We start from the raw sequence: 40,893 nt of genomic DNA, 5'->3' as shown, positions 1-40,893 counted from the left end.
TACTGCTATTGGTGCGTCATCATTAGCAACGATTGGATTGGCAACTACAATTGTTACACTAGCTTGATCACAGTTTCCTGGTGGTGCTGGTGTGGCTCCTACTTCACAAATCTCATATACTACTGTATACGTTCCTGATGGTGTGTTAGTATTTACCGTAATAGTTCCATCTCCATTTAAAGTCAATCCTGCTGGAACAGTGATACCACTTAAGGTTACGTTTCCTGGATTAGTTCCAATAGTTGGGTTTAATACGCCATCTAAAGTATCATTGGATAATATATTTGGTGTAGTGTCACCTGCAGTTACTGCTACTGGTGCGTCATCATTAGCAACGATTGGATTGGCAACTACAATTGTTACACTAGCTTGATCACAGTTTCCTGGTGGTGCTGGTGTGGCTCCTACTTCACAAATCTCATATACTACTGTATACGTTCCTGATGGTGTGTTAGCATTTACCGTAATAGTTCCATTTATATTCAATGTTAATCCTGCTGGAACAGTGATACCACTTAAGGTAACGTTTCCTGGATTAGTTCCAATAGTTGGGTTTAGTACACCATCTAAAGTATCATTGGCTAATATATTTGGAGTACTGTCGCCTACAGTTACTGCTACTGGAGCGTCATCATTAGCAACGATTGGATTGGCAACTACAATTGTAGCAGTTGCTTGCTTGCAATTTATTGGGCTTGCCCCTATTTCACAGATTTCATATACTACTGTATACGTTCCTGATGGTGTGTTCGCGTTTACCGTTATCGTTCCGTCTGAATTCAATGTTAATCCTGCTGGAACGGTTACCCCTGTCAAGCTTACTTGCCCTGGGTTGGTTCCGATTACTACTGGATTGCCATTTAAAGTATCATTGGCTACAACACTTGATGTGCTGTCTCCGGTGGTTACAGCTATTGGCGTATCATTATTGGCAGCAATTGAGTTGGTAACTTCCACTGTAGCAGTAGCTGTATCGCAATTTGAATTTGCAGGCGTTGTTCCAGATTCACATAACTCATATGTAATGGTGTAAGTTCCAGTTGGGGTATTAGCCGCCAAGGTTACTATTCCATCCGCATCAATACTTAATGGACCTGTTGTTAATGGAGTAACATTCGTATTAATAGTTGTTACTAAAACTCCATTTAGTGTATCATTGACTAATACATTCAATGCCGTAATAGTAGTATTACTCGATGAAATGCTCACAGATGGATCGTTTACAGCATCTATACTATTAGCTACTACTACCGTTACAGTAGCCGAATCACAATTTGCTGGTGTTACGCTTAATCCTGTTGATGAATCAGCCTCACACAATTGGTACGTGATACTGTAGCTTCCACTTGGGGTATTAGCCGCAACGGTTACTATTCCGTTTGCATCAATACTTAATGGACCTGTTGTTAATGGCGTTACATTCGAATTGGTAGTTGCTACTGCAACTCCATTTAGCGTATCATTTGTTAATGCATTTAATGCAGTAACAACGGCATTATTAGAAATAACTGTTACCGATGGGTCGTCTATGGCATCGATTGGATTTAAAACTGTTATTGTAGCGATAGCACTAGTACAATTTGCTGGAATGACATTCAATCCTGTTGAAGGATTGGCTTCGCACAGTTCATATGTTATGGCATAGCTTCCACTTGGAGTATTTCCTGCTAACGTTAATACCCCATTTGAATCAATACTCAATGGACCTTCAGAAACTGGGGTTACATTGGTATTAGTTGGTGTAACTTTAACATTATTTAAGGTATCATTATCCGTTACATTCAATACTACTTTTGGATTTACTCCTGCATTTATTGCTGCTGGAGTATCATCATTGGCATTAATTGGATTTAAAACTACAACTGTTGCGGTAGCAGTTGTACAATTAATAGGATCTGCTCCGGTTTCACATAATTGATAAGTAATACTATAGATTCCTGAAACTGTATTAGGAGCTAGAGTCAAATTCCCATCTGCATCAATACTCAATGGACCTGTAGTTATAGGTGTAACATCTGTATTAGCTGATGTAACTGCTATTCCATTTAAATTATCTGCTCCATTACCGTTATTAGCTAATACATTTCCAACTGTTGTCGCCACTGTAGTACTTGGAACTTGTGTAGCAAATGTATCGTCAAACGCATTAATTTGATTACTAATAAGAATTTTTGCATTTGCAATATCACAGTTTGATGAATTTATCTTTTCACATATTTGGTAAAAAACCATATAGGTACCTGAAACCTGTCCAGGAGGAACTGTAATTGTACCATCACTATTAAGTACAAAACCTGCTGGTGCTGTTCCACTTAAAGTTAATACAACATCTGCCGGATTTAAAATAGTTCCATTCAGAGTATCGTTGTTCAATACTGAAGTGGTGGTTCCACCAATTCCACCAGTGTAGGGTACTGCTGTAAAATCATCAACAATGGCATCTACTGCAGCTTGTGAAACATTTACAGTTACTATAGCTGTACTACAATTAGCTGGTGAAGAACCTATTTCACATATTTGATAGGTTAACGTTTGAGTTCCTGCAGGAGTACCTGGCGCTATTGTAATGGTACCATCTGGATTTAATGTTAATGTAGGATTTGAGACTGTTGTTGTTAAAATTACATCGGCTGGATCAACTGGTGGGATTCCACTCAAGGTATCATTCCCTAAAACTGAACCAGTTGTAGCTCCTGGAAGCCCTCCTGTTGTATCTGGATTTGCTACAATAGCATTTAAAACTACTATTGTGGCTGTGGCTGTTTTACAATTTGCAGGATCTGCTCCCACCTCACATATTTCATAAGTAATGGTATACGTCCCAGAAGGTGTATTTGCTGCCAAAGTGATATCGCCATTACTTGCTATACTTAATGGTCCTGCTGTTTGTGGCGTAACATTAGTATTGGCATCTGTAACGAAATCTCCATGCAGAGTATCATTAGCTGTAACATTTAAAACAACTTTAGGAACTGATGATGTAGCTACTGCTGCCGGTGTATCATTTACTGCAACCAACAGATTCTGAACTACAACAGTTGCTGTAGCTGTATCGCAATTGGCTGGACTCGCTCCTATTTCACACAATTGGTAGGTGATGGTATAGGTTCCAGATGGTGTATTAGCAGCTAATGTTACATTACCATCAGCATCTATACTTAAAGGCCCTGTGGTAATTGGCGTTACATCCGTATTTGACCCACTTACTAAAACAGTATTTAGAGTGTCATTGCCTGTAACATTTAAAATGTTTGTAGGGGTCGCGCCACTAGCTACCGTTATTGGACCGTCATTTACAGCATCGATTGGATTTAAAACCACTACTGTAGCAGTTGCGTTATCACAATTAGCTGGTGTTACGTTCAATCCTGTTGATGAATCAGCCTCGCACAATTGGTACGTGATGCTGTACGTTCCACTTGGAGTATTAGCCGCAAGGGTTACTATTCCGTTAGCATCAATACTTAATGGACCTGTTGTTAAAGCAGTTACATTCGTATTGGTTGTAGTGGCTGCTATATTACCTAATGTATCATTGGCTAATACGTTTAATGCTGTTACAACCGTATTGTTTGATGCAATAGTTACTGATGGATCATTTACGGCATCGATTGGATTGTTTACCACAACTGTAGCTGTAGCAGTATCGCAATTTGCTGGGCTTACATTCAATCCTGTTACTGGATTGGCTTCACACAATTGGTACGTGATGCTGTAGCTTCCACTTGGGGTATTGGCCGCAACGGTTACTATTCCGTTTGCATCAATACTTAATGGACCTGTTGTTAATGGCGTTACATTTGTATTGGTTGTAGAAGCTGCTATGTTACTAAGTTCATCGTTATTTAATACATTCAATGCAGTTACAACGGTATTGTTAGAAATAACGCTTACCGATGGATCGTTTACGGCATCGATTGGATTTAAAACTATTATTGTAGCGGTAGCAGTATTACAATTTGCTGGAATCACATTCAATCCTGTTGAAGGATTGGCTTCACACAGTTCATATGTTATTGTATAACTTCCGCTTGGAGTATTTCCTGCAAGCGTTAACACCCCATTTGAATCAATACTCAATGGACCTGAAGAAACAGGCGTTACATTGCTGTTAGTTGGTGTAACTACTTCTCCATTCAAGGTATCATTATCCGTTACATTCAACACTGTTATTGGATTTACTCCTGTATTTACTGCTGCTGGAGTATCATCAATGGCATCAATTGGATTTAAAACTACAACTGTTGCGGTAGCAATTGTACAATTAATAGGATCTGCTCCAGTTTCACATAATTGATAAGTAATACTGTAGGTTCCTGAAACTGTATTAGGAGCTAAAGTCAAATTCCCATCTGCATCAATACTCAATGGACCTGTGGTTATAGGTGTAACATCTGTATTAGCTGATGTCACTGGTACTCCATTTAAACTATCTGCTCCATTACCGTTATTAGATAATATATTTCCAACTGTTGTCGCCACTGTAGTACTTGGAACTTGTGTAGCAAATGTATCGTCAAACGCATTAATTTGATTACTAATAAGAATTTTTGCATTTGCAATATCACAGTTTGATGAATTTATCTTTTCACATATTTGGTAAAAAACTATATACGTACCTGAAACCTGTCCAGGAGGAACTGTAATTGTACCGTCATTATTAAGTACAAAACCTGTTGGTACCGTTCCACTTAAAGTTAAGACAACGTCTGCCGGATTTAAAATAGTTCCATTCAGAGTATCGTTGTTCAATACTGAAGTGGTGGCTCCACCAATTCCACCAATATAGGGTACTGCTGTAAAATCATCAACAATGGCATCTACTGCAGCTTGCGAAACATTTACAGTTACTATAGCTGTACTACAATTAGCTGGTGAAGAACCTATTTCACATATTTGATAGGTTAACGTTTGAGGACCTGCAGGAGTTCCTGATGCTATTGTAATGGTACCATCTGGATTTAAAGTTAATGTAGGATTTGAGACTGTTGTTGTTAAAATTACATCGGCTGGATCAATTGGTGGGATTCCACTCAAGGTATCATTCCCTAAAACTGAACCAGTTGTAGCTCCTGGAAGCCCTCCTGCTGTATCTGGATTTGCTACAATAGCATTTAAAACTACTATTGTGGCTGTGGCTGTTTTACAATTTACTGGACTTGCTCCAACTTCACATATTTCATAAGTAATGGTATACGTCCCAGAAGGTGTATTTGCTGCCAAAGTGATATCGCCATTACTTGCTATACTTAATGGTCCTACTGTTTGTGGGGTTACATTAGTATTGGCATCTGTAACGAAATCTCCATGTAAAGTATCATTAGCCGTTACATTTAAAACAACTTTAGGAACTGTTGCTGTAGCTACTGTAATTGGCCCATCATCTACTCCAATCAACGGATTCTGAACTATAACAGTTGCTGTAGCAGTATCGCAATTGACTGGACTTGCTCCAGTTTCACACAATTGGTAGGTGATGGTATAGGTTCCAGAAGGTGTATTAGCAGCTAATGTTACATTACCATCAACATCTATACTTAAAGGTCCTGTGGTAATTGGTGTTACATCTGTATTTGATCCTGTTACTAAAACAGTATTTAGAGTGTCATTTCCTGTAACATTTAAAATGTTTTTAGGGGTTGTTGTTGCAGCTACCGTTATTGGATCATCATTTACAGCATCAACTACGTTTACTGGAACTGGTGTACTTGTTGCTGTATTATTTGCAGGTGTTGGATCAGCTTCGTTGGCTGAGATGGTTGCTGTATTAGCATAGCTACCTGTTGCATTTACCGTGGCTACAACTTCTAAAGTAGCAGAAGCTGCGTTCGCTAAACTTCCAACCGTCCATATTCCTGAAACGTCATCATAAGAACCAACGGATGCTGTTGCACTCACAAAGGTATAACCTGCCGGCAATTGATCATTCACAACTACAGAAGTTGCTGAACCAGGACCATCATTATTTATTGTTAAGGTAAAAGTTACGTTACTTCCAACATTTGGAGTAGCATTATTTACAGTTTTAGCAATTCTCAAATTGGCAAAACCATCTATAAAATTTCTTCCCGTAATTGACTGAAAACCAAAAACAGAATTACCTATAATATTGTCGTTTGCGCCATCAACATCTGAAACATTCGAATAACCAGCTAAATTAGTTTGCGTAATTGTATAGGTACCTAAACTAGCAACTGGAATCACAAACGAGTAATTACCCGAAGCATCTGTTGTAGTAGTTTGATTGCCTGGTCCTGTTAGGTTTATCGTAGATCCTGCAATTCCTCCAGCACCTTGTAAAGAAACATTACCACAAACTAAGGGCGCACTCAAAACTGTTGTTACCCTTCCTGGATAAGTAATCTCTTTAAAATATAGGGAATTAAGCCTAGCTACAGTAGTTCCTCCTATAGCACCCATTGTAACTTGAATTGAAGAACGATTCTCATAATAGCTTGTGTAGGCAAAACTAGGCGCCACACCAATACCCGCTTGCACTGCAGGAGTAGTTGCAGTACCTCTAAAAGTTGTTGACGTTGTTGTATATGTTAAACTGGTTGGACTTGAGTTGAATGTTGCATCAGGCAAAGACATCTCAACATATTCTCTTAAATTTGCATTATCACCATCAATGTCCAAAGCTGATGCATAAAAATTCAAAGGCACTGGATTAGCTACAGTTCCTCCGGCGGTAACAAAATTGATTGTAAATGTAACGGCAACTGGATTCCCGCCGTTTGTTAATATAGAGGGTTGAAAAGCCGAATCAAACCCATCAACACCTTCAGTTACTGCTGGAATATCAATATCCTGGATGGTTGGTGTACCTCCTACACCATTAAACGCAGCCACTGTAACTAAAGCGTCAACACCTGCTGTTACATTTGCAAAACGATACACGTCACCCACATTAGCAACACCGTTATTACTACCTGAATAAAACACTGCATTTTCAAAACTTAAATTGGCTATTGTTGTTGGCGCGTTACAAGCCCTTTGCGAAGAGGAATCAAATGGAACTGCAGTATATGTTGACGTATTGTTCCCTGGTGTTGGATCGACTTCGTTTGCTACAATGGTTGCTGTGTTAGCATAATTACCAGTAGCATTAACTGTTGCGACTATAGATAAAGTTGCGTTGGCTCCATTAGCTAAATTGCCAATTGCCCAAACACCTGTTCCATTATTATAGGTACCTGCAGAAGGTAATGCACTAACAAAGGTATAACCCGTTGGTAGTAGATCATTAACTCTAACGTTCGTTGCTGCACTTGGCCCTGCATTAGTTGCAGTTAAGTTAAAGGTAATAGTGCCACCTACTTTTGGTGAAGCAGTACTTCCTGTTTTAGCAATTCCTACATTAGATAGAGGAACTGGAACTGGTGTACTAGTTGATGTATTGTTGCCTGGTATTGGATCTGCTTCGTTAGCTTTAATGGTTGCAGTATTTGCATAACTTCCAGTTACCTTTACTGTGGCTGTTATCGTTAACGTTGCTGTTGCACCATTCGCTAAATTGCCAATGGACCAAATTCCCGTTCCACTTGCATAGGTTCCTGTGGCTGTTGATGCACCCACAAACGTGTATCCTGAAGGTAAAACATCAGTTACTACAACACCAGTAGCCGCATTTGGTCCTGCATTATTAGCAGTTAAAGTAAAAATTACATTGGTCCCAACATTTGGTGTTCCATTATTTACTGTTTTGGTAATACCTACGTTTGCTTGTGGAACTAATACTGTTACTGTAGCGGTTGTACAATTAATAGGATTTGCTCCAGTTTCGCAGATTGTATAAGTAACCATGTATGTTCCTGCTGGAGTGTTAGCTGCAAGAGTTACATTACCATCGGCATCAACTAAAATGGGTCCCGTCGTTATTGGAGTGACATCCGTATTCGTTGTTGTTACTGCAACTCCGTTTAGAGTGTCGTTCGTTAATACCGTTCCTAATGCTACTGGATTAGTACCTGAGGGTGACACAAATGAATCGTTTGTTGCAATTAACGATATAAATTTTGCCTCTAAGCTTGTCAAACTAGCACAAACATTACTAGTATTTTTGACTATAGCTCTGTATTTATAACCATTCATCGCAGCAGTAATTTGACTAACCCCTAATGTAGCTTCTGTTGCGTTGGCATATGTTGGATTAGAACCACCATTATTGATATTCTCCCAACCCGCGCCAGCACCTTTATCTACTTGCCACTGATATGACATACCTGTTGTTGTACCAACAGCAGCTGAATAGTCAGGCACTCTATTTGAAGTCGTTCCGGTGTAAGTAGTAGTACTTTTTACATTGGCTACCACAGTAAAAGTTGCAGAACCATTTACTACTGAAAAACTATCTGATGGTTGTGACGTTATAGCTACTAGTGAAGCCGTGATAACATTTGTATTTGTACCGCTATAACTAGCAGCATTTACTTTGCCATCAGCAGCAACTCCTGAAACATTCGTTGGATTAGTAGAATTATACGGAGCTACGATTCCACCATACGTTCCATCACCATTAGTATCTGTTCCTGATAAAGCATAAGCTTCATTAGCATCTACGCAACCATCATTGTCAGAATCAGTATCATAAGCGTCTGGCGTGCCATCAATATCGTGATCAAAATTATCATTTACACCATCTCCATTAGAATCAACATAACCCGGAATATTAGTGTCTCGATAATTTGCAATTCCATCTCCATCCTGATCACCATCTGGCGAAAGACCTGAACCATTTCCTTCTGATGTATCCAAAATACCATCATTATCATCATCTAAATCAATACTGTTTCCAATTCCGTCACCATCATAATCCAATAAATCTAAAGTTAATTCGCAAGCAAAACCGTCATTTGAATTTGAAGGTGACGCAATAAAGACTTTTTTAAGTGTAGTGGATGCAGAATTTGCTACATTATCAATACGATAAATACCTCCTGAACCATTGTTAAATGCATAAAAATTACCACTAAAGTCCTGCCAAGCCGCACCGTAACCCGTTCCTGACGGAGGAATATTGTCAAGTGTTGAATCAACTGTTAATGAACGAACTGTAGAAACACCTGTAGCTAAATTTATGGCGTATAAGTTTGTGCCCGTTATACCATAAATCACATTATTTAACAAAGCGTAATCAGCGCACGCTACAAATGTACCAGTTACCGGAGTTTCAGTTACTGCCACAGTAGTGGTAGATGTAGTAGACAACGATAATCCATTAACGTTAAAACTAATTATTTTACTATTGTTTACAAAACCTACTTTATTTCCCTCTGCAAACAAGGTGTTACTGAAATTAACTAAAGTTCCGCTTAACTGGATAGTTCCGACGTGTTTGTAATTATTGGCCGGATCATAAACCCTTACAGTATTTGAGCCTAAACTACTATATACATATTGAGTGACATAGTTATAAGCACTATTACTGGCACTTGAATTGTTTACACCTTCCAATTCTGCTATTGTAGAAAAAGTTTGCGTAAACTGATTGTATTTTTTTACCTCTGTTTTCAGAGTAGTTGCATTACCTACGGTTTGATAAAACGTAAGCACGGGACCACATAGAGGCTGTGCCTTTACAATTGCTCCGCTAAACAATAACAGTACAATAAAAAATTGTATCGCAATTGTTTGAAAAAAATGCAGTGAAATAAATTTATTCAAAAAGTATTTTTTTTTCATATGGTCTAACTTTATGATGTAAACAAAAAAATAAATGATGGTATTAAATAATGATATTAAAATTTACGTTAAAACACTGTTAACGGTTTTATTAGAAAATGCAAAATTAAAATATAATTTAAGCATTCAATACTAGCCTAGTATAAATTAGATGAAAGAGCTTTTAAAACCGATAAAATACGTCAGAACCCCTCTAAAAAATGGGGATTGCAACGTCCAGTATAATCAAAAAATAAAGAAACGCCTACATATTTAATCTTGGCCTCTTAACTTAGTGGAAAAAACTGATACAAACAATTACCTTTAGATTGGCAATAAACATAACCGTAGTTAAATTTAAAATTCAACATTTTGAACCTACATTTTTTTCGATGAATAGCACAAAAGTATCGACAGATGCGTCTTAATTGTAGAGCAACTAAGTAAAAATTAAAATACAAAATAAGGCATGCCAATCGTGAATTACAAATTCAGCTATTTTGTATCGCTTATACATATTAAGAAAATCTATATCTAGTACCAATATTCAAAAAAAAGGCTGTCATTACTGACAGCCTTAATTACTTCTTGAAAAAAGTTTTAATCGCAACCTTCAACTCCACAACTATTGCCCTCGTTATTACTTAGAACAGTAACTTTAAAATCAAACGCACCTTCATCCCAAACTTTTTGAAGTGTTTTTAAAAAGGTTTCCTCATGCTGTGCGCCAGATATGGCATACTTGGCATCGAATACAAAAAAGGGAACTCCTTGAACACCGATGTTTTGCGCCTCCAACATGTCTTTTTGCACTTCATCAGCAAAAGCATCTGTTTGTAAAACTTCATCAATAGATTCTGAATTCAATCCTACTTCAAGCGCCATATTTTTTAACGCATTAAGATCATTGATATCTTTACCATCTGACAAATATCCTCTAAACAACAACTCTTTCAAAGCATCGGCACAATTGAACTTTTTGGCTAAATGCAATAACCGATGTGCATGCTGAGAATTAGCCATGATAGCTTTTTCAAAATGAAAATCTAAACCAGAATTCTTGGCGTTTTGAGTCATACTATCCAGCATTTCTTGAGCCCAAACTTCATCTTTTTTATATTTTTCAGCTAAATGTTCTACTAAACTATCATTGGCAGAAGCCACAAAATTAGGATCTAGTTGAAAACTTTTCCACTCAATTTCGACAGCATCTTTGTGCTCGAAATTTTGCAAAGCACCTTCTATTCTTCTTTTTCCAATGTAACAATACGGACACATGATATCCGACCAGATTTGTATTTTTAAAGTATTTCCCATAATGTTATATTTAGAAAGCGATTATGTAATTTGTATATACAAATTTATAAAAATATATCTAGAGCCAGCATAGTTATAACGTTAAGGCATTCATAAAAAAAACCATCAAAATTACTCTTGATGGTTTTTAGTATAATTGAAAGACTTGACTTTTTACAAAATATCTAAAACTAATGAAGGAAATAAACCTAAGGCAATATTTAACACAATAGCACTAACTGCCACGGCATAAATAATTACTGGAGTTCCTTTTCGCTCTTCATTAGCATCTTTAGTATACATGGCTAAAATTAATTTGAAGTAATAGCCCACACTTATAATTGAGTTCACAACTGCTACAATTACTAAAGCCAAATAACCCGCTTGAATGGTTTCACTAAACAAAACTAATTTTGCAAAGAAACCTGCAAAAATAGGAATACCAGCCATAGATAACAATGAAGCAGTAAGGATTGCAGCAAGTATTGGATTTGTTTTACCAAGTCCATGAAAATTTACAATATCCTCGTTATCTCTATTTTTACAAACATATAGCAACACACTAAAAGCAGCCATTCCGGCAAGAGAATATGCTGAAGCATAATACAACAAGCTACCTGCAGAAGTAGAAAGGCTTAACAAAGTCATTAACATAAAACCTGCATGAGATATCCCCGAAAAAGCAAGCATACGCTTTACATTAGTTTGTCTCAATGCCATGATATTACCCACAGTCATAGACGCCATAGATATAACAACTACTATTATTTTGAATGACTCTGTCATGTCTGCATTCAACACAGAAAGTAATTTATACAAAGTAGCCATTGCCACAACCTTTGCTAAGGTACTCATTAACGCAGTCGTTAATGCTGGTGAACCCTCATAAACATCAGGTGCCCAGAAATGAAATGGAACAGCTGCCACTTTGAACAACATTCCAATAGTAAGCAATACAATACCAATAGGAAACCAAACTGGTAATTCCGCAGAACGAGAAAGCTCAGAAATTTCAATAACATCAAAACTACCCATTGCGCCATATATCAAACAAATTCCAAAAAGAATAATCCCAGAAGCAAAAGATCCCATCAAGAAATACTTCATTCCAGCTTCATTACTTTTTAAATTCATACGATCACTAGCAGCAAGAATATAAAGAGCAATTGATAAAACTTCGATCCCTAAAAAGAACATTGCAAGATTCCCAAAAGAAACCATAGCTACCGCACCAGCTAATAAGAAAATTTTAATAGCAATAAAATCGGAAATTTTAGATTGGTGATTTTCATAAAAATTATGACCTAAGGCAATTAAAAAAATTGTCAAAACAATAAACAAACATGAAAACGCAGATGAGAATGTACTTACTGCAATCATATTGTTGTAATAACTTTCGGCCGTATTAAACTCAGAAACTGTTAAGCCCAAAACTGCTAATAAACCCAATATAGAAATTGGTACAATTGCTTTTCTAAGGTTAAAAATTTCGAACAAAAGGCATAAAACACCTAATCCTATTATAGCTATTAATGTATTCATTTGTTGATTGTTTGATTTAGGATTTACACAATAGAATGAAAAAACAACTAATGTTAAAATCTATAAACCTAATTAATTTGTATTTCTTTTATTTTGATCTAAAATGTTATGCTTCTTGCGTACTAATACCTTTGCGTTAACAAAAGAATTTGTTCTAATGCTGGTGTTATCAAATCATTAATTGGTTTTGGATACATCCCAAAAAAGAATAAAACACCAACTATAATTAACAACGATACGGTCTCACTTGCTGTAACATCTGTAAAAACTTTAGAGTTAGTTTCACCCAACATAGCGTGTTGAAACATTTTTAACATGTAGTAAGCCCCTAATATAATTGTAGTACCACCTACAATTGCAAACCAAATATTTACTGTGGACAAACTATATAAAACTGTGAACTCACCTATAAAGTTAAACGTAGTAGGCAACGCCACCGATGCTAAAACTAAAATTAAAAACAAAGAAGTAAATTTTGGTGCTTGTACACGAATACCTCCCATTTCTGAAATTACTCTTGTTTCATATCTTCTAGAAATGATTTCAGCAACAAAAAACAAACCTACCACAACAAACCCGTGAGCAATCATTTGTAAAATTGCACCTCTAAAACCATCAAGATTTAAGGCATAAGTTCCAGAGGCAATCAAACCAACGTGTGCCAAAGAGGAATACGCTAATAATTTTTTTAAATCTCTTTGTTTTAATGCTACGATAGAACCATACACAACTCCCACAAGCCCTATACCAATAAGTAAGTATTTGTACTCATGAGCCGTAACTGGTGCTAATGGTAATTGCCAACGGATCACACTATACAAACCCATCTTTAACATGATACCTGACAAAAGCATGGTTCCTACAGTTGGAGCTTTTTGATACACATTAGCTTGCCAAGTATGGAAAGGTATTAAAGGAATTTTTATAGCATACGCCAAGAAGAAGGCTAGAAAAATCCAAAATTGCTCTGATCTCGATAAATTTAAAGCATAAAGATCTTGAATTAAAAAACTACCAGCTTTTTGGTACAAATACACAAAAGCCACTAACATAAACAAAGATCCTGCTAAGGTATAAATGAAAAACTTTACAACAGCTTTTTTACGTTCATCAGAATTACCGTTACCCCAAATAAGAGCTATAAAATAAATAGGCACTAACGCTAATTCCCAAAAGATATAATAAAGCAATCCATCAGAAGCTAAAAAGGTACCCACCATAGCAAAGGACATAAACAAGACCAATGCATAAAAAGATTTCGAGTTTTGATATTGATTTCCAAATGATGAAAAAATAATAATAGGTGTCAAAATAGTAGTTAATAATAACATCACTAAAGACAATCCATCTGCAGTTAATGCAAAAGAAACTGCTGGCTTACTAATCCATGGACTTATAAAATTAATATTTACACCAGCATTATATTGATTGAGCAACACAAAAGAAGCTACAGCTGAAACTAACCCAAAAAACAAAGCTACTTTTGAAGCTAACTTATTTCCAACTAATAAGGTTGCAAAGGCACCAATCAAAAGTATAATTAAAATTAGAGATACGTTCATTTGAAAATTTTTAATGATTTCAAAAGCCACTCATCATGACTTTTAAAAGATATTTAATATTACTGAAATTTATAATCTAACACTAAACCAGAAACAAGTAGGATACAATAGCACACAATCCTAAAACAAAAACAAAAAGATATAATCCAATACTTCCACTTTGAATTTTTTTACCTTGGTAACTGATTTCATTTGTTACTTTTCCAAAACCGAAAACAATTGCTGATAATCCCGTTTCTACGGTATCTCTAAAAAAGCGAGATAATACATTAATTGGCTTCACAAATAACAAATCATATCCTTCATCAACATAATATTTGTTATAAAGTACTTTTGCAAATCCAGTGATGCTTTCATCTGAAGTAGGAACCGAATTTTGTTTGATATATTTACTGTAAGCGATTCCTATTCCTACCAATCCACCAACAACAGCAATTGCCATTAAAATGTATTCTGTAGTTCCAAGATGGTGTTCTGCGGCAGCTAATTTTGGTAAAATTGGAATCAAATAATGATTCAACCAACTGTTTCCAGGCAAACTAATCACACCACCAATTGTAGCTAATATTGCTAAAATAACTAAGGGTGCAGTAATTAATGCAGGACTTTCATGCAGATGATGCTTTTGTTCAGCAGTACCTCTAAATTCTTTGTAGAATGTTAAAAACATCAAACGGAACATATAAAATGCAGTCATTATAGAAGCAATAGAAGCAACTACCCATAACGGGATATTATGATGGAATGCTACCAATAAAATTTCGTCTTTCGAGAAAAAACCAGAGAATAATGGAACTCCAGATATTGCTAAAGAAGCAATCAACATGGTTGCAAAAGTAATGGGCATTGCTTTTTTCAATCCACCCATGTTGCGCATATCTTGCTCTCCGTGCAATGCATGAATAACTGATCCTGAACCTAAAAACAAACAAGCCTTGAAAAAAGCGTGCGTAATCACATGAAAAACCGCAACTTCATAAGCTCCTAAACCTAATGCTAAGAACATCAAACCTAACTGCGATACCGTTGAGTAGGCCAATACTTTTTTGATATCATTTTGAACTAAACCAATAGTGGCAGCAACAAGAGCTGTTGCAGCACCTACTATAGCTATGACATGTTGTACTTCAGGCAACAAATCAAATACAAAATTCAATCTAGTAATCATGAATATACCAGCAGTTACCATGGTAGCAGCATGTATTAATGCTGAAACTGGTGTTGGTCCTGCCATTGCATCTGGCAACCACGTATACAAAGGAATTTGTGCCGATTTACCACAAGCACCTATAAACAATGCAAAACCTGCTACTGTTAACCAATATAAATCAAGATTAGTTGCTCCAGCAATTGCAGTTTTTAAAGTGGTATAATCTAGTGTCGAAAATAAATTACCTACAATAAATATCCCTATCAATAATCCTAAATCACCAATACGGTTCATGATGAATGCTTTCTTAGCTGCATCATTATATTCTTGGTTTTTATACCAAAAACCAATTAGCAAATACGAACAAAGCCCTACGCCTTCCCAACCGATGAACATGACTAGTAAATTACTTCCTACAACAAGTGTGATCATAAAAAATACAAACAAATTCAAATACGCAAAAAACTTGTGCATATTTTCATCGTCATGCATATAACTGATAGAATACAAATGAATCAAAGAACCAATTCCTGTTACAAAAAGCAACCATAAAATAGAAAGTTGATCTAATAAAAATCCGAAATCAACTTTAAAATTACTGATTTGAATCCAATCAAAAAGTGAAATTTGAAAGCCATTTGGCTGCGCAGCATTTGCACCAAAGAAAAAACAAGCAGCAATAAAAGAAATGAAAACTGCAAGCGTACCTACAATTCCAGAAACTGTTTTACCTAGGCTTTTGCCAAAGAAAACATTAATTAAAAATCCTAAAAAAGGAGCGAGAACTAAAACTAAAGCTATATTGGTATTCATTTCCATTTATCCTTTTAAGTTTTTTAAATTATCAATTGTAATCGAACCTAAATTTCTAAAAATAGAAACTAGAATGGCCAATCCTACCGCAACTTCTGCAGCAGCAACTGCCATAGAGAAAAACACAAAAACCTGTCCTTGCGCGTCTTGATGGTATGTTGAAAAGGCAACAAAAAGTAAGTTAACGGCATTCAGCATAATTTCAATTGACATAAATACAATAATAGCATTTCGTCTGTACAACACCCCAAAAACACCAATACAAAAAAGTATTACGCTCAGGAAAATATAGTTTTCTATACCAATGTGGTTTAAAATATTATTCATTTTATTTTTGCAATTTTTCTTTTTTAGACAATAACACAGTTCCTATCATCGCAACCAATAGTAATATAGAAGCAAATTCAAACGGAACCATATATTCATTCAAGAGTATTTTACCCAATACTTTAATAGATTGATAATCTTCACCCGTAGTTACATACTCCCCTACAATTGGTTTTGAATTGATAAAAATCGCAATCAGTACTAAACAAATCAAACAAAAAGAAACAATTGCTCCCAATCGTGTAATTCTTGGTCGGTGAACTTCCTTCTCCTCGTTCAGATTCATCAACATGATCGTAAACAAAAACAAAATCATGATAGCTCCTGAATATACAATCACATGTACTATGGCCAAGAATTGCGAGTTTAATAACAAATAATGACCTGCAATAGAAAAGAAACAAATCACCAAATAAATAGCACTGTGAATTGGGTTTCTACTAAAGATGGTTAAAAAAGCAGTTGCTAAAGTGATAGCAGCCAATACACAAAAAATTATAAGTATTGTAGACATTAGTTAGCGTTTTTTAGTTGAGCATTTTGAATTGCCATTTCAAGCGGCATCACTAGTTTATCTTTACCAAAGATAAAATCTTCTCTCTCATAACTAGCTGGAACAAGAACTTTAGATGTGGTTAGGTAAATTGCGTCTTTCGGACAAGCCTCTTCGCACAACCCGCAAAAAATGCAACGCAACATATTGATTTCATATATCGAAGCATATTTTTCCTCACGGTATAAGTGTTTTTCATCCGCTTTTCTTTCCTCAGCTTTCATCGTGATGGCTTCAGCAGGACAAGAAAGAGCACACAAACCACATGCTGTACAATTTTCTCTACCTTGCTCATCTCGTTTCAACATGTGCTGTCCACGATACACCGGACTCATTTTTCTTACTTGCTCAGGGTACTGAATGGTTACTTTTCTAGTAAATAAATGCTGGATTGTAATTATCAATCCCTTGATAATCGCTACAAGATACATTCTTTCCCAAAAAGTCATCTCTTTGTTAGAGACTAACTTTTTTCTTCCCGATAAGGATATACTTTCTATTGACATTTTTTATTTTTATTTGAAGCTTAATCCTGCTATTCGTTTCAATCTTTTTGTTTTTAAAGAAAAAACAAAAAGGATTTCCACTACTATCAGGGCTAGGGCTTTTCGGTACTAATTAAAATCCTAAATAAGCAGCAATATCTGCTCTCAAAATTACAATTCCGGTAATCATAATATTAATGATCGATAGCGGAATTAATATTCTCCATCCTAAATTCATTAATTGATCGTATCTAAATCTTGGAATAGTCCATCTTACCCACATGTAGAAAAAGATAAAACCACATAGTTTTACAAATAATGCAGCAAAACCTATTATATTTCCAATATTTACACCCCAATTCTCCACAACCCAACTCATTCCTGGATAGTTGTACCCTCCAAAAAACAAGACCGCTAAAATAGTCGAAGAAATGAACATATTAGCATATTCTGCAAATAAATAAAAACCCATTTTCATCGAGGAATATTCCGTATGATAACCACCAATAAGTTCACTTTCGCATTCAGCTAAATCAAAAGGAGTTCTGTTTGTTTCAGCAAAAGCACAAATCAAGAAAATAACAAATGATAAAGGCTGGTAAAATACATTCCAATTCATCCCTGCTTGTTGCGCAGATATCTCTCTTAAACTTAAAGTACCTGTCATCATTAATAAAGCAATCATAGAAAGTCCCATGGCTACTTCATACGAAACCATTTGTGATGCAGCACGAACAGCTCCCATCAGAGAGAACTTATTGTTAGAGGCCCATCCACCAATCATGATTCCGTAAACACCCACTGATACTACTCCAAAAAAGTACAACAAACCAATATTTAAATCAGTTGCTTGAAGTAAAATATCTCTACCAAATAAATGCAATCTATCTCCCCAAGGAATTACCGCACTAGTCATCAAAGCAGTACTCATAGCAATAGCTGGACCTACAAAAAACAAAAATCGGTTGGGAGTATTAGGTTCAAATTCTTCCTTTGAAAATAATTTTAAACCATCTGCAAGTGGCTGAAAAAGACCAAAAGGCCCTGCTCTATTCGGACCCACACGGTCTTGAAGCCAAGCAGCTACTTTACGTTCTGCCCATGTTGAGTACATGGCCATTAACATTGTTAAAGCAAAAACAACAAGTATAACAACACTTTTTTCTATGATAAATACGCTATCCATTATTACCCAAGCTTTTTTGATTCATAATATCTTCTTGTGTCAATGGAATTTGTGCCATACTGATTTTTTTACGATCCGTTTCTCTACCTTTTAAAATGGTTTCCTCCGTAGCAATTTCAACTTTCTGTAACTTTCTGTTGTATTTATTTTGGTTGATTACCGAGTCTTTTTCAAAAGCTCTTGGTCCTTCAATAGTCCAATCTTTTAAGTCTTTGTGATCAAAACGACATCCGTTACAAATAAATTCGTCAACTTCATGGTATTCATCTTTTCTTCCTGTAACACGTTGAATTTCGTCACCAAACATCCATACTGTAGTTTTTCCAGAGCAGGTAGGACAATCTCTATGTGCATTGTATGGCTTACTAAACCAAACTCTAGATTTGAATCTAAATGTTTTATCTGTTAAAGCCCCAACTGGGCACACATCAATCATGTTTCCAGAAAACTCATTATCAACCGCTTTTGAAATACACGTTGATATATTAGAATGATCTCCTCTATCCATAACTCCATGTACACGATCGTCTGTCAATTGATCAGCAACCATCACACAACGGTAGCAAAGAATACAACGGTTCATGTGTAATTGAATATTGGGACCAACGTCTTCTGGTTCAAATGTTCTTTTTTCTTCAATGAATCTCGATTCTGACTTTCCGTGTTCAAAGCTTAAGTTTTGCAAATCACATTCTCCAGCTTGATCACAAACCGGACAATCTAATGGGTGATTAATCAACAAAAACTCTGTTACTGATTTTCTGGCTTCTTGTACACGTGGAGATGATTTACTATTCACTTCCATTCCGTCCATACAACCAGTTACACATGATGCCATTAATTTAGGCATTGGTCTAGGATCAGCTTCACTTCCTTTTGCAACTTCTACTAAACAACAACGGCATTTTCCACCGCTTCCTTTTAGTTTAGAGTAATAGCACATCGCTGGCGGAACTACTTCTCCACCTATCATACGTGCTGCCTGCAGGATTGTTGTTCCTGGTTCTACTTCTATGCTTTGACCGTCTATGGTTACTTTCATGTTTAAAGTCTTAACGTCTTAAAGTTTCATGTTTCAAGTTATTCAACCTGAGTCCTGAAACAAATTATACTGTTTGCTTCGCTACTAAATGTTTTACACTTGAAAAAGGCTCCGCTACAAAATGATCTCTATTTTTAATTTTTTCTGGGTAACGAATGTGGTATTCAAACTCATCTCTAAAGTGACGAATTGCTGCTGCTACTGGCCAAGCTGCCGCATCACCTAGTGGACAAATTGTATTTCCTTCAATTTTACTTTGAATGCTCAATAGCAATTCGATATCTTCTTCACGACCGTGGCCATTCTCTATTCTATGCAATACCTTTTCCATCCATCCCGTTCCTTCACGACAAGGAGAACATTGTCCACAACTTTCATGGTGGTAAAAACGAGAGAAATTCCAAGTATTACGAACAATACATGCTGTATCATTGTAAACTATAAATCCACCCGATCCTAACATAGAACCTGTTGCAAAACCTCCGTCACTAAGTGATTCGTAGGTCATTAAACGATCCTCGCCATTGGCAGTTTTATAAATTAAATCAGCAGGTAATACTGGTACTGAACTTCCTCCAGGCACAAAAGCTTTCAAAGGTCTGTCTGAACTCATTCCACCTAAATACTCGTCAGAATTCATGAATTCGTAAACACTTAAGCCCAATTCAATTTCATAAACACCAGGATTTTTAATATGTCCCGAAGCCGAAATTAATTTGGTCCCTGTTGATCTTCCTATTCCTATCTTGGCATAATCTGCACCTGAATTGTTTATTATCCAAGGCACAGCTGCAATAGTTTCTACATTATTCACAACCGTTGGGTTTGCCCAAAGTCCTGAAATTGCAGGAAATGGCGGCTTGATTCGAGGATTTCCTCTTTTCCCTTCTAATGATTCAATAAGTGCCGTTTCTTCACCACAAATGTATGCACCACCACCTATTTGTACATATAAATCAAGATCATACCCTGAACCCAAAATATTTTTTCCTAACCAACCTGCAGCTTTAGCTTCGGCAATGGCTCGCTCTAATATTTTATAAACCCACATGTATTCTCCACGAATGTAGATGTATGAGAGATTTGCTCCCAATGCATAGCTAGAAGTGATCATCCCTTCAATCAATAAATGCGGAATGTATTCCATCAAATAGCGATCTTTGAAAGTTCCCGGTTCAGACTCATCCGCATTACAAACTAAATGTCTTGGCTTTCCTGATTTTTTGTCGATAAAACTCCATTTCATTCCAGCAGGAAACCCAGCTCCACCTCGACCTCGTAGTCCAGAAGTTTTCACCTCTTCTACAACTTCATCAGGTGTTAAACTCTTCAAGGCTTTCTCTACTGATGCATATCCTCCATTGGCACGATACACTTCATAGGTCTTAATTCCTGGAATATTTACTTTATCTAATAATATTTTCTGTGACATATTATTTATCGTGTAGCATTATTGTATTGTTCTTGCAATCTTCAATTAACTGATCTACTTTGTCTTTTGTCAAATGTTCTTTGTAAAAATCACCCAATTGCATCATAGGGGCATATCCACAAGCACCTAAACATTCCACTCCTCTAACTTCAAAAAGACCGTCCTGAGTAGGTTCCCCTACTTTTACACCAAGTTTGTTACAAGTATAATCCATCAAGTCCTCTACACCATTCAAACAACATGGAGAAGTTTGACAAAACTCAAACATGTATTTCCCTACAGGTCTTCTGTTAAACATGGTATAAAACGACACAACCTCATAAACCTCTACTGGCTTAATCGCTAGTATCTCGGCAACCTTGTCCTGTAATTCAATACTCAACCAATCATTGTGAGCATCTTGTACTTCGTGCAAAACGGGTAACAAAGCTGATTTTTGTTTGCCTTCAGGATAATGACTGATTAGTTCATTGATGCGATTCATCAATGCTTCGGTCATATTTATTTCTTGTTTGTACTGTGTTCTTTCCATTTTTATTTCTTTTAACCGCTACGTGCACAAAGAAGGCACAAAGTTTACAAAGATTTATTTTTTTAGAAATCAAAAGATCTACTTTTTAATTCCTGATTTTTAATTGAATTTATGCGTCTAATTCTCCAGCGATTACATTCAAACTCGACAAAATAACAATCGCGTCAGAAAGTAACGAACCTTTAATCATTTCTGGATATGCTTGATAATAAATAAAGCAAGGTCTACGGAAATGCAATCTATAAGGCGTTCTACTTCCATCAGTTACTAAATAGAAACCTAATTCTCCGTTTCCACCTTCAACAGGATGATATATTTCGGCAACTGGAACAGGAACTTCTCCCATTACAATTTTGAAGTGATAAATTAAGGATTCCATATTAGTGTACACATCCTCTTTTGGAGGAAGGTAGTAATCAGGAACATCTGCATGGTATTCATTTCCAGCAGGCATTTTTTCTAAAGCTTGACGAATAATACTTAAACTCTCCCAAACCTCTGCATTACGCACACAAAAACGATCGTAAGTATCACCTGATTTTCCTACTGGTACAATAAAATCAAAATCTTCGTATGAAGAATAAGGTTGCGCTACTCGCACGTCATAATCAACTCCTGCAGCACGTAAATTAGGACCTGTAAAGCCATAAGCCATTGCTTGCTCTGCAGTTATAGCCCCCACATTAACGGTTCTATCAATAAAGATTCTGTTTCTTTCAAATAAATTTTCAAACTCTTTCCAAGCCACAGGGAATTCTTCTAAAAAAACATCTAGTTTTCTAAAAGCTTCTTCTGGCCAGTCTCTTTCAAAACCACCAATTCTACCCATGTTAGTTGTCAAACGAGCACCACAAATTTCTTCGTAGATTTCATATACTTTTTCTCTAAATTGAAAAACATATAAGAAACCTGTATAAGCTCCGGTATCAACTCCTAAGATCGAATTACAAATAATATGATCGGTAATTCTAGCCAATTCCATCACAATAACTCTTAAATATTGCGCTCTTTTTGGCACTTCAATATCGAGTAATTTTTCAAGAGTCATCCACCAACCCATGTTATTTATAGGAGATGAACAGTAATTCATTCTATCCGTTAATGGAGTGATTTGATAAAAAGGTCGGTTTTCAGCAATTTTTTCAAATGCTCTGTGAATGTATCCAATTGTAGGCTCAGCTTCAAGAATACGTTCTCCATCCATCAACAAGATATTTTGAAAAATACCGTGTGTTGCAGGGTGCGTAGGACCTAAATTTAGAATCGAAAGTTCGCTACCATCTTCATTTAACTGCTCTGCAATTCTTTTGGCATAACGATGCTCTGGTGGTAATAATAGTTCTGACATTTATTTAATGTGAAAAATTATAAAAGTGTGCTTTTTTAATAATTATCGGTTGTTCTTCCAAAGAAACGATCGTCTTTATCTGTTCTTCCGCTATCTTCCATTGGAAACTCTTTTCGCATAGGGAATGAAATCATTTCATCCATATTCAAAATTCGTTTCAACTGTGGATGTCCTATGAAATTGATTCCGTAAAAATCATAAGCTTCTCTCTCCATCCAGTTAGAACTTAAAAAAATGTTTGAAATCGTTTTAATTTCTGGTTTCTCCCCGTTAAGATATGCTTTGATTCTGATTCTTTTATTTTCGTACCAATTGTGCAAATGGTACACAACAGCAAACTGATGATCTTCATCATTATCAGGATAATGGATTCCACATAAATCAGTTAAAAAATGAAAACGTAATGTAGTATCGTTTTTTAAAAATAAAATAACGGCTGTTATCGTTTCAGCATTTACTTCAAATGAAAAAATATCTTTTTCTTGTTTGAATTCAAAAACAGCCTCTTGAAATGTTTCGACTAATTTTTCTTGTATTTGTATCGTTTCTAGCGCCATTATTTATTTGATATTATAGGAAGCTAATAATTCTTGGTATTCAGGTGAACTTCTTCTTCTTACAGATTCTGTTCTTACCAATTCTTGCAATCTCATGACTCCATCAACAATTTGTTCTGGTCTTGGAGGACATCCAGGAACATAAACATCTACAGGGATTACTTTATCAATACCTTGCAAAACAGAATAGGTATCAAAAACTCCACCTGATGATGCACAAGCTCCAACTGCAATAACCCAACGAGGCTCTGACATTTGTTCATAAACTTGACGCAAAATAGGAGCCATTTTCTTTGAAATTGTTCCCATCACAAGCAACATATCAGCTTGACGTGGAGAAAAACTCACTCGTTCTGATCCAAAACGCGCTAAATCATAATGCGATGCCATTGTTGCCATAAACTCTATACCACAACACGAGGTTGCAAAAGGCAACGGCCAAAGCGAATTTGCTCTAGCTAAGCCTACTACATCATTGAGTTTAGTAGCAAAAAACCCTTCACCAACAACACCTTCTGGAGGGGCAACCATACTTACATTTGAATTACTCATCTTTGTAAAATTATGAATTATGAATTATGAAGTATGAGTTCATAATTTAAATTTTAAAAACATTCTTTTATAATAATTAGAAATTGAAATCTATATAATTCGTTATTTCTAATTCCTAATTAATTTTTATTCCCACTCTAGGGCTTTCTTTTTTATGATGTAGAAAAAACCAACTAGAAGCAACATCATGAAAATGATCATCTTCACCATTCCTTCCATTCCCAATTCTTTAAAATTGATTGCCCATGGGTACAAGAAAATAACTTCTACATCAAACAAAACAAAAAGGATGGCTACAAGAAAATATTTAACTGAAAACGGAATCCTAGCATTTCCAACAGATTCAATACCACATTCGAAATTTTTATCTTTAACCTCAGACGATCTTTTAGGACCTAATTTTCCAGAAACTATAATAGTTCCTACCACAAAACCTACAGCTAAAAGGAACTGCATTAAAATAGGAATGTAATTTAATTGATCTGATTGCATATTATGATTTTTATGTATGAGAATAAGCAACAAAGATAACTTTCAAATTATTAAATAACAATAATTTTTTTAAAATACATGCGAACTACATCGTTGTAAATTTGCAATTTTTATTAATTATAAATAAGGAGTGTTCTTTTATTCTTTGGGAAAGCTGAGAGGAAAATTCAAAACTAAAGTCAACACCTTATATCTTGAAATTTTCATTATTAGTACTTTATCCCATAAAAAAAACGTCCCGATATTCTCGGGACGTTTTAAACTTTCGTAGGCAAAAAAAAATATTTTTATGCTTAGATCACTGCTACTTTCGCAGCAACTTTTCCTTTTCTTCCTTCTTCTTCTTCATAGCTAACTCTGTCACCTTCGCGCAATTCTTCCGCGTTGATTCCTGAAGCGTGAACGAAAATGTCTTTTCCTGTTTCTTCGTCTGTAATGAATCCGTAACCTTTAGACTCATTGAAAAATTTTACTGTACCTGTACGCATTGTAATTGTAATAATAATTTATAATGTAGCAAATGTAATATTTAATACAATACGAAATGCGTTCTTATCTTTTTATTTTGTAAAAATATTGATATTCAACGTTTTCTAACAATCTTAAGACCGCGTGAAGCTACGCTAATTTTATATGTAATTCTTTTAACTGTGAATCATCAATAACTGATGGTGCATCAATCATGACATCTCTTCCCGAATTATTCTTAGGAAATGCGATGAAATCTCGTATAGTTTCCTGTCCGCCTAATATTGCAACAAGTCTGTCTAACCCAAAAGCCAATCCACCATGAGGAGGTGCCCCAAACTGAAATGCATCCATTAAGAAACCAAATTGCGCCTTAGCTTCTTCCTCGGTAAAACCTAAATACTTAAACATTAATTGTTGCGTAGCTTTATCATGAATACGGATAGATCCACCACCTATTTCGTTCCCATTCAAAACCATATCATATGCATTAGCACGAACTTTTCCAGGATCAGTTTCTAGCAAGTGCATATCCTCTGGTTTTGGTGATGTAAACGGATGGTGCATAGCATGGTAACGACCACTTTCCTCATCAAATTCTAACAAAGGAAAATCAACTACCCAAAGCGGAGCAAACTCATCTGGCTTACGCAGTCCAAGACGTGTAGCAAGCTCCATACGCAAAGCTGATAATTGTGTTCTTGTTTTATCTGCTGGACCTGATAATACAAAGATCATATCTCCTGGTTTTGAGTCAGTAATTTTGGCCCACTGCGATAAATCTTCTTGATCATAAAACTTATCTACTGATGATTTATAAGTTCCGTCATCATTACATTTTACATATACCATCCCACTAGCTCCTACTTGCGGACGTTTTACCCAGTCAATTAATGCATCAATTTCTTTACGGGTATAGTTTCCTGCTCCCGGCACAGCTATACCCACCACCAATTCGGCAGCGTTAAAAACTGGGAAATCTTTATGTTGCGCGTATTGATTTAACTCCCCAAACTGCATCCCAAAACGGATGTCTGGTTTGTCATTTCCGTACGTTTTAATAGCATATTCATAGGTAATTCTTGGGAATTTTTCAACCTCAACACCTTTTATTTCTTTTAGCAAATGGCGCGTTAGTCCTTCAAAAACATTCAAAATGTCTTCTTGCTCTACAAATGCCATCTCACAGTCAATTTGTGTAAACTCTGGTTGTCTGTCTGCACGAAGGTCCTCGTCACGGAAACATTTTACAATTTGAAAATATTTATCCATTCCACCCACCATTAACAATTGCTTGAACGTTTGCGGAGATTGTGGCAAAGCATAAAATTGTCCTTCGTTCATACGAGAGGGCACTACAAAATCTCTAGCTCCTTCTGGCGTAGACTTGATTAAATAAGGTGTTTCTACCTCACAAAAATCTAGATCCGAAAGATACTTGCGTACTTCCATAGCTACTTTGTGACGAAAAAGCAAGCTGTTTTTAACAGGATTACGTCTGATGTCAAGGTAACGGTACTTCATACGAATGTCTTCTCCACCATCTGTTTCATCTTCGATAGTGAAAGGAGGAGTTAAAGCTGCATTTAGAATTGTTAATTCGGTTACCAGAATTTCTATTTCACCAGTAGGGATATTTTTATTCTTAGCTTCACGCTCAATAACAGTTCCTTTAACCTGAATTACAAATTCACGGCCAAGAGTTTTTGCTAGTTCAAAAACAGATTTTTCAGTACGACTTTCGTCAAAAATTAATTGTGTTATTCCATAACGGTCTCTTAAATCAACCCAATTCATAAATCCTTTATCACGTGATTTTTGAACCCAACCCGCAAGAGTTACATTAATACCGGTATGCGAGGCATTTAACTCGCCACAATTATGACTTCTATACATCTTCAAAATTTTAGTTTGTTTTGTCCTTAGACTTGTGTGCAAATTTAGGACTAATTATGAATAATGAATTGTGAAATAAGAATTTTTAGCAATAGGATTTTTAAACCTTTTAAGTTCAAATGTTAAATTTTAGTTCAATGTTACCAAATTGTTAACATAAAGTTTTTTTATTGTAAAATACTTTTTATCTTTGTTAAGCTAATATGAATTTTAAAAACCCCACATCATGAAAAAATATATCATCTTTGCCGTATTACTGTTTACAGGAATCGCATCAGCTCAAGAAAGTAATCCAAAACTAGAAGCCATTGGAGAATTAGTAAAAACAACTTACTACTTTGAAAATGGAAAAGTTCAACAAGAAGGATTTTTCAAAAACGGAAAACTAGAAGGAATTTGGACTTCATTTGATGAAAACGGAAACAAACTAAGTGTTGCTACTTATGCAAATGGAGAAAAAATTGGAAAATGGCTTTTTTGGAATGGAAACAAACTAAATGAAGTAGAATATTCAAACAGTAGAATTGCATCTGTTAAAACTTGGAAACAAGACGCCCTAGTTAACAATTAATTCGTTTTTATAAAGGTTAAAAAAAAGCTTTCGAGTAAATCGAAAGCTTTTTTTTTGATTTAGAATCAGTACCAAATTGTAAGGTAATTTCAAATAAAGTTCATTAGATCTAATTTATTAATCAAAATGAACCTCATCAAGATATGAAAGCCTGCTCTGAAAATATTCTTTTGAAATTCAGAACAGGATTATCATTTACCAAAAAATGGTGTAAAATGCTGCTATCAGAGATAATACCACCAACATCCCAACAGTAAAACCAGGTGACATTTTAAACATGGTACGGTCTATTTCTAAACCATTTGTTTTAACTCCACGCGCAGTTTCATACATGCTTATGGCATACATACCAACAACGCAAATCAAGAACACAAAGCCCATACGGTCTATGAAAGGAATTTCGTAAATACCATTTGCATTTGGAACTGAAAAACCAGTAGCATTTAAGAATGATAAATCAATAATAGCTGGCATAAATTTGAAAGCAAGCGACAGTAAGAAACCACCAATAGTAGCAAACAAAGCAGCATTCGAAGTAGTTTTTTTCCAGAAGAACCCTAAAATAAACATAGCAAAAACTCCAGGACTCACAAAACCTGTATACTCTTGAATATATTGAAATCCTCCTTTTTTATCAATTCCTAAAAATGGAGCCACAACTACAGCAATCAGCATAGCAACTACAATTGCTTTTTTACCAATGCTAACAAGTTTCTTCTCATCGGCATCAACGTTTAATTTGGTTTTGTAAATGTCTAAAGTAAAAATAGTTGCAATACTATTGGCTTTTCCAGCTAACGAAGCTACAATTGCAGCAGTAAGTGCAGCAAAAGAAAGCCCTTTTAAACCTACTGGCAACAAATTCAACAAAACAGGATAAGCACGATCCGGATTTACGGTCCCATCTTGAAGCATTTCGGTGCCAAAATGGCCATTTTGATACAACACAAAAGCTGCTATTCCCGGCAATACCACAATTACAGGCATTAATAATTTCAAAAATGCAGCAAATAAAATTCCGTTTCGAGCCGTTTTAAGATCAGCACCTAATGCACGTTGCGTAATGTATTGGTTACATCCCCAATAATTAAGATTAATGATTAACATTCCTCCTATCAAAACAGATAATCCTGGTAAATCCATATAATTCGGATTTGATTTTTCAAAAATCATGTGAAAATGATCATTGGCTTGCGTAGTCATTAGATTAAAACCATTTATAACTCCAGAAGAACCAAACTCTTCGGCAACTAAATTCAACGCCAAATAAGTTGTTACTAAACCCCCTAGAATTAAAAAGAAAACTTGAATCACATCTGTATATCCTATCACTTTCATTCCGCCCAATGTGATCATTACTGCAAAAAAAGCTAAGAAAATCATACACAAAGTAATATCAAGACCAGAAATGCTGCTAATCGCCAAAGCTCCTAAATACAATATTGAGGTAAGATTGACTAAAACATACAATAGCAACCAAAATACGGCCATAATCATGGCAACATTGCTATTATACCTTTGATTCAAATACTGAGGCATTGTGAAAATTTTGTTTTTCAAATACACTGGAATAAAGAAGACAGCAACAATAATTAAGGTAAAAGCGGCCATCCACTCGTAAGTAGCAATTGCTAATCCCATTTTGAAACCACTTCCGCTCATTCCAATAAATTGCTCCGCACTAATATTACTGGCTATTAATGATGCACCAATGGCCCACCAAGTGAGTGATCCCTCGGCTAAAAAATAATCTTTACTACTCGTTTCTTCTTTCTTTTTCTTTTTATAAATCCAAATTCCATACCCTACAATCAGGATGAAATAACATAAAAAGACTATGTAATCTTGGGTGGCTAACGTTTGCATGGGTTAAATTTTTTAGTTTTGGATAACAGATTTATAATGAACAATTGATTGACTTTGTAATACCTCAGCACTTTTCTCCGGGGTAATATCACGCTGCGACTCCCCCATCATTTCGTAGCCAACCATAAATTTCTTTACAGACGCTGAACGCAACAAAGGCGGATAAAAATGCATGTGAAAATGCCATGCTGGATGTTCTTGACCATCAGTAGGCGCTTGATGAATTCCCGAAGAATACGGAAATGAGGTTTCGAAAAGATTATCGTATTTGGTGGTTAATTGTTTTAAAATAATCGCAAAAGCAGTAACCTCAGCTGCACTAAAATCAGTGATTTTGGACACATTACGTTTACTCACAATCATGGTTTCATAAGGCCAAATGGCCCAAAAAGGCACCAAAGCTACAAAATACTCATTCTCGATAACGATGCGCTCTTGCACCTTCAATTCTTCCTGAACATAATCTTGTAATAAGGTTCGACCTTGTTGCTCATAATACTGCTTCAAGCTATTATGTGTTTTTTCAACTTGCGTAGGCAAAGACGATTGCGCCCAAATTTGACCGTGTGGATGCGGATTACTACAGCCCATCACACTACCTTTGTTTTCAAAAATTTGAACATGATTAATATAATCTATAGCGCCCAAAGTGGTGTATTCTTTTTGCCAAGTCGCTACAATATTCTCGATATTCTCGACCTCCATTTGAGGTAAAGTCAAATCGTGTCTTGGTGAAAAACAAACCACTCTAGAAATGCCTCGTTCTGGTTTTGCTTTAAAAAAAGTAGGGGCATTATTTTCTTCAAAAGCAATAGGTTCTTGTTTTAGCGCAGCAAAATCATTTTCAAAAACATAACAAGAATCATAGGCAGGATTCACTTCGCCATTGGCACGCACATTACCTGGGCACAAGTAACATTCGGGGTCGTAGTCAGGTAATTGAACAACTGAAATGTTTTCTTTTTGGCCTTGCCAAGGCCTTTTGGAACGATGGGGCGAAACCAAAACCCATTCGTTGATTAAGGGATTAAAACGTCTATGTGGATCTTCGTTGATATCAAAATTTTTCATCTTAGTTTGCATTATATAAGGATGTACCGTTTCCGATTTTTACATCATAAATTTTCAATTCTATGTTCCATTTTTCTTGGTACAATTGAGCAAATTTTTGTTTAACAGCTTCTTCTTTTCCTTTTTTAATCAAAGTAATGGTGCAACCGCCAAAACCACCGCCCATCAATCTAGAGCCAATTACGGCCTCATCGGCTAAGGCCAATTCCACCAAATAATCCAACTCTGGGCAGCTCACTTCATATTCTCTAGACAAACCATCGTGTGTTTCAAAAAGTAATTGCCCCAAAAGCTCAATATTTCCAGCATCCAAAGCTTCGCAGGCTTTAGACACACGGGCAATTTCTTTTACTACATATAGTACACGTGTAAAAACAACAGCATCCATTTTGTCTTTCAAAGTCAACAATTGCGCTTCAGTACAATTTCTAAAACTTTTGATTTCGGGAAAATTGGCTTTGATAATAACTAGACCTTCCTCACATTCTTCTCTTCTTTTATTATAAGCCGATGTAAACAAGGAATGCTTTACATTACTATCAAGCAACACCAAAGCATAGTCTTTAAAATCAGCGTTGTGGTACTCAAATTCCAAAGTATTACAATCCAATTTGATGACCTTATTTTCAAGTCCATGCACACTGGCAAATTGATCCATAATACCACAATTGATTCCCACCCAATGTTCTGCATTTTGACCCATTAAAGCAATATCAATAGGCTTAATTTTTAAATCAAAAAGTTCGTTTAAACCAAATAGAAAACCGCATTCCAATGCAGCCGAAGACGACAATCCAGAACCTACCGGAATGTTGCTACTAAATACGCAATTAACCCCACTAAATTCAAAACCATTATCTTGTAGTTGTTTCAAAACTCCTAAAATATAATTATGCCAAACGGTTGAACTGAGTTGAATGTCTTGCAACAAATCGACTTCAAATTCTTGATTCAAATCGATAGCAACGATTTTAGAAGTTGTAGTGTTACTTTTTTCGAAAGCAAAGCAAATGATCTTATCTATAGCAGCAGGCAATACAAAGCCATCGTTGTAATCTACATGTTCTCCAATGATGTTAATTCTTCCAGGAGAAAGGATTATTCTTTCGGATGCTTTACCAAATTTTTCCTGAAAAAAAGTGGTTGTTTTTTGTATTAATGAATCATTCATTACTCTTGAAATTTTTAAAGTGTTGGTCTGTTTTTTTATTTACTTCTTTGCTTCCAAATTCAATTTACCAGTCTTTAAACCAGCTCCGTTTACTTCCAATTGGATGGCTCCAGAGTTAGTTTTTGATTTCACAAGTACAACCAATTTTCCGCTAAAAAGCTTCATCGTGTCTTTATGGAACATCTCGAGTGAAGTCGCATCTCCATTGCAAGCCGCGCGATACGTACCCGCTCCCGACACCTTAAATTTCATTTGGTTCGTTGCTGTTGGACAAGGAATTCCATTTTTATCCACTACAGATACCGTAACAAAAGAAATATCCTCGCCATCGGCTGTGATGGTTTTTCGGTCTGCATCCAAAACAATCTGGTACGGTTGACCTGCCGTTTGAATTTCCTTTTCTTCTGCCGCTTTTCCATTGGCATCATAAGCTACGACCTTTACCGTTCCTGGTTCATATTTTACATCCATCCACATCAAGCGGTAACGGTTTTGCGGCGTGTTCTTGTTTTTGGTTTGTACGCCCATACTTTTGCCATTGATAAAAAGTTCTGCACTGTTGTAACTGGTATACACAAAAACAGGAGTTGTTTGTCCTTCACGACCTTCCCAATTCCAATGGGGTAAGATGTGTAGCGTAGTTGCCTTGGTGTTCCAACGGCTTCGGTACAAATAATAACGGTCTTTCGGTAAGCCTGCTAAATCGTTAATTCCGAAATAAGAACTACGAGACGGCCAGCTTTCGTCATAAGGTGTCGGTTCGCCCAAATAATCAAATCCTGTCCAAACAAATTCACCAATTACCCAAGGTTTATCATCCTGAAGTACAAAATCTTCATCGGGAACATTGGACCAACTACAGGCTTCCAAATCATACGATGAAGATTGAAAATCTGGATATTGCTTCATTTTTTCTTGCACCACAGGGAATTTATAAATCCCTCTCGAACTCACCGTTGAAGCGGTTTCGGAACCTAAAATAAATCCTTGCGGAAATTTTTTGAATGCCTCATCATACAAATGCACGCGATAATTCAATCCTGGAATATCCAACAAAGCTCCAAAACCAGATTCCATAGTCGCTTTTACTTGATCCATTCCTACGGTTACAGGACGCGTTGGGTCTTCTCTATGAAAAATCTCCTGCAACCATTTGGCGCGTTTTACACCCGCTTCTCCCCACTGATCTGGAACTTCATTTCCTGAACTCCACATTACAATAGAAGGATGATTACGTGTGGCTTGCACCAAATTCACAATGTCTTTTTCGGCATATTCGTCAAAAAAACGATGGTAGCCGTTATCTACTTTTGGTAAAACCCATTCGTCGAAACTCTCTGCCAAAAACAAAAAACCCATTTCGTCTGCCAACTCCAATTGCTCGAAAGAAGGCATATTGTGCGAACTGCGAATGGCATTGCATCCCATATCTTTTAAAATGGTCAACTGTCTACGCAAAGCGGCTTTGTTTACCGCAGCACCAAGAGGTCCCAAATCGTGATGCAAACAAACCCCTTTGAATTTGGTCACTTTCCCATTAAGACTAAATCCTTTATTGGCTTCATACTTTATTTCTCGGATTCCAAAACGGGTGGTAAACTCGTCTTTCAATTCATTGCCAACATACAATTGAGCAACCGCTTTGTACAAATAAGGCGTTTCTGGACTCCACAGTTTTGGATTTTCTACTTTTAAATTTTGATCAAATTCTTTCCCGAATGGTCTAGTTGATTCCTCTGAATTTAGTTTCTTTCCTTCAGCATCAAAAATAGTGGTCACCAAACGCATATTTTCACCAGAAGCATTGGTCTTAATATTGACTTTGGCAACAGCATCGCTGATAAAAGGTGTCGTTATAAATTGCCCCCATTGGTCAATGCTTTCATTGTTCTTGATAATCACACTTACTTTTCGATACAAACCAGCTCCGGGATACCAGCGAGAGGCAAATTCTTTATTGGATAATTTTACGGCTAAAGTATTGTCGCCTTCTTGAATGAATTGAGAAACATCAAAATAAAAATAACTATAGCCATACGCCCATTCTCCCACTTTTTTCCCATTCAAATACACTTGAGGTTCGCTCATAGCGCCTTCAAAAAGCAATAGTATTTTCTTGCCTTTGGTATCTTTAGGCAAACTAAATGTATTGCGATACCACGCAGTACCAATATGTGGTAAGGCTCCGGTTCTTCCTGTTTTTTCGGTAGCTACATTTTCTCCATTTTGAACGATGGCAACTTTCTGTATGTCTACATTTTTATCAAAAGGACCATAAATTGCCCAATCATGCGGAACAGTAACCGATTCCCATTTCGAGTCGTTAAAGTTTGTTTTAAAAGCGTCTTCAAAATTTCCTTTTTGAAATTTCCAATGGGTATCCAATACCTTTACCACTCGGGCTTGAGAGAAAGTCGTTGTAGTGAAAGCTGTAAAAACCAGCAAAAAAAGCGTTAATTTCTTCATTTGTAAATAGCTATAATTATTCTTTAAAAGCATCCAATGCTGGTGAAGGTTTTCCGTCTGGTTGCCAAGCACTCAAGCCATAGCCACTCCAAGATTTAGCTCCTTGCGGCTCCCAATACAAAACGCCCAAGCCTTTATTATCGGGAACGGCTCTTACGGCTTTGATTGTAGCAGCTAGAAGTTCTTTGGTGTTTTGTACTTGTTCATCAACACCGCCAACTTCTACCACCATTACCTCTTTCTGATAACGAGAAGCCATATCATTTAGGTTTTTTTGTAAATCGGCTATGGTTTCTGAATAGTCTTTCTTGATCCAAAAGGGATAGTAAGACAAACCAATTACGTCATATTTTACGTGATGCTCTGTGGCTTTATCAAAAAACCAACGGAATTTTTCATTGTTGTTCCCTTCATCTACATGCACAATTACTTTGATTTTGGCGTTCACGGCTTTGGTCGCTTCGTATCCTTTATTCAATAATTGCGCTAGTTGAGTCCAATTGTTCGTACTCCCATCAGGCCAAAGCATTCCACCTGGAATTTCATTCCCCACCTGAACCCATTCAGGCGTAACACCTACTCTTTTTAAAGCGGTCAACACATCAAATGTATGTTCATAGACTTTTTGTTGTAACGCATCAAATGATAAATTGGCCCAAGCAGCAGGTTTGGCTTGTTTACTGGGATCCGCCCAAGTATCGCTATAATGAAAATCAATCATAATGCGCATTTTGGCTTTTTGAGCGCGCAATGCCATAACCACCGTTTCAGCCGTACTGCAATGACCACTCGCTTTGTCTTGACTTGGATTGACAAATACACGCAAACGAATGGTATTCATCCCGCGTTCTTTTAGCAATAGCAAACAATCTTTTTCCTTTCCGTCAGTATCATAAAAACGATACCCAGTAGCCTCCATTTGCGGCAACCAACTCACGTCGGCCCCTTTGGCGAAAGCCGAGTTTTTTTTCTTTTGTGCCAAAGCAATAGTGGTACAACTTACAAAAAAAAGCAGTAGCACTATTCTTTGAAAAATTCTATCTGTTGTAATCATGACTAATTGGTAAAGGCTTGTAAAACGGGCAATGCTTTATTTGAAAAATCATAGAATGCTTGGTTTTCAAAAGTAGAACCATTGGAGGCTTGACTTCCTTTGAAAGAAACCCATTCGCCTCCCCAATACGCAAAACCTTGTCCGTAAGTAGACGATTTTACCAAATCTTTAATCGCCAAAACAAAACTTTTTTGTCCTTCGGGAGTGGCAGGAAATCCAGATATTAATTGTGATTCTAAGCCCATGATATTATTGGTCCAGTCATTCCAACTTAAGGTAAAAGGATAAGCTGTTTCTGCAATCAACACTTTCTTAGAAAAGTTTTTTCCTAAGGCATCAATGGTCGTTTTTACCGCAGTCATATCTTTCCCATGCCAAAGAGGATAATACGACAAACCGATATAATCATAATCGATACTTTTTACTTTATTAAAAAACCAATTAGTATCAGTAGCCGAAACGCCTGCGTAGTGTATCATGATTTTTGTACTTGGCACTTTGCTTCGAATGGTAGCGCTTGCGGTAGACAATAGCGCCAAACATTGCGCTTCTTGATTGATTAAATGCCCTTGAGGCCAAAGCAATCCGGTATTAATTTCATTACCGATTTGAATAATATCTGGATTAATTTCGGTCAAAATAGTTGCGGTATAGGTGGCTACTGCAGCTTTTAGATCATTAAAAGATACGTTTTTCCAAGCAGCTGGAGTGGTTTGCACCGCAGGATCTGCCCAATCGTCAGAATAGTGAACGGTTAACCAAACTTTTAGGCCCGCTTGTTTTACTCTTTGTGCCAAAGCTTTTACCTCAGTTAAACCAGAATGTCCGTTGGCTGGATCTTTCCACAAACGAATTCTAATGGTATTACATCCAGCACTTTTTAGTGTGGTTAACATGTCCTCTGTTTTTCCGTTGTTGGTAAAAATTACTCCCGAAGCTTCTATTTCTGGCAAATACGAAATATCAGCGGCTTTGATAAACTCCTCAGCCACCACAGGTGGTTTTGCATCAGGAGTTACTGTAGCGCTACTGTCACCAGCATCAGAACAAGAAAAAACAAGTATGACAAGCGAAAGCAATGCCGAGTTTTTAAAGTATTTTTTCATCTCAAAAAGATTTAAATTTATAAATAGTTTTATGGTAATACAACTCCCCTTTTTTGAGAATCGCACTCGGGAAATGATCATGATTAGGAGCATCAGGAAAATTTTGAGTTTCAAAACAAATCCCACTAGTAGGGTGATATGCCGCGTTATCTTTCCCTTTTATTTCCCCAAAACAATTCCCGCCTACGTATACATGTACAGCAGGTTGATTGGTGTAAACAGACATTCTTAATAATTTATCGCTGCTGTACAAAGAAGCAGCGTACTCTTTTTCTTTGTTTAAAACAAAAGTAGTATCTATTGTAGCGGGACAATTTCTGCTATTTGTAAAATCGAAAGGACAATTAGCAACATTCAAAAATCGACCGGTGGGAATTCCTGAACTTGTGGTTTCTAATATTCTTTGTGAATTAACACGCATCTCCTGATCAGCAACAGAATTATGATGTCCATCTAGGTTAAAATAACTGTGATGTGTCAGGTTTAAAATAGTGTCTTGTGATGCATGTGCCACATACTCTACTATCATTTCATTTTCATCGGTAAGCATATAAGTCACATCAACCACAACGTCTCCAGGAAAAAATTCTTCATTTTGCTTACTGCAATAGGTGAACGTAACAGAAGGATTTCTACCTTCTTTTTTGCTTTTTAGTTTCCAGTTTCTCTGGCTTAGACCAATACTGCCGCCGTGTAACGAATTTCCATTATTGTTTTTATTTAACAAGTAAGATTTTCCACCAAGCTTGAATTCGCCATTACTTATCCTACCAGCATATCGCCCTACAATAGCACCAAAATAAGGAGCACTTGGCAAATCATAGGATTTTATATATTCCTCTAGGGTTTCAAAACCCAAAACTACATCTATCAAATTACCATTTTTCAATGGCACCTTTAAAGATGTAAGCGTAGCCCCATAACCCATCACCTTCATTTGCATTCCCTTGCTATTAACAAGTTCACACATAGAAACCTCATCACCATTAGGCATAGAACTAAATGATTTCAGGACAGAAACCCTATTAAAATGTGATATGTGTTTTATTTTCATGAATAAATTATGAAATGTGAAAAACCAAAAGTAAAATAATTGTTAAGTATTACATACCAGTACCTACCAGTTTTTGTACATTGCAACTTGAAAAACACTTTTTACATGAAACTAATCAGCATTCATAACAATAAAGGCATTCCTAAATACCAGCAAATCATAATCTCTATTGAAGTAGCACTGCAACAAGAATTGCTACAAAAAGGGGACAGACTCCCATCCGTAAATAAAGTACGTTTAGAATTCTCTTTGTCTAGAGATACCGTTTTACTTGCCTACGATGAGTTAAAGAAAAGAGGGATAATTTATGCCATTCCCGGCAAAGGATATTATGTAAAAAGCGTTGAAGTATCCATAAAACAAAAGATATTTTTACTCTTTGATGAATTAAACATTTTCAAAGAAGACTTGTACAATTCCTTTCTCGAAAACATAGGAACTACAGCTCAGGTTGATATTTTTTTTCATCATTTTAACGTTCCCGTTTTTCAAAAACTAATTCATGACAGCAACGGTAATTATACAAAATACATTATCATGCCAACCAATCTTGAAGAAGCTGCATCAATTATAAAAACCCTACCAGTTCAGGACGTTTATATTCTTGACCAAACAAATCCAAAATTATTGAACTATCCTGCAGTGTACCAAAACTTTGTAAAAGATATTTATGAAGGCCTATTAAAAGGAAAATCAAAGCTGAACAAATACAAAAAACTAATAATGATTTTTCCTGGATTCCGTGAACCGCTTGGGATGAAAATAGGCTTTGAAAAATTTTGCAACGATCACGCTTTTGAATATGAAATCATAACCGAATTTAAAAACAGAAATATCACAACTGGCGAGGTGTATATTATTCCGAGTGACAGGGATTTAGTTAGTGTAATAGAAAAGGCAAAAATTCAAAATTTACAATTGGGCACTGACTACGGAATTATATCCTATAATGAAACCCCGCTAAAAAAAGTAGTAGAAAACGGAATCACAACCATTTCAACCCATTTTGAAATGATGGGACAACTGTTAGCACAAATGATTTTAAAAGGTAAAAAAGAGCAAATAGAAAACAAAAGTGATTTGATATTGAGGAACTCTTTGTGATATAAAACAAAAAAACCGCTTCTTTCGAAGCGGTTTTTGTACCCGGAGCCGGAGTACCATACTTATTTAATTGATTTAACCTCTTTTTAACTTGCTGTTTATTACTATATTTGGGTTAGATAAAGTTTGGAATAATTTTACTTATTTGATTTTTTTCATTTTAAATTCAAGATTAGCCACCCTTTTGACCACCCTTTATTTTAATTTAATTCGTTTTAACTGGAATGAAAGTCATTTTTGAACTAAGAAAAGAGAAAGCTACTGCAAATGGACTAATACCAATTCAATTTGTTGTTAGAGCCGAAGGAGTAAGAATAAGAAAAAATGTTGGGTTTAACACTAAAGAAATTTACTGGACAGGCTCACGTGTTAAACCAAATTTGAAAAAAGAAGAGGACAACAATTATCAATTTATCAATGATGAATTGCAAAAAATTGAGTCTAAGGTAAATGATATATTTTTCTTTTTTAGAGCCAATAAATTAGCTTTCTCCAAACAAAAATTCTTAGAACAATTTGAAGCAAAGAAAGATGAAATCAATTCAAATTTTGATTTCTTCGACTGTTTTGAAGAATACCTAACATCAGGTTCACTAATCAAATCCTACAACACAATAAAAGCTCAAAGAACTATAAAAAACTACTTAAAAACATTTGAAGAGGAAACAGGATTTGTAATCACATTTGACAAATTAAACGATCTTTTTTATGAAGAATTGATGAAATATTCGTTCTTTGAAAAGGAAATAAAAAATAATTATTTCGCAAAAATAATAGCTGTTCTAAAATCATTTGTCAGATGGTCGATAGATAAAAATTACACCACAAATCGTGACTTTGAGAAATTCAAAGGGATTGAGCATGATGTTGATATTATATATCTAACCTATGATGAATTGATAAAATTATACAAACATGATTTTGAAAACTCTAGATTAAATCATGTAAAAGATTTCTATTGTATGGGATGTTTTACTGGATTACGATTCTCTGATTTATCTCAATTACATCGTGCTAATATTACAGAAACCCACATCAATATTTCTATACAGAAAACTAAAACTCAAAACCATATCATTAGTTTAAATAAATTTTCAAAGGAAATATTGGACAAGTATCGAGGAACTATTTATGAACCTTTACCTAAGATATCACAGCAAAAATTTAACGACTATATAAAAGATTGTTGTGAGATTATTGAGTTAGACAAACCCACAACAATAACATGGTTTATTGGAACAAAAAAAGTTCAAAATACTGTACCAAAACACCAACTTATTACTAGCCACACCGCTAGAAAAACTTTTATCACAAACTCACTCTTATTAGGCATGGAACCTAAAGCTATTAAAAAAATAGCCAATATAAAGAAAGATGCAGTTTTAGATAAATACATGAAAATTACGGAAGAGTATACTAACCAACAAATGGATAAATGGAACAATCATGAAAAGTAATATCGTAAAGGAATTAGATTTTAAAGACAAATATCCTATGATATTTTCTGATTTTGAAAACATAGTTCGCGATAGTAGAAAACACAATATAATAGATCGCTTTTTTCATTATTCAATAGAAGAAACGAAAATGATAAAAGACATTAATAATCAAAATTTAACGGAAGAGATAAAACATGAAATTTTTAAAGAAATTGAAATAGTCTTTAAAGAATTTAAAACAAATCTGATCTATAAAATAAAATATTGTTTTGGCTTACATTCATTTTCAAGTTATATAAAAAACGGCAAAACGGTGATGATAGAAAATCCTTTCTTACTTGGAATTTCTCCATTTCTATTTGACCAAATTGAATGGGAAGACGTTATGATATCTGAGATTAAGAAGAGTAGATACGATATAACAAACCTTTACAATATCGAATTAATGATTCGAAATAGTTTAAACGATGCTTTATACCGATTGGATAAAAAAGAGTTCGATAATTTACAAAGTTGGACAAAAAATAAAATATCTCCAGAAGGTCTAGTTTTATTGATAAAAAACAAAATATTTAAAACTACTAAATCAGCAAAATCAACTGATTCAATTATAAAAGAGATTGTAAAAAAACATACTGTTATAAACTCTTCAAGAATAATTTTGATGGGGAATTTTACAACAGGAAAATTAATTGACAAAATCATAGTAGGTTTTGCTGCAAAAAACATTCAATTAAATAATGAAGAAAGAAATGACATCAAAAGTTTTGTGAGCCAAAATTTTAAAAATTCTAAAGGAAAAAACTTAGCATTTAAAGAACTAAAGCATAAGGACTTTTTTAATCATCATAAAATATTATTGAAAAACATTCTTATTGCTAATAAAAAATCGCTTAAATGTGAAGATAAAGACATTTCAAGAATAATACATAAAACTCTCCCCGAACTAGGAGAATTAAAAACTATAGAAAACTACTAAAAACTATATTTAAAAGGTTTTTTCTAAAACAAAAAAATAACAACATAATTCGCTATAATTCAATTAATCAGGTTTAAATTTTAAAGATTTTAAAATTTAAACCTTTTCTTATTTAC

29 protein-coding genes are annotated in these 40,893 nt (G+C 35.6%); 4 read left to right on the top strand and 25 right to left on the bottom strand.

The genetic code is table 11. From position 1 onward, the window contains the following. The 18 genes from DNC80_RS02235 to aspS form a co-directional block, all read right to left on the bottom strand. Positions 1 to 9,666, bottom strand: a 9,666-nt coding sequence (locus DNC80_RS02235) for a DUF11 domain-containing protein (RefSeq protein WP_220485195.1), incomplete at its 3' end; no start/stop codon positions are given. Between the two features lie 597 nt (positions 9,667 to 10,263). Further along, positions 10,264 to 10,980 (bottom strand): DsbA family protein, encoded by a 717-nt coding sequence (locus DNC80_RS02230; RefSeq protein ID WP_182648836.1) that lies wholly within the window; start codon positions 10,978 to 10,980, stop codon positions 10,264 to 10,266. Positions 10,981 to 11,133: 153 nt separating this feature from the next. Continuing rightward, positions 11,134 to 12,501 carry an NADH-quinone oxidoreductase subunit N gene (locus DNC80_RS02225; RefSeq protein WP_182648834.1) on the bottom strand — a complete coding sequence of 456 codons (1,368 nt, stop codon included), beginning with the start codon at positions 12,499 to 12,501 and terminating at the stop codon, positions 11,134 to 11,136. A 122-nt stretch (positions 12,502 to 12,623) separates the two neighbouring features. Beyond that, positions 12,624 to 14,063, bottom strand: a complete 1,440-nt coding sequence (locus DNC80_RS02220; RefSeq protein WP_182648832.1) for a NuoM family protein — start codon at positions 14,061 to 14,063, stop codon at positions 12,624 to 12,626. Between the two features lie 82 nt (positions 14,064 to 14,145). Further along, on the bottom strand, positions 14,146 to 16,026 hold the full coding sequence (nuoL, locus tag DNC80_RS02215) for an NADH-quinone oxidoreductase subunit L (RefSeq protein WP_182648830.1): 1,881 nt from the start codon (positions 16,024 to 16,026) through the stop codon (positions 14,146 to 14,148). 6 nt (positions 16,027 to 16,032) lie between these two features. Then, on the bottom strand, positions 16,033 to 16,353 hold the full coding sequence (nuoK, locus tag DNC80_RS02210) for an NADH-quinone oxidoreductase subunit NuoK (protein ID WP_066079401.1): 321 nt from the start codon (positions 16,351 to 16,353) through the stop codon (positions 16,033 to 16,035). A 1-nt stretch (position 16,354) separates the two neighbouring features. Further along, entirely contained in the window at positions 16,355 to 16,867 is a 513-nt protein-coding gene (locus tag DNC80_RS02205; protein ID WP_144893352.1) for an NADH-quinone oxidoreductase subunit J, read from the bottom strand. Next, positions 16,867 to 17,412, bottom strand: coding sequence for an NADH-quinone oxidoreductase subunit I (locus DNC80_RS02200; RefSeq protein ID WP_086453184.1), 546 nt, complete (start codon positions 17,410 to 17,412; stop codon positions 16,867 to 16,869). The genes DNC80_RS02205 and DNC80_RS02200 overlap by 1 nt, the downstream gene beginning before the upstream one ends. Positions 17,413 to 17,524: 112 nt before the next feature. Beyond that, on the bottom strand, positions 17,525 to 18,577 hold the full coding sequence (nuoH, locus tag DNC80_RS02195; protein WP_182648828.1) for an NADH-quinone oxidoreductase subunit NuoH: 1,053 nt from the start codon (positions 18,575 to 18,577) through the stop codon (positions 17,525 to 17,527). Then, on the bottom strand, positions 18,570 to 19,619 hold the full coding sequence (locus tag DNC80_RS02190; RefSeq protein ID WP_182648826.1) for a 2Fe-2S iron-sulfur cluster-binding protein: 1,050 nt from the start codon (positions 19,617 to 19,619) through the stop codon (positions 18,570 to 18,572). Before DNC80_RS02190 ends, nuoH begins: the two co-directional genes overlap by 8 nt. 64 nt (positions 19,620 to 19,683) lie before the next feature. After that, complete coding sequence (nuoF, locus tag DNC80_RS02185; protein WP_182648824.1) at positions 19,684 to 21,051, bottom strand: NADH-quinone oxidoreductase subunit NuoF; 1,368 nt, start codon at positions 21,049 to 21,051, stop codon at positions 19,684 to 19,686. Between the two features lies 1 nt (position 21,052). Next, complete coding sequence (locus tag DNC80_RS02180; protein WP_086453180.1) at positions 21,053 to 21,583, bottom strand: NAD(P)H-dependent oxidoreductase subunit E; 531 nt, start codon at positions 21,581 to 21,583, stop codon at positions 21,053 to 21,055. Positions 21,584 to 21,692: 109 nt separating this feature from the next. Further along, a complete protein-coding gene (locus DNC80_RS02175; protein ID WP_144893355.1) occupies positions 21,693 to 22,931 on the bottom strand; it encodes an NADH-quinone oxidoreductase subunit D in 1,239 nt (412 codons plus the stop codon). 35 nt (positions 22,932 to 22,966) lie between these two features. Further along, positions 22,967 to 23,488 carry an NADH-quinone oxidoreductase subunit C gene (locus DNC80_RS02170; protein ID WP_182648822.1) on the bottom strand — a complete coding sequence of 174 codons (522 nt, stop codon included), beginning with the start codon at positions 23,486 to 23,488 and terminating at the stop codon, positions 22,967 to 22,969. A 3-nt stretch (positions 23,489 to 23,491) separates the two neighbouring features. Further along, the gene (locus tag DNC80_RS02165; protein WP_144893356.1) at positions 23,492 to 24,040 is read right to left on the bottom strand and encodes an NADH-quinone oxidoreductase subunit B; all 549 of its coding nucleotides are present in this window, start codon (positions 24,038 to 24,040) and stop codon (positions 23,492 to 23,494) included. 126 nt (positions 24,041 to 24,166) lie between these two features. Beyond that, positions 24,167 to 24,532, bottom strand: coding sequence for an NADH-quinone oxidoreductase subunit A (locus DNC80_RS02160; protein ID WP_086453176.1), 366 nt, complete (start codon positions 24,530 to 24,532; stop codon positions 24,167 to 24,169). Positions 24,533 to 24,825: 293 nt separating this feature from the next. Then, entirely contained in the window at positions 24,826 to 25,020 is a 195-nt protein-coding gene (locus tag DNC80_RS02155; RefSeq protein WP_007137066.1) for a cold-shock protein, read from the bottom strand. 130 nt (positions 25,021 to 25,150) lie between these two features. Then, positions 25,151 to 26,896, bottom strand: coding sequence for an aspartate--tRNA ligase (gene aspS / locus DNC80_RS02150; RefSeq protein WP_182648820.1), 1,746 nt, complete (start codon positions 26,894 to 26,896; stop codon positions 25,151 to 25,153). A gap of 226 nt (positions 26,897 to 27,122) precedes the next feature. Between aspS and DNC80_RS02145 the strand changes: the two genes are divergently transcribed. After that, positions 27,123 to 27,467, top strand: a complete 345-nt coding sequence (locus tag DNC80_RS02145; RefSeq protein WP_086453174.1) for a toxin-antitoxin system YwqK family antitoxin — start codon at positions 27,123 to 27,125, stop codon at positions 27,465 to 27,467. A gap of 195 nt (positions 27,468 to 27,662) precedes the next feature. Here the strand turns inward: DNC80_RS02145 and DNC80_RS02140 are convergent, their stop codons facing one another. From DNC80_RS02140 to DNC80_RS02110, 7 genes are read right to left on the bottom strand one after another with little or no spacing between them, the layout of a single operon-like run. After that, a complete protein-coding gene (locus DNC80_RS02140; protein ID WP_182648818.1) occupies positions 27,663 to 29,333 on the bottom strand; it encodes a sodium/sugar symporter in 1,671 nt (556 codons plus the stop codon). Between the two features lie 12 nt (positions 29,334 to 29,345). Continuing rightward, positions 29,346 to 30,404, bottom strand: a complete 1,059-nt coding sequence (locus DNC80_RS02135) for a UDP-glucose--hexose-1-phosphate uridylyltransferase (RefSeq protein WP_182648816.1) — start codon at positions 30,402 to 30,404, stop codon at positions 29,346 to 29,348. Position 30,405: 1 nt separating this feature from the next. Beyond that, positions 30,406 to 31,575 (bottom strand): galactokinase, encoded by a 1,170-nt coding sequence (gene galK, locus DNC80_RS02130; RefSeq protein WP_182648814.1) that lies wholly within the window; start codon positions 31,573 to 31,575, stop codon positions 30,406 to 30,408. Between the two features lie 39 nt (positions 31,576 to 31,614). Next, complete coding sequence (locus DNC80_RS02125) at positions 31,615 to 34,041, bottom strand: DUF4982 domain-containing protein (protein WP_182648812.1); 2,427 nt, start codon at positions 34,039 to 34,041, stop codon at positions 31,615 to 31,617. A gap of 16 nt (positions 34,042 to 34,057) precedes the next feature. Further along, the gene (locus DNC80_RS02120; RefSeq protein ID WP_182648810.1) at positions 34,058 to 35,095 is read right to left on the bottom strand and encodes a glycosyl hydrolase 53 family protein; all 1,038 of its coding nucleotides are present in this window, start codon (positions 35,093 to 35,095) and stop codon (positions 34,058 to 34,060) included. A 2-nt stretch (positions 35,096 to 35,097) separates the two neighbouring features. Further along, positions 35,098 to 36,201, bottom strand: a complete 1,104-nt coding sequence (locus DNC80_RS02115; protein WP_182648808.1) for a glycosyl hydrolase 53 family protein — start codon at positions 36,199 to 36,201, stop codon at positions 35,098 to 35,100. Between the two features lies 1 nt (position 36,202). Beyond that, positions 36,203 to 37,255: an aldose epimerase family protein gene (locus DNC80_RS02110; RefSeq protein WP_182648806.1), complete on the bottom strand. Its 1,053-nt coding sequence runs from the start codon at positions 37,253 to 37,255 to the stop codon at positions 36,203 to 36,205. A 105-nt stretch (positions 37,256 to 37,360) separates the two neighbouring features. On the opposite strand from DNC80_RS02110, the gene DNC80_RS02105 reads away from it, so the two are divergent. From DNC80_RS02105 to DNC80_RS02095, 3 genes are all read left to right on the top strand, one after another. Then, a complete protein-coding gene (locus DNC80_RS02105) occupies positions 37,361 to 38,359 on the top strand; it encodes a GntR family transcriptional regulator (RefSeq protein ID WP_182648804.1) in 999 nt (332 codons plus the stop codon). 224 nt (positions 38,360 to 38,583) lie between these two features. Continuing rightward, the gene (locus tag DNC80_RS02100; RefSeq protein ID WP_182648802.1) at positions 38,584 to 39,816 is read left to right on the top strand and encodes a site-specific integrase; all 1,233 of its coding nucleotides are present in this window, start codon (positions 38,584 to 38,586) and stop codon (positions 39,814 to 39,816) included. Beyond that, positions 39,806 to 40,777: a hypothetical protein gene (locus DNC80_RS02095; RefSeq protein ID WP_182648800.1), complete on the top strand. Its 972-nt coding sequence runs from the start codon at positions 39,806 to 39,808 to the stop codon at positions 40,775 to 40,777. Before DNC80_RS02100 ends, DNC80_RS02095 begins: the two co-directional genes overlap by 11 nt. The last annotated feature ends 116 nt before the right edge of the window (positions 40,778 to 40,893 follow it).

Source organism: Flavobacterium sp. SOK18b, assembly GCF_014156605.1.
In the GTDB taxonomy this organism is placed as follows: domain Bacteria; phylum Bacteroidota; class Bacteroidia; order Flavobacteriales; family Flavobacteriaceae; genus Flavobacterium; species Flavobacterium tiangeerense.
The sequence above is the reverse complement of the archived record's forward strand: the minus strand, read 5'-3'. Positions and strand labels throughout refer to the sequence as shown.

Coding starts and splice junctions, on each gene's coding strand:
- DNC80_RS02230 (WP_182648836.1), bottom strand. CDS start 10,980: ATGGGAAATACTTTAAAAATACAAATCTGGTCGGATATCATGTGTCCG.
- DNC80_RS02225 (WP_182648834.1), bottom strand. CDS start 12,501: ATGAATACATTAATAGCTATAATAGGATTAGGTGTTTTATGCCTTTTG.
- DNC80_RS02220 (WP_182648832.1), bottom strand. CDS start 14,063: ATGAACGTATCTCTAATTTTAATTATACTTTTGATTGGTGCCTTTGCA.
- nuoL (WP_182648830.1), bottom strand. CDS start 16,026: ATGAATACCAATATAGCTTTAGTTTTAGTTCTCGCTCCTTTTTTAGGA.
- nuoK (WP_066079401.1), bottom strand. CDS start 16,353: ATGAATAATATTTTAAACCACATTGGTATAGAAAACTATATTTTCCTG.
- DNC80_RS02205 (WP_144893352.1), bottom strand. CDS start 16,867: ATGTCTACAATACTTATAATTTTTTGTGTATTGGCTGCTATCACTTTA.
- DNC80_RS02200 (WP_086453184.1), bottom strand. CDS start 17,412: ATGTCAATAGAAAGTATATCCTTATCGGGAAGAAAAAAGTTAGTCTCT.
- nuoH (WP_182648828.1), bottom strand. CDS start 18,577: ATGGATAGCGTATTTATCATAGAAAAAAGTGTTGTTATACTTGTTGTT.
- DNC80_RS02190 (WP_182648826.1), bottom strand. CDS start 19,619: ATGAAAGTAACCATAGACGGTCAAAGCATAGAAGTAGAACCAGGAACA.
- nuoF (WP_182648824.1), bottom strand. CDS start 21,051: ATGTCACAGAAAATATTATTAGATAAAGTAAATATTCCAGGAATTAAG.
- DNC80_RS02180 (WP_086453180.1), bottom strand. CDS start 21,583: ATGGAAAGAACACAGTACAAACAAGAAATAAATATGACCGAAGCATTG.
- DNC80_RS02175 (WP_144893355.1), bottom strand. CDS start 22,931: ATGTCAGAACTATTATTACCACCAGAGCATCGTTATGCCAAAAGAATT.
- DNC80_RS02170 (WP_182648822.1), bottom strand. CDS start 23,488: ATGGCGCTAGAAACGATACAAATACAAGAAAAATTAGTCGAAACATTT.
- DNC80_RS02165 (WP_144893356.1), bottom strand. CDS start 24,040: ATGAGTAATTCAAATGTAAGTATGGTTGCCCCTCCAGAAGGTGTTGTT.
- DNC80_RS02160 (WP_086453176.1), bottom strand. CDS start 24,532: ATGCAATCAGATCAATTAAATTACATTCCTATTTTAATGCAGTTCCTT.
- DNC80_RS02155 (WP_007137066.1), bottom strand. CDS start 25,020: ATGCGTACAGGTACAGTAAAATTTTTCAATGAGTCTAAAGGTTACGGA.
- aspS (WP_182648820.1), bottom strand. CDS start 26,896: ATGTATAGAAGTCATAATTGTGGCGAGTTAAATGCCTCGCATACCGGT.
- DNC80_RS02145 (WP_086453174.1), top strand. CDS start 27,123: ATGAAAAAATATATCATCTTTGCCGTATTACTGTTTACAGGAATCGCA.
- DNC80_RS02140 (WP_182648818.1), bottom strand. CDS start 29,333: ATGCAAACGTTAGCCACCCAAGATTACATAGTCTTTTTATGTTATTTC.
- DNC80_RS02135 (WP_182648816.1), bottom strand. CDS start 30,404: ATGAAAAATTTTGATATCAACGAAGATCCACATAGACGTTTTAATCCC.
- galK (WP_182648814.1), bottom strand. CDS start 31,575: ATGAATGATTCATTAATACAAAAAACAACCACTTTTTTTCAGGAAAAA.
- DNC80_RS02125 (WP_182648812.1), bottom strand. CDS start 34,041: ATGAAGAAATTAACGCTTTTTTTGCTGGTTTTTACAGCTTTCACTACA.
- DNC80_RS02120 (WP_182648810.1), bottom strand. CDS start 35,095: ATGATTACAACAGATAGAATTTTTCAAAGAATAGTGCTACTGCTTTTT.
- DNC80_RS02115 (WP_182648808.1), bottom strand. CDS start 36,201: ATGAAAAAATACTTTAAAAACTCGGCATTGCTTTCGCTTGTCATACTT.
- DNC80_RS02110 (WP_182648806.1), bottom strand. CDS start 37,255: ATGAAAATAAAACACATATCACATTTTAATAGGGTTTCTGTCCTGAAA.
- DNC80_RS02105 (WP_182648804.1), top strand. CDS start 37,361: ATGAAACTAATCAGCATTCATAACAATAAAGGCATTCCTAAATACCAG.
- DNC80_RS02100 (WP_182648802.1), top strand. CDS start 38,584: ATGAAAGTCATTTTTGAACTAAGAAAAGAGAAAGCTACTGCAAATGGA.
- DNC80_RS02095 (WP_182648800.1), top strand. CDS start 39,806: ATGAAAAGTAATATCGTAAAGGAATTAGATTTTAAAGACAAATATCCT.